Raw genomic sequence first — 57,501 nt, forward strand, 5'->3', positions numbered from 1 at the left:
CACTGGGCATTAAGAACGCACTCTTTGCGAGGCACGAAGCGGGAGCGGAGAACTGGACGACCATCGCTTCGGGACTTCTCGGCCTGAAAAACTTAATGTGACAACACCGGCTCGGCCATGTCCCCATTCGATGCTTATGCCGGGATAATTTTCAGCTCACCATAGGTGACGGAGCGCTCTGCCATCACATGATCGGCAAAGTGGCGCACCTCCTCGGTTTTGCCGCGCAAAACGCTGATCTCAAGACAGCGGTGCTGATCCAGATGCACATGCATGCTGGCCACAGAGAGATCATGGTGATCATGAAATGTGGTTGTCAGCCGGCTGGCCAGATCTCTTGCTTCATGGTCATACACATAGCTCAAAACACCAGCACATTGGGCAATATGCCCCTCCTCAATTGAGGCCTGCTTCAGCCCGGCCCGCGCCAGATCGCGCAAGGCTTCGGAGCGGTTCTGATAGCCTTTTGCCTCAATCATTCGGTCCAACTCAGTCATGAGGTCATCGTCAATGGTGATGGTAATGCGCTGCATGATTGTTCCCGACGTTGATGCTGATGTATGATGTATCATCTTTTTTATCCGCTTCCAGCCTATGCCCTGATAGACGGTTGACCTGATAACGGCAGTATGATGTATCAGAAAAAACATCTTACTTTGTGATCGCTCCGCAGGACATTCCATGATCAAAACTTGCTTTCGCCATGCGGCACTGGCGCTGACGCTTGCCTTTTGCAGCCCTCTTACCAATGCGCAGGCTGGCGAGACACTGAATTTTTCATGGCCCATGAATGTCGGGCCGCTCAATCCCCATCTCTATTCACCCAATCAGATGTTTGCGCAAAACATGGTGTATGAGCCGCTGGTACGTTATCAGGCCGATGGCACCGTCGAGCCATGGCTGGCGCAATCGTGGGAGATTTCGAACGAGGGACGGACCTATACGTTTCAATTGCGCCAAGGTGTGCGCTTTTCAAACGGCGAACCCTTTGATGCAGTAGCGGTAAAAGCCAATATTGATGCAGTGCTGGCCAATCGTTCCCGCCATGCATGGCTGGAATTGGCCAATGAAATCGAAAGCGCTGATGTCGTTGACTCTTCGCATGTGCGCATCACACTGAAACATGCCTATTACCCTTTGCTTCAGGAATTGTCCCTGCCCCGGCCCTTTCGGTTTATCGCCCCTTCGCAGTTCAAGCAGGGTGGCACAAAGGATGGCATTGCCCAGCCGATTGGCACTGGCCCGTGGGTTTTGCAAGAAACCCGCTTGGGCGAGAAAGACGTGTTTGTTCGCAACGACCGCTATTGGGGTGGCAAGCCTGCCTTCGACAGCGTGACCGTCAAGATAATTCCTGATCCCAACAGCCGCGCCATTGCGTTTGAGACCGGCGATATTGATCTGATCTATGGGGCCGATGGGCCGATCTCTCCCGATACGTTTGAGCGTTTCCGCAAAATGGGAACCTATACAACAGAGCTTTCGCAGCCTTTGGAAACCTTGGTGCTTGCCATCAATACGAACCTTGGTGCCACAAAGGAACTTGCTGTTCGCAAGGCCATCAACCATGCAGTGGACAAGGACAAAATGATTGCCACCGTGCTCTATGGCACCCAGCAACGCGCTGACACTCTTTTTGCCCCCAATGTTCCCTATGCCAATATTGGCCTCAAACCCTATCAGTTTGATCGATCCGTTGCGGAAAAACTGCTGGAGGGTGCTGGCTGGAAGCGCCTTGAGCCGAAAGGCATTCGGCAGAAGGATGGCAAGCCGCTGTCCATCGAATTATGTTTTATCGGCACAGACGCCATCAGCAAATCCATGGCCGAGATTGTGCAGGCCGATCTTGGCAAGATCGGAATTCAGGTTATCCTGACCGGAGAGGAAGAAAGCAGCGTTTTGTCGCGCCAGCGCGATGGCCGCTTTGGCATGATTTTCAACCGCACCTGGGGGCCTCCTTATGATCCTCACGCCTTTGTCAGCTCCATGCGCATTCCCTCCCATGCCGATTATCAGGCGCAGCTTGGCCTGCCGGACAAGGCGAAGATTGATCAGGAAATCGGCGACGTGCTGATCTCTACGGATGAACACATCCGGCAGGATCTGTATCGGGATATTCTGACCCGATTGCATGATGAAGCCGTCTATCTGCCGCTCACCTATGTCACCGCCATTGCCGTTGCCAAAAAGGAGCTTGGCCCCATTCCCTTTGGGGCGATGTCGAGCGAAATTCCGTTTGATCAGATCAAGCAAAAGACGAACTGATCCATGGGCGCGTTTATCCTGCGGCGCATTTTGCTGCTGATCCCAATGCTGCTTGGCGCATCACTGGTGATATTTCTCATGCTGCGGCTTGGGCCAAGCGATCCGGCCATGGATTATTTACGCCTGTCCAAAGTGCCGCCAACGCCTTTGGCGCTGGCAGATGCCCGGCAGATGCTTGGCCTCGACCGCCCGATTGCCACCCAATATATCGATTGGCTGGGCCATGCCTTCCGGTTGGATTTTGGCGTCTCCTATGCCACCCAAAGGCCGGTTTTGCCGGACTTGCTCTACTATCTTCCGGCAACGCTGCAACTGGCCGGGCTGGCGCTGATCCTGACCTTTGCCATTTCCATCCCGATGGGTGTCTGGGCATCGCGCCACCGCAACAAGCTGCCCGATCATATCGTGCGGCTTGTGTCATTCCTTGGCGTGTCCATGCCCAATTTCTGGCTGGGCTTTTTGCTGGTGCTGGTGTTTTCCGTGCAGCTCGGCTGGCTTCCCGCCATGGGTCGCGGCGGCTTTGCCCATATGATCATGCCGGCCATTGCCATTGCCTTCATGTCGCTGTCCATCAATGCGCGGCTGTTGCGCGCCAGCATGCTGGAGGCTGCGGGGCAGCGCCATGTGCTCTATGCCCGGCTGCGTGGCCTCTCCAGACAGCGGGTTGAGCGGGGCCATATCCTCAGAAACGCGCTTTTGCCGATCATCACCGCCACGGGCATGCATATCGGCGAACTGCTTGGCGGCACGCTGGTGATTGAGAGTATTTTCGGCTGGCCCGGTGTTGGCCGCTATGCCGTTTCTGCCATCCTGAACCGGGACTATCCCGTCATTCAGTGTTTTACCTTGTTGATGGTGGGCATTTTCGTAACCTGTAATCTTCTCGTCGATATTGCCTATGCATGGGCAGATCCACGGATCAGGCTGTCAGCGGGGCATGTCGAATGAACCAGACGTCAGCATTGCCCTCACCCACGCGCCCGGCTGGCTTTTGGCGCTCCTCATCGCTCGGCGTCAAAGCCTGTGGTGTCATCGTTCTGCTGCTGGTAGTGGCCACGATTGCGGGGCCATGGATTTCGCCGCATGATCCGAATTTTGTCGAATTATCGCAGCGGCTTCAGCCGCCAGACCTGAGCCACTGGCTTGGAACTGACCATCTGGGCCGCGATATTTTCTCGCGTCTGGTTGCCGGTGCCCGCGTCTCGCTGGGTTCTGTCGCCATTGCGCTTGGCCTGATCATGGTCACCGGCATTGTCCTTGGCGGAACCGCAGGCGTTATCGGCGGGCGCACCGATCAGCTGATCATGCGCATTGCCGATGTGTTTTTGACCTTTCCAACACTGGTGCTGGCGCTGTTTATGGTTGGAATGCTGGGCACGGGTCTTACCAATGTCATCCTCGCCATCGCTCTCTCCCACTGGGCCTGGTATGCCCGTATTGTGCGCGGAATTGTGCTGTCCCTGCGCCATCGGGAGTTTCTGCTGGCGGCGCGCATGAGCGGTGCGGGGCCAATCAGAACCTTTGTGGATCACCTGCTTCCTGCAACCCTGTCTCAGCTGGTGGTGCTGGCCACATTGGATATCGGCCATATTATGCTGCATGTCTCTGGCCTGTCTTTTCTGGGATTGGGCGTGACCGCGCCCACGGCGGAATGGGGCGTGATGATCAACGATGCCCGCCAATATGTCTGGACAGCGCCGTCGCTGATCCTGTGGCCGGGCTTAACCCTGTTTATCAGCGTCATGGCCTTCAACATTCTGGGCGATGCCCTGCGCGACAGGCTCGATCCCCATTTGCGTATGGAGCATGGTCACCAATGATCCAGACCCTCTCCATCCAGAACCTGACGGTTTACCCATCACATTCCAATAGCCATCCCGCTCTTGTCGATCATCTCTCGCTTGAGCTCAAACGTGGCCGCATTCTTGCGCTGGTTGGTGCCAGTGGTTCGGGAAAATCCCTGACCTGTTCAGCAAGCCTTGGCGTGGCACCTGCGGGTGTCACGGTTACCAATGGCACTCTGGCGCTGGATGGTCAGCCCGCCTTGCCTGCGGAATTGCGTGGCAAGACGGTGGCCACCATTTTGCAAAACCCGCGCAGCGCCTTTAATCCGGTGCGAACCATGCGCCATCATGTGATTGAAACACTGAAGGCCACGGGTCGGTTGCCACCAAATCATGACCTGCAACAGGCTTTGGCCTTTATGCACGACGTCGGGCTTGAAGAGCCGCAGCGCATTCTGGAGATGCATGCTTTTGAGATGAGCGGCGGCATGTTGCAACGGATGATGATTGCCCTTGCTCTCATGTCCGGCGCGCCCTTTCTGTTTGCCGATGAGCCAACCACGGACCTTGACCTGATTGTGCAGATGCAGGTGCTGGATTTGATTGAGCGCGTAGCCAGACAACAGGGCTTGGGCGTCTTGCTCGTCACCCATGATATGGGCGTGGTGGCGCGCTTGGCGGATGATGTGGCGGTGATTGATCATGGCAAGCTGGTTGAGACGGGCAGCGTCATGGACATTTTCCATGCGCCCAAACATCCGGTAACACGCATGTTGGTGCAGGCGCACCTCTCCCTCTACGGTCTGGAGCTGGCGCAATGATACTGCTGCAAGCAAAACATCTGAGCAAACATTATCAGCACTACTCGCTGCTTGGCGCAAGTCCGGCCCGAACGGTTGTGGAGGATGTCTCGCTTTCCATTGCCAACAGCGAAACCGTGGCCCTTCTTGGCCGCAGCGGCTGTGGCAAGAGCACGCTGGCCAGATTATTGGCGGGTCTGGAACAGCCAGACAAGGGGGAGATCTGTTTCAACGGCACAGCCCTTGGCAAGCTTGGAAAAGCGGAGAAAGCCGCCTTTCGACGCAGTGTTCAAATGGTGTTTCAAGATTCCCCCAGTGCCGTTAACCCCCGCTTTGACATTCGCGCCATTATCGATGAGCCTCTGCGCCACCTCAGCAACCTCAATGAGGCCGACCGCGAGCACCGCCTGCGCGAGGTGCTGCACATGGTGGAGCTTCCCCTTGCCATTGCCTCGAAATTGCCGGGACAGGTCAGCGGCGGCCAACTTCAACGTGTCTGCATTGCCCGCGCGCTCGCTTGCTCTCCCAAATTGATCATTCTGGACGAGGCCGTGTCCAACCTCGATCTTCATCTCCAGACCTCGGCCCTGTCTCTGTTAAAAGACTTGCAGGACAAAACCGGGATTGCCTATCTGTTTGTCACCCATGATCTGCGCTTGGTCGAGCGGTTTGCATCACGGGTGCTGATCATGGATGCAGGCCGCATTGTCGAGGAAACCGCAACCGGGGCGCTGGCCCATGTCAGCCACCCGGCCTCCCTGTTGCTGAAATCGGCCATTCTGCCCGCCTATCCGCGCCGGGCAGCATGATTGACACGGACATCCGCGTGTCAAAACGTTTCGAACTACGCAGACAAACCGGGTACGCTTTTTCCATCAAAAAATAACATCAAAACAACCTATAGAAATCCTGACGCGGCACAAAATGCCGCATTGCGAACGTTTGGAAGAACGCCTAATCGTATTCTGAAGGGGATCAATCTGTATGGCGGCAACCGTGTCAGACATGGCGAAAATGGTGCGCATCATATGCGCCATTGCCCTGTTGTGCGTCGGATTTGCCCATAAGATACCCGTCATCGAATCGGCAATTCCGCTTTCAGAAGTTGCATCATATACCCTGCCCGACGGGACCCTCCCGGTTCTTTGCCTACCAAGCCAGCATGACGACGGAAAGCATCCTAGCCATGATCTCGGCACAGGTTGCGAAGCCTGCCGGATAACGGCGTCCATTGTCTTGCCGACCCCTGCCGATTCAATTGGCCAAGCAATCGTCGTTGCAACAGAAATTCATATTCCGATCCGTCGTGAAGCCTTTTACCGTCAGCTGTTTCCTCCCAACGCAAGCCCACGTGGCCCCCCGACCGGCACCATTGCCTGAAACCACTGCTGCATTTCACAGCAGCCCTTCAGTCAGCGCCGGTTGAGCGTTCCAAACTCTGGGACGTGACGACCGGTGCAGCGCCGGACACACGTCATGTTCAACAGGACAGCATTGGGTGAAGTATCGCCCGTATTCCCAATCGATTTTCTGATATCCGCCGAAATCGGCAGTAAATCTCAGATGGGCAAGCTCGTTGCGCCGCGCACCAGAGTTTTCCTGCATGATTTCCCAAGATCGAGCGAATTTCTACTCCAGGACGGGTGCATCGCACTCTATCAATCTCTGCACGACGGTCGCAGACAAATACTTGACATCCTTGGGCCGGGCTCCTTTCTCGGACTATCGATTGGCAGCTCTGTCAATTGCTGTGCCGAAACCTTGGCGTTTACGCAGATTCAACCGGTTGCGCAGCTCACCGATCACGCTCTCGGCAGTGCGCTCAAACATATGCTGCGCCGGTCGCAAGAATTAGTGACCTTGGTCGGCCGAAAAACGGCCCAGGAAAAAGTTGCGTTTGCCCTCCTCGATCTCGCTGAGAGGTTTGCCCGGACGTCGAAGGCTTCGCAGCTGCGGAAAACGACATTCAGGCTTTTCCTGACCAGAGCCGATCTTGCCGATTGGTTAGGACTGACCCTTGAGACCGTCAGTCGTTGCCTCAACAGCTTCAAGCGCAGCGGTATACTCACCTTCAACCATCCCGAAATCATCACCATAGCCGACGAGAACGCCTTGCGATGCCTCGCCTCAGGCCAGCCTTCGCTTGCCGGGCAGAAATCCGCAAAGGGCGATGTCTCTCTTCAACCGTCATAGCACTGGGGGACGGTTATCATGCTCGTCGTCTTGCTTCTTTTTTCGCTGACCGGCGCCGTGCTGCTGCTGCTGATGGTGATGGTGATGGTGATGGTGATCGCATTCGACCATCTCATCATCAGGCGCGTCAAGCCGCTTAAGCTCGCGCTGAACCGCCAGCCTTTCACCATTGTGGCTGGCGCAGGATCGCCCACCCGTCAAGATTTAACGCAAGGAAACATAATGAAAAAACTAGTCTTCTCAGCCTTTGTCGGCCTGATGGCCATGACAGCCAGTGCCTTCGCCGACATCACCGTTACCGATGTCAAGGGACGCACCGTCACGGTACCCAAGGTGCCGGAGCGTGTTGTCCTCAGCTTCTATTATGAGGATTATCTTGCCATCGCCGGACCCGGCGCGCTCGACAAAGTCGTGGCCCTCTCCCTCTCTCCCTGGAAGGATTGGCGGCCAAACCAGTTCGCGGCCTATGAAAAGGCGTTGCCAAAGCTTGCCTCCATCCCCGACATCGGTAGTACCGAGGACAATACATTTTCGATTGAGAAGGTGATTGCGGCCAAGCCCGACCTGCTCATTCTGGCGGCCTGGTCCTATGACGCGCTTGGCGAAGGCACCAAGCAGTTAGAGGCCGCCGGCATTCCGATCGTGACGCTCGACTACAATGCCCAGACGGTCGAGAAACATGTCGCATCCACCTTGGCACTCGGCAAGCTGATGGGGACGCAAGACCGCGCCGAAAAGCTCGCCAAAAACTACAAGGATGCGATGGCAGACGTTCAGGCCCGCATCCAGAAAGCCGGCCCGACGGAGAAAAAGGTCTATGTCGAACTGGCTCAGAAAGGGCCGGATGAAGTCGGGAACTCCTACGGCGATACGATGTGGGGCGCGCTGGTCGACAGGCTTGGCGGCCATAACATTGCCAAGGGACAGATCGGCAATTGGGGACCGCTAAGCCCGGAATATGTCCTGGCACAAAAGCCCGACCTGATTTTTCTGGGCGGGTCGGAGTGGCTGAACAAGCCGCAATCGGTGCAGGTCGGCTTTGGGGCTGATCCGGCCGTTACCCGCCAACGCATGAAGGCCTATCTCGGACGTCCGGGGTGGTCGGATCTGCCAGCCGTAAAAGAGGGTGGCGCGCATGCGATCTACCATGGCGGCGCACGCACGCTGTCCGACTATGTGTATGCGCAATATATCGCCAAACAGCTCTATCCGGATGCCTTCAAGAACGTCGATCCGGCAAAGAACATTGCTGATTATTATAATAATTGGCTGCCGATCAAGGCCGACGGTGTGTTTGTTCTCCCTTATGAAGCGAACGGACAATGACGACCTTTTCCGCAGAGATTGATGGGATGCGCGACGGCTATCGCCGCGCATCCGCTCGTCGGACTTTAGTCATGATCGGCGCCCTCATTTGCCTTGTTTTGCTGATGGTGCTCGATCTCACCACCGGTCCATCCGGCATGCCGCTTGCCGAAGTATGGCATGGGCTTCTCGCCGGGCCTGCCGGTGACGACCGCATGGTTGCAACGATCCTGTGGCAATTGCGCATGCCGCAAACTGTCATGGGCGTCCTGGTCGGCGCCTGCCTCGGCCTTGCCGGCCTGCAAATGCAGACGATCCTTGGCAATCCGCTGGCCAGCCCCTTCACACTCGGCTTTTCGGCAGCGGCAGGCTTTGGCGCGGCATTAGCGATCATGTTCGGCTCGCTCATCCCGCTGCCCGGTTTCATCGTCATCCCCGCCTGCGCCTTTGTGATGACCCTGGTGGCCTGTGCTCTGGTCTATCTGATCGCGCGGCTTCGTGGCGCGACACCGGAAATCCTCGTGCTTGGAGGCATTGCGGTGTTGTTCTTCTTCCAATCGCTCCAGTCCCTGCTTCAGTTTCTGGCGTCACCGGAAGTCTTGCAGCAGATTGTCTTCTGGCTATTCGGCAGCCTCTTGAAGTCAAGCTGGACGAGCGTCACAGTGAGTGCTGCGATTGCATGCGCCTGCCTTCCCTTCATTACCCGTAGCACCTGGGCCTTGACCACGTTGCGTCTCGGAGATGCCAATGCCCGAAGCCTCGGGCTATCGGTTGAGAAAATCCGTCGGAATACCTTCCTGATCGTGGCATTGTTGACAGCCGGAGCCGTCTCCTTCGTCGGAACCATCGGCTTTGTTGGGCTCATCGCACCGCATGTTGCCCGCGCACTCGTCGGAGAGGACCATCGGTTCTCCCTGCCGCTGGCAGCCCTAACGGGAGCCATCATTTTGATCGGCGCGTGCGTGTTCGGAAAATTCATCTCTCCGGCTGCCGTCATTCCGGTCGGCATCATCACGGCCATCGCAGGCGTACCGATGCTGTTTGTCGTCATCGCCAAACGCGGTCAGCGAGGCCTGACATGACGGCGCGGCTGGTCTTGAGAGACGTAAGCGTCCAACATGGGCGCACCACGATTGTTTCAGGTGTATCGACCTCTATTGCTGCTGGGCAGATCGTTGGCCTGATCGGCCCGAATGGTGCCGGCAAGTCCACCCTGCTGAACGCGATCGCCGGACAGTTGCCTGCGAAAGGCAAGGTTCTGTGGAACGGCAAGCCGGTCGGCGCCCGCGATATCGGTTTCATGCCGCAGCAATGCCAGGTGAGGGCTGACTTGTCCGTGCTCGAAGTCATCCTGCTCGGCCGTCATGAGCAGCTTGGCTGGCAGATTGCCAGTGACATGCTTGCGGCGGCGTCTCGGATATTGGCCTTCTTCGGGATCAGCGATCTCGCAACCCGCAGCATGCTGACCCTTTCCGGCGGTCAGCAACAATTGGTGCTGCTTGCACAACGCCTGCTGCGCGAACCGCAACTGTTGCTGCTCGATGAGGCGACCAGCGCTCTGGACGTCCGGCACCAGATGCATGTTCTCAAACGACTGAGGGATTACGTCGAGCGGACTGGCGCGCTGGTCGTGATCGCCGTTCATGATCTCAACCTGGCGGCCCGCCATAGCGACACGGTCATGCTTATGAACGGCGGTAGGCTCATAGGACACGGGGCTTTCGACACGGTGATTACGCCGGACATCCTGCGATCCGTCTATGGGATCGAAGCTGAGTTTATCCCGAGCCAGTCAGGAATCCCGGTCATTCTACCGCTTTCACCCACTTCAATTGAAACAAGTCCGATGGAGGAAACACCATGAAATCCCGAACCAGCAGATTTGCGACCATTGTGATTGCGACGCTCGTATTTGTCTCACCCGCCCTGGCCCACGAGTTCAAGGTCGGCGACATCGACATTGGTCATCCCTACGCCCGTGCCATGCTGCCGGGTGCCAAGGTCGGCGGCGGATATCTGAAGCTGACCAATGAAGGCGGCACAGACGACAGGCTGGTGAGCGCAACCTCGGACCGGGCCGGATCGATCCAGCTCCACGAGATGAAAATCGATGCTGGCGTCATGATCATGCGCGAGCTTCAGGGCGGCATTGTCATTCCCAAAGGCCAAACCATAGAGCTGAAGCCCGGCGGCTACCACGTGATGTTCATGAACGTGCAACAGCCGTTCAAGGAGGGTGAAACCGTCAAGGCAACCCTCACTTTCGAAAAGGCGGGATCGGTCGAGGTCGAATTCTCCGTTGGTTCACCGGCTGGTGGTGCGCCTGAAATGAAGCACGACGACCATGCAAAGCACGGCGACCACGCCGCAATGCAGATGCCGCCGCAATCTGCCGATCCTCAAGAAGCCATTCCGGCCAAGTTGAAAGCCGCGTTCGCGACGGCCGACAAGCCTCTCTCCGTCGACCCTGTCGTTGTGCAGGGGGACTGGGCCATCGCCGGCTGGACCCAAGAGGGTCGTGGTGGCCGTGCGCTGCTGAAGAACAAGGGCGATGTGTGGAGCATTCAACTGTGCAGCGGCGATGGCTTGAAGCAAGCCGATACCCTGAAGGCAATCGGCCTCTCAGAAAATGACGCAAGCGCCCTCTCCGCCAAGCTGGCGGACGCTGAAGCCCATGTCGACGCAAAGACACTGGTGCTGTTTGCAAGCTTTGAAGGCACGGTCATGGTCGAGGGCGCCGAGGATCACGGCGGGCACGACGCTCATAAGGATCATGGAAAATGACGCGCAGCCCACTGATAATTCTGGCACTCGCCGTAGCCGGGCTGTTCGTGACATCCTTGATCGGCGTCATGATCTGGGTTGCTTATGACAGCCCACGGCCGGGTCCGTTTCGCACACAGTTCGAGCTCACCGACGACCGGGGCAATCCGGTCGGCCCGTCAATTTTTCATGGTTCGCCAGCACTGATTTATTTTGGCTATACCCATTGCCCGGAAGTCTGCCCGACAACGCTCTATGAAGTGGCCGATTGGCTGAAGACGCTGGGACCTGAGGGCAAAGACCTGAAGGCCTATTTCTTCTCGATCGACCCGGAGCGCGACACGCCGGAGGTCATGCACGGCTATGTCACGGCCTTTACGGACCGCATTACCGGTATCACCGGGAAGCCGGAGGAAATGAAGAAGGTCGTCGATGGCTGGATGATCCATGCGAGCAAGCTGCCGAGCGAAGATGGCGACTATCACATGAGCCACACCGTCTCCTTGCTTCTCGTCGGCGCAGACGGTCGGCTGAAGGACATGATTCCCTACGGTCTCGACAAGCAACGGGCCATCACGAAAATCCGGGAGCTACTTTCGAACGGTCCTGGCGCAAAGACCGCCGAACAGCAGCTGAGCGACAGCCTCATTCTCCCTTCACCAGGACAACGATCATGAACCGTCGGGACTTCAATGTGCTTTTCACAGCAGCAGGCGCAGGCCTGCTGCTGAACAACGGCATCGCATCGGCTCAAACGCCACCCCCCTCACCGGATGGACCGGTTTTTGCCATGCTGGTCCACCCTAAGATGATCCTGCTGGATCTGCTCGGTCCGATGACCGTTTTCAACATCACCAGGGGAAAGATTCACCTGGTCTGGAAAGACCAGACGCCGGCATCGACGGATGTCGGTATTCCCGTCACAGCAACGACCACGTTCAAGAAATGCCCTCGAAACGTCGATGTCTTCTTCATTCCTGGTGGGCTTGTCGGCTCGACTGAACTGATGGAAGACGCGGAGACGCTTGCCTTTGTCAGGGAGATGGCAGCTGGCGCAAAATATGTGACCGCCGTCTGCACGGGATCACTGGTCCTCGGCGCGGCAGGTTTACTCAAGGGCAAGAGAGCAACAACGCTCTGGAACGTCCGCGACCTCCTGCCAACATTCGGTGCAATTCCCGTCAATGAGCGCGTGGTAGAGGACGGCAATCTCATCACAGGCGGCGGGACCACGGCAGGGATCGATTTTGGCCTCTCCGTGGTTGCCAGACTGCGCGGGGAAGACCTTGCAAAGCGCATCCAGCTCATCATTGAATATGATCCCAAGCCGCCTTTTGACGCTGGCAGTCCCGACAAGGCCGGTCCTGACATCGCCAATGCCTTCCTGAAAATCCGCAAGCCCGCCATGGATGACGCAAAGGCCGCAGCGCAGCGGGCTGCTCGAAAGCTGTCGCTGTGATCGAACGCCTCCTCCCGTTGGCTCCTGCATACACACTAAATCAGCACCGGAGATTTACCCCAATGACCCGTCCCGTAGATCTCTGATCTATTGAGATGAAATGAAGGTCGGATGGGGCACGATCGGCGCCAATGATGACCCCGCTCTCGCTTCCGGGTGAAGGACGCGCCTTGAATCGATCAAAGGTTTCAAATCACGACTAAACGTAGACCGGATCGGGACCGAATGGAAATACGGCTCATTTCAGAGTGAAAATCAACAGCACCAGCTTTCTTAAGGGCAAAGCGTATCCTCTTCCCCTTCAGGAGAGGCATTCGATACAGCAGACATGCATCAGCCACCGGTGGCGGACATATGCCGGCTGATCGTTATCGGGGCGTTGGTTCGGTCGATCGCAAAGTCGTGCCCACGCGATTTGTCCAGGATTGCCTGGTTGATCGCGGCAAACAGATCCTGATCATGTGGCGACCGGCGCATCACCGCTTTGAGATCAACCGCGTCTTCCTGCCCCAGGCAAGTGTGAAGCACACCGGCAGCAGTTACGCGAACACGGTTGCAGCCTTCGCAGAAATTATGTGTCAGCGGCGTGATGAAGCCGATTGTTCCGCCGGTTTCGGCAATGCGGGCATAGCGCGCCGGGCCGCCCGTCCGCAGGGAAATATCTGTCAGTGACCAGCGGGTTTCAATCGTCTTGCGCAATTCGTTGAGTGGAAGATACTGATCGACGCGATCGACACCGATATCTCCAAGCGGCATGGTCTCGATCAGAGAAAGCATCATGCCGCGGCCATGGGCAAACGCGATAAGATCGTGGATTTCCTCTTCGGTGCTGTCCCGGAGTGCTACCGAATTGATCTTGACCGCAAGCCCCGCTGCACGGGCCGCGTCGATGCCCTCAAGCACCGTGGTAAGCGAGCCACCCCGCGTCAAAGTGAAAAACCGCTCTGGCGCGAGTGTATCAAGCGAAACATTGAGGCGTCGAATACCCGCCTGCGCCAAGTCTTCAGCATAACGGGCAAGCTGAGTGCCGTTCGTCGTCAATGTCAGTTCTTTTAGCGGACCACCTTGCAAATTGCGTCCCAGCGAGCGGATTAAGTCGATGATACCCTTGCGAACGAGAGGTTCACCACCCGTGAGGCGGATCCGCGTGACGCCGGATCGGATGAAGGCAACCGCAAGACGTTCCAGCTCATCAATCGACAGCACATCACGCTTCGGCATGAATGTCATGTTTTCCGGCATGCAATACATGCAGCGTAGATCGCAACGATCGGTCACTGAAAGACGTAGATAAGTCACGCGGCGACCGAATCGGTCGATCAGACCACACGAAGGTAAGGCAGTCCCCGGGGTTAGCATGCTGTGCGCCTCTTTGTGACGACGGCAATCATCTGGTCGACAGACAAAAATTTTTCTCGGGGCTTTCCAGCAAGGCGGCCTTGCTCCAATTCCGCAGCATCGATAGCCTGCCACGACGCGAAATCGATGTGGACACCATGCTTACCGGCCAGCCTTGCGATCAAGGCATCGGCATCCGCGAGCACGCGATGACCATTGCTGGAAAGATCGGCAAGAACATGCTGCACGGTTTCGACTGCGCATGCCCTGTTGGTACCAATCGTGCCTTGTGGGCCGCGCTTGCTCCACCCACAAACATAGGTCGCTTGATGAGGGCCTCGTCCTGCTACATTGGCATGAACGCCCCTCGCCTCGTCATAGGCAACGCCCGGAACGGGCGCAGACCGTCTGCCGATGCTGGAAAATACGAGACCGCAGTCGATGGAAACCGGCATAGACCTATCGCCGGATAGGCTGGAGCCTCGGCTGAATACCATCCGCTCAACCCGATCTCTTCCCTCGATAGCGTGCGGCTGCAGATGGAACCGGAACACGCAACGCCGCTTCCGATCCGAGATCTGCGTCGAGAACGATGCCAGCATGCTGACAGCTGCCCTTTTCTCGGCGTCAATGCCATCAGGCAAAGCGGCGACATCCGGCACCGGATCGTCCGGATCAAGGACGGGGTCGCAGTCCGAGAGCATGCTGAACTCCTGCAATTCCTTGGCCGAAAAGCGCGTTTCGAGCAGGCCACGACGCCCGACGACCTGCACCTCGCGGATCTTGCTTTCGGCTAAGGCCTCCAGCGCATGGGCCGCGATGTCGCTATGACGCAACTCGTCGGTCGTCTTCAGCAGGATGCGGGCAATATCGAGAGCGACATTTCCATGTCCGACAATCACCGCACGCTCACCGGAGAGGTCGAAGCAGCAATCGCGATAGTCAGGGTGACCGTTATACCAGCCGACGAAATCGCTAGCCTGGTGGCTTCCCGGCAGGCTCTCGCCAGGAATACCCATCTTTCGACCTAACGCAGCACCCGTCGCAAGAATGACGGCATGATAGCAGTCAAACAGCGTGTCTATCGTCACGTCGATCCCCACGTCGATCCCGCCGACAAAGCGGAAGCCGGGCATGCTGGCAATACGATCGAATACGGCGGTCACCTGTTTCAATTTCGGATGATCCGGCGCCACGCCGAACCGCACCAGGCCATAGGGCACCGGCAGCCGCTCGAACATGTCGACTTGAATGTTGATCGGCGCTCTCAACAGAGCTTCGGCGGCGTAGAAGCCGCTTGGGCCTGCACCGACAATGGCGATGCGGAAAGGCGAAGCAGCCTTCGCTGCGGCGGCAATTGTAATGGTCATGATGTCAGAGCCTGCCGTCGCTCCTCAGCCCCTGGCAAGGGCGGCAGCCGACTGGCGACCACCGGCGTTTCTGCAGCGCGGCGACGATTGATTTCAATCCACTCTTGCTTGTCGGCTGGCAGGAGATAGGACGCATGAATGGCGCCGACGGGACAAACAGGCGCACAACCACCGCAATCGATACAGTTATCGGGATCGATATAGGTCATTTCCTCATCGATATGAAAACACTCGACGGGACATACAGTCACGCATTCCGTATAGCGGCATCCGGAGCATTGGTCGGTTACAACATAGGTCATGGTCAGCTTTCATCATATGTGGCAGACGATTTGGTGAACACGCCATCATCCGCCCGGAAAATCTTGAAGGAGTCAGGCCATTGCAACCTGGACCAGCGCATCGGAAAATGTCGGCGCCCGGCCGAGATCGGCATAGGCGGGCGGCGTCACGGCATGCACGGTCGCGCCCTTGCGGTTGGAGCGCTGCCAGTAGCCGGACGGAGCAACCACAACGCCACGCATGACATCGGGCGATAATGTCGCGAATGCCTCGAACATTCCGCGATCATTGAACACGCGGATCGGCGCTCCGGCGATGATACCGCGTTCGCTGGCGTCGTCAGGGTGCAGCAGCACCGCCTGCTCCTCGCCGGCCTGCGCAATCTGCGCCGGCAGATTCCCGTAATTCGAGTTGAGAAAGGCGTGGCTTTTCGGAGAAATCAGGCTGAGCGGATACTGCTGCGCCAGAACCGGATGGGTTGCGGGGCTCTCGTTGGGACGGATGTAATGCGGGAGCGGATCGACCGCTTCGCCCGATTGATCGCCACCGTAACCCTGCCTGAACAGCGGGGCGACGAAATTGCCGCCTTCGGCGAGGGTTGATTTGAATTCGCATTTGCCCGTAGGTGTCGGAAAATTTCCGTCACGATGCGGCGCCCATCGGTCGGCAGCCGGCATGTTCAATCGCATATATCCCGACTGTTTCAATTGATCGAGCGTGATCCCTTCAAGAACCGGGCTTGCCCAATCCATCGATGCTTCGATCATCTCGTCGTCCGAGCGGAAGAAGAAGGGATCGTCGATGCCCAGCGCGCCGGCAAGGCGCCGGAACAATTCCGTGTTTGAAACCGCCTCGCCGAGCGGTTCGATCGCTGGATTGTTGTAGGACAGATAGAGATGGCCCCAGGAGAACATGATGTCCTTCTGTTCCAGCTGCGTGGTCGCTGGCAAAAGGATATCAGCATATCTGGCGGTGTCGGTGATGAAATGCTCGCTGACAACGGTGAATAGATCTTCCCGCCCCAGCCCCTGTTCCAGCTTTTCCTGCTCGGTGACCATGGCCATGGGATTGGCATTGTATACGAACAAGGCACGGATCGGAGGGTCCAGTTCAAGAGCGCCCGTCAGCGCCTGGCCAAGGCGCCAGGAATTGATCACCCGCATCTTCTCAGGCTGGAGATCGGGACGCATCAGCCCGCCCCAGTTTACCGGGAAGGCCCAGATCGGCAATTGTAGAAGCCCTCCGCCGACATGTTTCCATGCACCAATCAACGCTGGCAGGCAGGCAATGGCACGAACCGTCTGGCCACCGCCAGCATGACGTTCCACCGCCACCCCGATCCGCACGACCGCCGCAGGCGTGGTCGCGTATTCGCGAGCCAGTTTCAGGATGTCATCAACGGGAATGCCGGTTTCCAAATAGGCGAATTCCGGTGTGTATTCCGCCACCCGCTCAACCAGTTCGTCATATCCCAGCGTGTGCTTGTCGACATAGTCCCGATCCACCAGATTTTCCGTGATGATGACGTGCATCATGGCCATGGCCAGTGCCCCATCCGTGCCGGGCCGGATCGGAATGTGCCAGTCGGCAAGCCGCGCAGTGCGGGTACGCACCGGATCGATCACCACAAGTTTAGCACCGTTCTTTCGGGCTTCCTCGATGAAGGGCCAATGATGCGAATTGGTACTGAGCGTGTTGCAGGCCCAGAGAATGATATATTTGGAATGAACGAAGCTCTCGGGATCGACACCCGGTGTATGCCCAATCGTCATCATATAGGCCGTGCATGAGCCTGAATCACAGAAGGTGCGCTCGCTCACCGAGGCGCCCAGCTTGTTGAACAGAGGATCGCCGACATTGAGGCCATTGAGAATACCCTGCGTGCCAAGATAGCTATAGGGCAATATCGCCTGGGCGCCATCGGACGCGATGATATCCTTCCAGCGGGTGGCGATCTCTTCGAGCGCGTCATTCCAAGAGATTCGAACGAACTGGCCGCTGCCTTTAGGGCCGACGCGCCGCATCGGGTAAAGCAGGCGCTTATCGCTATAGACCCGATCCTGGTAATTGTTGACCTTCACGCAGAGCCGGCCGCGGGTGAAGGGATGGTCTGGATTGCCCCGCACAGCAAGCGCCTTGCCGTCCTCGACGGTCGTCAGGATCGAGCAGGTATCAGGACAGTCATGCGGACATGCACCTACAACAACAGAACGGGCCATCGCTTTTACCTCGCTTACACGCTTCGAATGGCGGCATTCTGCTGTAAAATTCAGCCCTCGGCGTTATCCAAAACTGCTTTTTACTGTTCCATTCCTGCGAAAACCCCCTCCTTGGAGGCTGGCGCAAATCTTGCTTGTCTTTTGAGCCATATGTCGCGGCGCCAATCTGAAGGAGAGGCCAAGCCATGCTCGGACATTCCGTCGATAAATATGTGACCGGATCCATGCTGGAGACATCCAACGCCCACGGATGGACCAATCTGCTCGCCGAGCGCTGGAGCCATGCGCCGGGTGAACTGCCTTCGCTCGTGCCACGCGAAACCGAAATTGCCATCCTGCTACGCGGTCGATCCGTGGTGGATCGTATCGGCGGCGGCATGCGCCAATACACCCAGGCGAGACCCGGCACGATCTGGCTCTGTCCTGCAGGGATCGAGGAAGAGTTCATAAACGTCACCGAATCGATCGATGACTGTCTGCACATCTTTCTGTCCGGGCAGCCTTTCGACGAGACAATCCTGCGCGAACACGATATTGACCCGGCCCGCGTGGAACTGCGCTACGAGAGCATCGCCAGCGACCCGTTCATTGAATTCATAGCGACCGAGATCCTCAAGGAAATGGCGGAAGAGAGCCCTGCCGGGCGGTTGCTGATGGAAACCCTGGCCATTTCCCTGTCTGCCCATCTCATCAAGCGGTATTCCGCAACCGACCTTCGTCCAAAACAGCCTTCGGCACAGGATCGGCCGCTAGACCAGAAGCGCCTTTCGCGGGTCAAGGACTATGTAGACGCGCATCTGGAAAATGATTTCACGGTTGTCGACCTTGCCACGATTGCCTGCATGAGCGTGGCACACTTTGCCCGTAGTTTTAGGGCTGCAACCGGCAAGACTCCCCATAATTATGTGAGGGATTTGCGCCTCGAACTCGCAAAACAGCGCCTGACACGCGATGACAGTCATATCGCAGAGATCGCTTTTGCTGCGGGCTTCTCGTCACAGGCCAATTTCACAAAGGCCTTTCGGAGCGCTACCGGCCTCACTCCGGCGAAGTTCCGCGTTATGACAGCCCTTCGAACATCGCAACGGAACAAAAATTAGCCGCTCGTTCGTGAACGGGACAGATTCGCTTACAGGCTTTGGAATTGCTGACACCGCCAGCGAAACCAGACTTCATCGTTGAGCGACAATTCAGATTGTGGGGTAGATGTCCCGCACGTCTCTTCTCGTCGCCCCAAAGAGATGCACGAATAGAGGTATCGTTGGTCAGGGTTGATTGGACCGGAACCACCAACTGTAATCATGGTGTCAGGCAGTCCGGCGCTCGCCCGGACAGCATGAGCGACCCGATCCAATCGTTGAGAGTTCCAATTAATATACAGTCAGGGAATACACTCTCCGCAGCCTCACACAAAAGCCGGTGCCGCCCGTCTCGACAGCGCTATTGTTAAGGACGCGTAAGGGCACGGCAAGCAGCCAATGTCGCCCCTCGCGATTGACGGCACATGGCTTTTCCGTCTCAGTTGTCGTGACCTGTTTTTGCCGCCACAAAATATGTTTTGCTATCCCAAAAATCCGCTTCCAGATAAGCGAATTTGGCGCATTTCTTGCTTTTCTGTTGTCAGTTTGTGACGTCCCAACAAAGGCAGCACGATATGCATATGAGGTCTTTCGATCTGGGTGAGATCAGGACGGCAGAGCGCTTTAGCTACTGGAGGGACGTTCTGTGCAACGTCTATGTCGCGCTCGACCCAGAAACACCGTCCAAAAAGGACTTCCGAGGTGCTGTAACCGATCACCCGTTCGACGAAATCGGCATTTCGAATATCGCGTCGCTGAAACAGACCATTGCACGCACGACAAGCGGCATACGCCGCGACACGAATGCCTATTGTTTCCTCAATCTGCAAGTGGCCGGCACATGCCGCATCCGTCAGGGAAACCGCGATGCTATCACGATGCCCGGGGAGTTCACCATCGTCGATTCGTCCGAACCGTTTCTTCTCGACTATACGAGCGACACTTGGGAACAATATGCGTTCAAGATCCCGAAGCATATGTTTGATTCCCATGTCGGCCACGAATTCGTGGCGCGCACAGTCACGGACCGCACACCCATCGGCAAGGTCGTTGTCGATTTTCTGGCATCCATCGCCCGAAACCCCGAGAATCTGCGCCACAGCTCGATCAATATGACGAAGACAATCATCGACCTTGTTGCCATGTCGCTTCGAGCCTCGACGCCCGAGCGTGACGACGATCGCCGCCGGACCTTCAGGTCACCCCTTCGTCAGTCTGTTCTACGCTATGTCGAGCTTAACTTCGCAGACCCGGAGATCTCACCCGCCAAGGTCGCGGCTCATTTCGGAATATCGACCCGCTACCTGCACAAGCTGCTGGAAGAACACGGCGAGACCTTGGGGCAGATCATCCTGGCAAAGCGCCTCGATCGTTGCGCCTCCGAACTGCGTAAAGGGACATGCCTGACCATTTCGGAAGCAGCCTTCCGCTGGGGTTTCAACGACATGTCCTATTTCAGCAGAGCCTTCCGGCGACGTTTCGGCGTTGCCCCCCGCGATTACAGGCAATGACCGCAACAGAACCGCAGCTCTGCCGCTGTACGGCAAAGCTGCGCTAGGCTTGATTATCGTTCAGGCAAATGTCGCGTAAGGCGCCGTCAGAGAACTGTAGGAAGAACTCTTGATGATGCTGTGCAGATTGCGTCGGCGAGCTCCCATGTTGCCGCCGTCATAAAGCGGGAAGCACATCGCATCGTTCATCAGTTCTGCGAGCGGATGCATATCAGTATAACTGTCTACGCCAACAACCCGCATGGCATCGTAGACGACGTCGACGCATGTTTCCGAGCAGAAGACCTTTGTCATCACTGCCAGTTCATGCTCCGCCCCTTTGGACTGGTCGTATTGATGGCACGCCTTCCACGTCATGTAACGGCAGGCCTCTATCTTCATCTTCATGTCGGCAAGCATATAGCCGACCGTCGGATATTCAATGATTGGATGTGGCCCGGAGCGGGAGTCAGCACGCGCATATTGCAGGGCATAGTCGTAGGCGGCACGCATGACACCAACACAGGCCGCACCGATCAGCGCGGCGGTCCAGGCGAAATTCGTGGAAACGATTTTGATTCCGTCGCCCGGCTCACCCAGGATGTTGTTTACCGGCACACGTACGTTCTCAAAGGTCATCCGCGGAGAAATCGTTGCCCGGTGGCCGACCGTATCGAGGAGCCCCGCAACCCGAACGCCGGGCGTGTTGCCCGGAACCATGATGACCGCAAGTGATTCCTCGGCGTTCCGGGTCAGATCGGTTCTGCAAACGACGGCATAAAGGTGGCAATTATTGCCGTCCCAGCCGGTACCATTGGTGGTGTAATGCTTTTCGCCGTTGATCACCCACTCATCACCTTCCAGGGTAGCGGAGGTCTTAACACCGAAACGGGGATCGGGAGAATCGAAATTGGCGCCACCCGTAACCTCCGTGAACGCCAACGCTCCCAGCCGCGTTCCATCCTCGGCAAAATCCGTCAGCAATCGCTTTTTCTGCTCTTTGGTTCCGAACATCGCAACCGGCTTGATGCAAAGGCCGCTGCCCAAAAGTGCAGATGGAATGTTAACATCGACTGACGTTAGCTCTTCCGCCGCAAGTGCAAAATCAAGGGTGGGAATATCTGAGCCGCCCGCTTCCTTGGGAAGGAGAGCGTTGACAAAGCCAGCATGAACGCCCTGTTCAAAGAATGGCTTGATTGCATAGAAGCGTTCATCTGGTCGAGAATATTGGGCGATTGTCTTGCGAACGCCCTTCAGGACTGTGTTGGCAAAGGCACGCGCGCCATCGCGAAGGGCAATCTGGTCCGCATTCAGGTTGAAATCTATACTCATCGAATTTCCCCTTTTGGTTTGTTTTTTGATGGACGCTGGCAGCGAGAACCTTCGCCTCCGCACACGTCCATCGAAACCATATTTCCTCCTCAGCCCGGAATCTTGTCTGTCAGCGCCCTAAGGCTTGCACCTGAAGGAACAGTACCCAGGGTGCGAGTTCCGTCATTTCGAAACCGGCTGGAGCAATTGCAGGGATGATTGGCGCAAAGCAGTCGTGGATATCCATAATGAAATCATTACCCCGCCTTCCAAGACAGCAGTTCAAAGCAAGGAACTTCGACAGTCAGACCTGACGCAAATGGCGGCGTCCACACGCTCAACCGGATGACTGCGCGTGGCCATCAAGAGTTCACCTGCGGTGCATGGAAAATCCAAAGGGTTGGGCTATCTCGACTGGAATCTGATCGCTGTAACACAGCCGACTCCGCGCTTGTTGATCTCACATGGACAGATTACAGATTTCATGGCTGACCAATTTATCAGCGCCGCAGAAGATTCTTTTTTTGATTGAACTTCGTTATGATTATATAAGTAATATGTAATTATAACGGCTGGCTGAACCATAATCCTGGATTAAACGATGCCGGTTTTCAAATTCTCTAAACTCGTTCGTGAATTGCTGACTGTCCGATCTGATAATCCCGATTTGCTAAAAGCCCAATATCGCGCTTTCTCCAGCCAAATGCCGATGATGTATTTCATCTTGCTGTCCAGCAGCTGGGCGTTGGCCATCACGCATTTTCAGTCCTCGCCCTTGTATCTTACCGTCGGCATGCCGCTTCTGTTTACGTGTCTAGGCGGCCTACGAATGGTATTCTGGTTGCGAAACCGCAGTGTTGAGCCGACAGCTGAAATGGCCCACGCCGCAATGACCTGCGCAAATCGTCTTGCCATTGTCATTGCAATCACATTTGCGGTTTGGTGTTACATGTTGTTACCTTATGGAGATGAATACGAGCGATCTTACGTCTCTTTCTACATGGCAATTACCGTAATGTCTTGCATATTCTGCTTGATGTATCTGCGATCTGCGGCAGTAATTGTTACTATAATCGTCAGCGTGTCATTTATAATATTTTTCATTTCACTTGAAAAAATTATTTGTATAGCCGTTGCGGTCAATATCATATTGGTTTGCGCAGGAATTATATCGGTTTTGCTCACGAATTACCGCAATTTCGAGCAGATGGTCCTATCACAACATAGGGCAGAAGCGTTGAGCAACGAAAATTTACGACTGGCCCACGTCGATAGCCTAACCGAGCTACCAAACCGACGAGCGTTTTTTTCGTATCTTGAATTCGAACTGACGAAAGCGAGTACCGTTGGTTCCAGGGTCGCCCTTGGCCTTATCGACCTCGACGGGTTCAAACCGATTAACGACCTTTACGGCCATTCGACAGGTGATCGGCTTTTGGTTGAAGTGGGAAAACGTCTGTTGGATCTTCCTGAGGGCCACAAAATCTTCCGGCTGGGCGGTGATGAATTTGCGGTGATTGCGACGAATTCTCTAGACGATGAACAGTTCTTAAGCGCCGCGAATGCACTGATTGAGCGGCTTCATCACCCTTTCCATATGGCGGAGGCCACCGTTCAGATTTCTGCATCAATGGGCATTGCAATCTATCCGGATCTCACATTGACGCCAGATAGATTGCTTGATCAGGCTGACTACGCCCTCTATCACGCAAAGAATACTCGACGTGGGAGTGCGGTATTGTTTAACGCGTGCCATGAAAGACAAATCAATATTAACGCCAGCATCGAACAAACACTCAAGCAAGCTGACATATCGCATGAAATGTCCGTCGTCTATCAGCCCATCATTGATATCAGACAGGGAAAGCCCGTTGGCTTCGAGGCGCTGGCCCGTTGGGAAAGCCCAACATTAGGCTGTGTATCGCCCACCGAGTTTTTTCCTATTGCGGAGCGAGCCGGGATCGTCGGTCTTTTAACGAGACCACTTCTTAGAAAGGCACTTGATGCCGCAAGCCAATGGGATAGGGACCTCCGGCTATCGTTCAATCTTTCTGCTTACGATCTTAACTTGAGCGAAAGTGCAACGCTCTTGATTGATATCATCGAGAATGGGAAATTTGACGCAGGTCGTATTGATTTTGAAATTACCGAAACAGCATTCACACATGACTTCACACAGGTTAAGCGGTCCATTGAAATGCTGCGGTCACGTGGCTGCGGAATTTCTCTTGACGATTTTGGCATTGGTTACTCGAGCCTCACACGACTGCACTCTCTTCCACTCACCAAGATCAAGATTGATCGCAGCTTTGTCGTAGGTCTGGACAAGACACCTGCAAGTTATAAAATTGTTAAGTCCGTACTCGCTCTCAGCCAAGATATGGGATTGGAGTGTGTTGTTGAAGGTATAGAAACACACGACGAATTGGCGGCTCTACAGAAACTCGGCGGAATCCTCGTTCAAGGTTATATCTGTTCTCCGCCACTCCGAGAGTCAGACGTGGCGGAGTTCATTGCGCGAACGGCAGATACCAGTGCTTTTCAGGCGTCCGGCGTGTTCAATTTTTGATCCACGAGCGTTGATACTTGGACCATTCTGACGCCGCTGACTGAGCGTTAATACAGGTCATAAATAGTCTGTCGGTCAGGCCGCCGAGCGATTGCTTTCCCGCCTGTCGTTGTCACGCATTGCAGCGGAACTTCCCGGCTCGCGGATGGCACTGCGCCTGTTGAGCTGGAAGCGGTTTGCCAGTTCGCTCAGTTTAGCCGCGCCACTGGAAAGTGCTTCGCTGATGGCATTCATGCCGCTGACCATTCCCGCGTTCTGTTGTGTCATCTGGTCTAAGGCGTTGACCGCAGTGCTGATTTCCGTGAGGCTAGTGGATTGCTCCGACGCTGCCGTGGAAATGGCTTCAATATTAACATCGATAGATTGCACGAAGGACTCGATCCGGTTCAGCGCACTGCCGGTTTCCCCGACCAGACGTACACCGTCCTTCACTTCATTGGTCGATTTAGCGATCAATTCCGAAATTTCCTTGGCGGCCTTGGCGGAGCGCTGAGCCAACTCACGGACCTCCTGGGCCACGACCGCAAAGCCCTTGCCACTTTCACCAGCGCGGGCTGCTTCGACGCCTGCATTCAGGGCTAAAAGGTTGGTCTGGAAGGCAATTTCATCGATAACAGTAATGATATTACTGATTTCCTTCGAAGCGCCCTCGATGCGGCTCATGGCGGCGACGGTGAAGTTAACGACCTTTACAGACTCGGTTGCAGCCTGACGAGCGTCGCGCACCAAGTTTCGAGTATCTTTGGAACGCGCACTGGATTCTCTCACCGTCGCGGTTATTTCTTCCAATGCCGCAGAAGTCTGCTCCAGTGCGGCAGCCTGTTGCTCCGAGCGTTTTGCCAGGCTGGTCGATCCCTTGAGCATATCATGACTATTGGCGGAAACCGCCGCCGTTTCCGCCAGCACCTGCGCCAGGGTTTCCTGGAATTTGCCAATGGACATGTTGAAGTCTTTACGCAAGTGCTCGAAGGTTGGAATGAACGGCTCATCAATCGTCATTCGGATATTGCAGTCGGACAAGCGCTCAAGACCGGCACCAATCGCAGCAATGGCGTTGACGCGGCCGGTGACATCGATCGCGAATTTCACAACCTTGACGACCTTTCCCTTTTCATCTGTGATGGGGTTATAAGTGGCCTGAATATAGACTTTCTTGCCACCTTTCCCGATCCGCAAGAACTCGTCGCTCTGGAACTCATCTGCTCCAAGCTTACGCCAGAACTCTTTGTAATCGGGGGACGCGATGTAAGCTTGTTCACAAAACATCGAATGATTTTTGCCAATGATCTCGCTGAGGTCGTAGTTCATCGCCTTGCAGAAATTCTCGTTGGCAGTCAAAATCTGGCCAGTCGGTGTGAACTCGATAACGGCCTGAGAACGCAACAACGCTTCCATCTTGCCGTCGCCATCCATAGCTTTGTTTGTGGACGCCGTAATGTCCGTGGCAATTTTTACAATTTTGTAAGGCTTACCCCCGCGAAAAACCGGATTGTAAGAGGCTTCGATCCAGATGGGATCGCCCGACTTGGTGAACCGCTTATATTGGCGCTGGTCGAACTGGCCGGAAACAAGTTTTGCCCAGAAATCGGCATAGGCTTTAGTCTTCACCTCTTCAGGATCGAGAAAGATCCGATGGTGTTTGCCAATGATATCTGATTTTGCATATCCGAGCGTCTTGCAGAAATTGTCATTCGCATCAAGAATATTGCCTTGGATGTCGAATTCAATGACGCCTTGAGACCGATTTATGGCATCGAAAATAGCTTTGATGTCGCTTCCGAATACAATTGACAACAATCCCATAGCGCCGTCTCCTATTGATAGCGGAACATTATAATATTTATTATTTAGGAATAATAAATATTATAAAATAAATACCAAAAGATCGTTTTTTTATTTTTGCGCTTTGTAAATTATATTGAAAATGCAAATCTGCACTCAATCCAGCATCATTCCGGCGATATCTGCTCGTGCCAAGGCGGTCCTAAATTGAAAGGGCGCGGCTGGATTGCCGCCTGATCCTGCCAGACGATGCCTGGTTCAAGCGCCAGGATTAACTGGGCATCACCGTCCATAGACCTCAAAGTCCTCATTGGGGACGACAAAGAAATTTTCGTGGTGCTACTCTATAAGTTCGGCGAAAGGCAGGTAACAATCTTCGATCGAACCCCCATCCGTTAATACACCTGGACAAGTTACAAAATACACGTAAAACACGTGTCAGGTTGCATATTTACAATCCAAGACTCTTGGCTTTACATCGGTCTGACATCACCGAGCTGGGGAGCCACAATGAAAACTGTTCTTTTCTGTTTAGCCCTTTTTCTTTTGCCTATTTCATCTGCGTTTGCCGACTGTCCCGCCCCAATTGACAACAGCTTTGCAGCGGCGGCCAATGCCAAGTTCGACTGCTCCAGTAGCCTGCCCCTGAAAGGTCACGAAACAGACCGCAAGTTCCAGGTTCATTATGATTTTCCAAAGACCTTGCCCGATACCAGCAAGCTGCCATGGCTGACGATCGATCCCTTCAAGAATCCCGCTGACTATATGCAGGCCGTCTTGAATTACGTCACCAAGGTGAACGCTCGCCCTGAGATTGATTGGCGCATCCAGGATAATAAGGTCGAGGAATGGTGCGATGCGCCATGGTTCTTCATGCTGAGGGAGCCACTGCACGGTATGACCACCGAACGGTGGTCTCGTCCGAAGGAGCTTCACGCGCTCCAAACAGATTGGGAGCGTACTTTCGCTGTCGGGATCTACAACGATGTGGCCTGCTACGGTTTTGGGCAGATCTGGGCCGATCCGGCCTTTCCCAAAACCCTTGACTTTGCATTCGCGGACGGTGCCGTGGCGGCCAAAATGCTGTTCACGTCAGCAAAGCCTTCCAGCGTTCCTTATCTTGCAGGGTCAAAGGAGTGGGACGTTGCCGGAGAAAAAGACGGCAGCACCATGACGATGCGGCTTCTGCAATTTGATCTGTCGATTAAGGACAAACGTTCGCCCAACGGCTGGTTCTTCGGGACATTCGTCTATAATGCCATGCAGCCCGGTGATACGCCGTATCAGCGCCTGGTTCCGGTCGGCCTGATCTGGGGAAGCGACCCTGCGTTGAATGCAAAAGCATATCTGGAACAAGCCATGTCGCCGACCGAAAGCTGGGTCAATCCTGCCGTCGCCACGATGTTTTATCCCCTCCCGAGACAGCATCTCGGCCTTTTCGGGCGCGCCAATGGCCCCGTCGACAACCCAATGTCCGCCTGCATTACATGTCATCAACGCGCGCTTGACTGGGGGACAGCGGTCTTGCCTGACAGCCCTGAAGCGGCGCAAGCGGCGGAACTGTTACCAGATGTTCCCACTGATCCATACAACGATTCAGCCGTCGCCGCCTATTTCAGAAACATTGGGTCCAATTCACCCGTGCCGGACACGCAGTCGCTTGATTATGTTTTGCAGGTTTCAAAAGGAATTTCTGCCTTCCGCAATTGGGTGAAGACCGATTTTCCTGATCATGCCGCCTCCACCTCGGATGTCCCGCCCTACCCCTTCAAACCCGGCAACACAATCACCGTGACGCCTGTTGACATTACTGCTCCTGGCGCTGAAAAACTTGAACTCGATCCAACCGGCAAGCTTTTCCTTCGCTGATATGATATGATACTTTAAATATATTCCGTCTCCAGGGGGCTGCACATGTTGTCATTAAACATCTTTGGCCGCTTTCTGATTGTCGACTCTCATGGGTGCGACCGCAGCCCGAGAGGATCGAAGGCGCGCGGGATAGTGGCGTTACTTGCCATGTCACAAGGCTACTCCCGCAACCGGACTTGGTTGCAGGATAAGCTGTGGAGCGATCGAGATTCCAAGAGGGGGTCGGACAGCCTTCGCCAAACGCTCGTCGACATACGACGGGCGTTTGGCCCCTATCAAACGATATTGAAAGCGGATCGGGAAAAGGTAGCACTTGATCCAACCCGCTTTTCGATAAAATACCGGCTCATGCCCGCCTCGAATGACTGGAATAATGAGCAGGACGCATTTGCCGACCTCGACATTCGTGACCCTGAGTTTGAAGACTGGATCCGGAACTTACGAGCCTCTCTTGCGGACAAGGCGCGGATCAGTCCGCCCCATGCCCTACGCAGTCATACCGCCCCCAAACCCGCAATTTTTTTCCAATTCCTATCCGACAACCAGCCTTCGAGTGAATTGACGTCAAGTCGACTGATGACACTGACAACGACGTCGCTCCGCGATTTAGACGATTTTGAAATCTTTCCCCGTCACGCTGCCATCGGCGGCACTCTCCCTCCCTTGCCTGTCAAGGGCCTCACTGTCGCAGTGCGGACCGTAACTTTAGGTCGAGACAGCCATGTGGCTATTGCCCTCAGCCATGCAGGGACTGGACAGCTCTATTGGTCGCGAACCACTCAAATATCGGCATCACACACAGAGTTGCTGCATCACGAATCCGGGATTCTTGTCCAAGCCATTCTTTCAACTTTGCGCGAGCGGAAGGATCAGCTTGGAATCTCACATTCGGGAGCCATGCTCGCCAATCATGCGCGGGCCTTGATCTTCCGATTTGATCGGCAAAGTTTAAGAGATGCAGACGTCAATCTGCGCTATGCCTATGATCGCGATCCGCGCCCGCAATATCTGGCATGGCGGGCATTCCTGCGCAACATGGCACAGTTCCAGCATTGCAGCAGCGCATTCCTGGACGACAAGATCACATCGACGGAACTGGTACAGGAAGCGCTGCGCGAGGACGCTGGTAGCGCCAGCATCCTGGGCATCGGGGCCCATCTCGAATATCTTGGAGGCGGTTCAAGCCGTGGTTCACTGCGGCTTGCTGAACGCGCTGTCAGCCTTGACCCGCTGAACGCAGTCAACCTGGCGATTTTATCCAATACGGAACTGGTTCTCGACAAGCTTAGAGATAGTCAAGGATCGGCTTTAAGCGCACTTGCATTAACAGGTGGAGGCGAACACAGGGCCTTTGTCGAATTCTTTTGCTGTATGTCCGCCGCCGCGTTGGGCGAATATGCAACGGCCATAGGTCACGCAGAAGCAGCGCTTATTCTGCGTCCCGCATTTCGAGCGCCCCTCAGGTATTTGATTGCACTTTACAAGCAGGCAGGCATGATCGAGCAAATGGATCGAGCCGTCTCCCGGTTGCAACAATTCGAGCCTGACTTCCTGCCTGCACGCTTTCTCGACAGCGATTATCCGGTCACAACCATGCGACGGATTCGGTTGATTGACGCCATCGCCAGTTAGTTATCCAAGCGCTTCAAACTCACGGACGATTCACGCTGGACTCACGATAGCAGACTATCGTCGCGTTATAGAAACACGTAGGAACAACTATGAGCAATAACCGTATGGTTGTCGACCATCTGAAGGCTGCATTGCTTGCGACAAACGCAGACAAGACGTTTCTTGCCTACCTCATTCAAATGGCGCTGATTGAGTGCGCGACCGCTCCGCAGGTTTTTGGTTCAACGCCGACTATGAATGAGTGTCGCGGGTCGACCCCTATGATCAGTCCCGTAAGGCCTTAATTTACTGAATAAAAATGCAGCCTGGATGGGGCAAGATCGGCGCCGGTCATGCCCCATCCTGTAAAAAATTTTTCATTTAAAATCAGGTGTTTACTGTCTTTTCTAGCAGCTTCAATCTTCGGCGCGGTTGCACAGGCCTTCAAAAACGGCTCCACATGGAGCCACCTAGGCCCAGCTTAAAGACAGTTGCCAGCCTGCCATTGTTAGCCATTTGTTTGCCGAGGAAGCAACCTGCCCGACAATCGCTACGCGTGACCGACAAGATGTCTCGAAGCATTAGGCGCTTCTGGCAATTGGGGCTATGATCTCCTTAAAGATCACGGGAGGCGGCTTTTCGAGAGCCGGTGATTTCATGGGTTTTGCCGATCACGTCAAGGAAATCGAGCGCGTCGGGCAGGGAAGCAATACGGGCCGCGACGCTATTGTCGTGGAATCCTGGCGGCGATGCCTGGAGACTTACCAGCTCGATCCGGCGCAAGCGCGTGAGGCGGTCATCGTCTCGCAAACACGCCTGCGCGAACATCGCCAGCAGGCGGAGGACCTCGTACACATCGCACGCTCTGGGCTGGAGCGGCTCTACCGGCAGGTTGCCGAGCAGAATTATGTTCTTCTCCTCTCCGACCGGCAGGGCGTAACCGTCGAATTTCTCGGTGATCCCTCCTTCAACAACAACTTGCGAAAGGCCGGGCTCTATCTCGGCTCGGAATGGTCCGAGCCCCGCGCTGGCACGTGCGCTGTTGGCGCCTGCCTGGCCACCGGCGAGGCTCTGACGATCCATCAGACCGACCATTTTGACATCACCCATACACCACTCTCCTGCACCGCTGCACCGATCTATGACACGCAAGGCGCGTTGGCAGCGGTCCTCGATATTTCGCTGCTGAGTTCACCCATCTTAAAGACGAGCCAGAATATGGCACGTCATCTTGTCTCCTCGACCGTGCGGCGCATCGAGCTCGCCAATCTCATGGCGAACAGTCGACACGACCTAGTGCTGCGCTTTGCTGGCGCGCCGGAATTTCTCGATGTTGATCCGGAAGCGGCGATTTCGGTCGATGGCGGGGGCCGCATCACCGGCATGACGCATGGCGGCGCGCGGCTTCTCGCTGCCTCGCGTGGAATCGACTGGCGACAGCCCGAGCTTGTGCTTGGCCAGCCGGTCGCGGATTTTTTCGAGGCAGGCTTGGACGAGCTCGCTTCGCTGACCCGCGCCAGCCTGCCGCAAGACCGGCGGATTGCCGTGCGCGATGGGTCGGTCCTCTTTGCCCATGCGATCGAGCCGCAACAGCGCGTGGCCGGGGCGCCGCTCGTCCGAGCTCTTCGGTCGCCGCCAGCCATGAACCTGCTCGGCGGCAGTGTCGACATCATGGACAGCCTTCGCCGCAAGATCGCCAAGCTCGCACCGAGCGCACTGCCGATCCTGCTTCAGGGCGAGACCGGAACCGGCAAGGAATATCTGGCACGCATCATCCACGAGGTGAGCGGGTTGTCAGGCCGTTTCGTTGCGGTCAATTGCGCAGCGATCCCTGAACAGCTGATCGAAAGCGAATTGTTCGGCTATGTGTCAGGCGCCTTCACCGGCGCCCTTGTCAAGGGACGAAAGGGCTTGGTCGAGGAAGCGGCGGGCGGAACCCTGTTCCTCGACGAAATCGGCGACATGCCATACGCCGCGCAAAGCAGGTTGCTCAGGGTTCTGGCCGAGGGTGAGGTGTTGCCGGTCGGCGGTTCGGTGGCGCACAAGGTGGAGTTTCGCGTCGTGTCTGCGTCGCATCGGTCTTTGGCCGACATGGTCGCAACCGGCGCATTCCGGCAAGACCTCTATTACAGGCTGAATGCCGCCGTACTATCCCTTCCACGGCTTTGTGAGCGCGGCGACTTGCCATGGCTGCTCGACAAATTGCTCGAAAAACATGCTCCGGTGAACCGATCGCTCAGGCTTTCAAACACTGCCCGCCTTTTGATCCTCAATCATCGCTGGCCAGGCAATATCCGCGAGCTGGACAATGCGATCGCCTTCGCCGCAGCCCTGTGCGACGATGGACTGATTGAGGTAACGGACCTTCCAGAACACCTGGCCGGTAACGTGCATGTCCCTGGCGATGGCGGCCCTGAAGCCGAACTTCGCGCTATTCTCGCTGCTTGCCATGGCAATATTTCCGAGGCGGCGCGCCGCCTCGGTATTGATCGCACCACAATGCATCGCCGTATGCGCAGGTTCGGCATAGACAGGCCGCATTGAGCATCCGGACTGTGGCATACGCCACACCTGTCGCGCCACAGCTGTGGCGTAGCGAAACCTGCCCCGCCTCGAAAACTGAGTAATTCCAGTCCTTCGCCCTGCCAGGAGCCACTGGCACGGGCATTGCTCTTCTCTTGGCATCGACCGCAGCCAAGGGAGGAAACATGCGCGCGCTTAGATTTCATGCAGCCAAGGATTTGCGACTGGACGACATTGCCGAGCCGAAGCAACCGGGACCAGGTCAGGTTCTGGTCCGCAATCGCTTCGTCGGGATTTGCGGCACGGATCTTCACGAATACAGCTACGGCCCGATCTTCATCCCGACCGAGCCACACCCCTTCACCGGCGCCCATGGCCCGCAAGTGCTCGGCCATGAATTCGGCGGCGTCGTTGAGGCGATTGGCGAGGGCGTTACGTCCGTCGTCGTTGGCGACCGCGTATCCATCCAGCCCCTCGTCATGCCAAGGTCCGGCGACTATTTCGCCGATCGCGGCCTTTTCCACTTAAGCACGCAGTTAGCGCTGGTGGGCTTGAGCTGGGATGGCGGCGGCATGGCCGAAGCAGCGCTCGTCAATGACTACAATGTCCAGAAAATCCCGAACGAGATGACCGATGAAGAGGCAGCCCTGGTCGAGCCAACGGCGGTTGCTGTCTATGCCTGCGATCGCGGCGGCGTAACCGCTGGCACAAGCGTCCTCGTGACGGGCGCTGGTCCCATCGGCATGCTGACACTGCTCGCCGCGCGCGCGGCGGGCGCCACCCAGCTTTTTGTATCTGATCTCAATGACTCCAGGCTCGCGCTTGCGAAAGAGGTGTTGCCCGATGTCATCACGATCAACCCGCAGCGCGACAATGTCGGTGATGTCGTTCGCTTGCAAACGGAAGGCAACGTCGGCTGCGATGTCGCCATCGAATGCGTAGGCAACGAACATGCGCTGAAGGCCTGCGTCGACGCCGTGCGCAAGCAGGGCGTCGTGGTCCAGACCGGCCTGCATCCGCATGAAAATCCGATCGACTGGTTCCAGGTGACATTCAAAGATCTGGAAATCAAAGGATCCTGGGCCTACCCGACACACTATTGGCCACGCGTCATCAGGCTGATTGCTTCCGGCCAGCTGCCGGCAATGAAGATCGTCACCAAGCGCGTCACCCTCGACACAGCTGTCAAAGAAGGCTTCGACGTCCTGCTCGACCCGGCGGGAGCCCAACTCAAGATCCTGATCGATCTTTCGAAATAGCGTCGTGGCCAACGCCTGTTGCGGGAGAGGAGCCCGGGCAGGCGATGGCCGCTTCGAAAGGCGCCTGGAGGGGCGCTTCATCACCGATGACACAAGCACTACGGAGGAGAAGACCATGCTTGATATCAGCCCGGCCACAAAAATAGACACGGCTCTGTCGAAGCTCGGCAAAGCGCTTGAAAGCGGCGACATTGATGCCGCCGTCAACCTGTTTCAGACCGATTGCTATTGGCGCGATCTGGTGACATTCACCTGGAACCTTAAGACACTCGAGGGTCACGAGCAGATCCGAGAGATGCTGAAGAGCCAGCTTGCCGCCATCGCACCCTCGAATTTCGTGCAGGATCCGAAAGAGCCCGCCACTGATGCTGGTGGGATCACTGACGGCTGGTTCGAGTTCGAAACGGGCGTCGCACGCGGTTACGGACATATCCGCCTGAAGGATGGGCGGATCTGGACCCTCTTGACCACCATGACCGAATTGAAGGGCCATGAAGAGCCGAAAGGCATCCGCCGCCCGATGGGGGCCGAGCACGGCCATGACCGTAACCGCATGACCTGGAAAGAAAAGCGCGAGAGCGAGAGCGCCGAGCTGGGCTATTCGGCGCAACCCTATGTCCTTATCATCGGTGGCGGCCAGGGAGGAATTGCACTTGGCGCACGGCTCCGCCAGCTGGGTGTGCCGACAATCATCATCGAGAAGAACGAGCGCCCGGGCGACAGCTGGCGTAAGCGCTACAAGTCGCTCTGCCTGCACGACCCCGTCTGGTACGATCACCTGCCTTACATTCCGTTTCCGGAAAACTGGCCTGTCTTCACTCCCAAGGACAAAGTCGGCGATTGGCTGGAAATGTACACCAAGGTCATGGAGTTGAACTATTGGGGGTCTACGACCTGCAAGTCGGCGCAATTCGATGAAGCGACCGGCGAATGGACAGTCATTGTTGAACGCGCCGGCAAGGAAATCGTGCTCAAGCCAAAGCAGCTGGTGCTGGCGACGGGCATGTCGGGCAAGGCCAATGTGCCGAAATTTCCCGGTCAGGATGTGTTCAAGGGCGAACAGCAGCATTCCTCGCAGCATCCGGGGCCGGACGCCTATGCCGGCAAACGAGTGGTGGTGATCGGCTCCAACAACTCCGCCCACGATATCTGCGCAGCGCTCTGGGAAGCCGGCGCCGATGTCACCATGCTGCAACGGTCATCCACCCATATCGTCAAATCGGGTTCACTGATGGAGATCGGTCTGGGCGATCTCTACTCGGAAAGGGCGGTGCAGAGCGGCATGACCACGCGTAAGGCCGACCTGATTTTTGCGTCCCTGCCCTACCGGATCATGCATGAGTTTCAGATCCCGATTTACAACAGGATTCGTGAACAGGACGCAGATTTTTATAAGGCACTGGAAGAGGCTGGCTTCATGCTGGACTTCGGCGACGACGAGTCTGGCCTGTTCATGAAATATCTGCGGCGTGGATCAGGCTATTACATCGATGTCGGCGCCTGTGATCTGGTGATTGACGGCTCCATCAAGCTCAAATCCGGCGTGGACGTCTCGCATTTGACCGAAAACGCCGTCGTGCTGAAGGATGGTACCCAGTTGCCAGCGGATCTCGTGGTCTATGCCACCGGCTACGGCTCGATGAATGGTTGGGCGGCCGATCTCATTTCGCGCGACGTCGCTGACAAAATCGGCAAATGTTGGGGGCTCGGCTCCGATACGACCAAGGATCCCGGTCCCTGGGAGGGCGAACAACGCAACATGTGGAAGCCGACGCAACAGGACGCACTGTGGTTCCACGGCGGCAACCTGCACCAGTCACGGCACTATTCGCAATATCTGTCACTGCAGCTGAAAGCTCGTCAGGTCGGTATCGATACACCCGTCTACGGCATGACCAGACCGCATCATCTGTCGTAAAGCCCATAGGGGGCGCCAGCCTGGCTGGTGCCCCCTATGATTGGTCCTGTAAGGTCGTGATTTGCGGAAATGAAATAGAGATCGGGTAGGGTGGCGATCGGAGCCGATGACGCAGCGCTTTCGTTGCAATTTTGCGAGTAAAATCAGTTGCCTATCACCTTTTCAAACGAGGCCTACCTTCTTTGCTGTTTCACATCTTTATGCCATGACAATCGTCAGACGGATTGCACGCCAATGATGATTTCTCGGGCAGACTCTTAGATTTTAAGGGGAATTTCAAATCCATGTCCGGAGCACCCGCTCACGCTTCGACCGAAAATCCTTTAGCCCTCAGCACGGGCTCAAGATTACTGACTTCAATGACCGACTTCCCCGCCTTATAAGCGGCAATATAGCCAGCTTCAGCATCTTCCCGGGCTTGGGCAAGTGCGGCAACATCCACCGCCTCCTGTCGGCGGACCACCACCAGACCGTCGGCATCACCGACGATGATGTCGCCCGGATACACCAGTTCATCACCGATAACGATGGGATCGTTCACTTCGGTCAAGGTTTCCTTCACGGTTCCCTTGATGCAAACACTGAGTGAAAATACCGGAAAGCCAAGATCTCGAAGCTGCAAGGTATCGCGCACGCCTGTGTCCGTTACCAGGCCACCAATGCCTTTGGCGAGGCAGGCATTGGCCAGAACATCACCAAATGACCCCGCCTCCTCGTATTCGCCGCCGGATACCACGATGATGTCGCCCGGTTGCGCATAATTGATCGCCAGTTGCAGCATGATGTTGTCGCGCGGCGCAGACTTGACCGTGAAAGCAGGCCCGCAAAGCTTCATGCGGTAATCCACTGGCTTGATGCGAGAGGACAGCGCACCGCGACGGCCTTGCGCCTCATGCAGGGTCGCAGGCGAGAATTTCGCAATCGCATCAATCTCTTGCTGGCTTGGACGCTCGGGAATTTTCTTAATGTGGATCATGGCAACCTCAAAACAGCTTCGTTCGATAGGGCGAAACGGCGCAGGTTAACCCCAGCCCTTTCGCGGTCTCCTCCGTTTTAAGAGGCTTGCGCTATGCCAACAAATATATATTGACGATACTTGATATATGAATTCTGTATATCAGGAGGCAGCCTTGGCATTGGATGTAACAAAAATGCGCTATTTTGCGCGCATTGCAGAGCTAGGCTCCTTTACCCGTGCCGCCAGTGAAATGGGTGTAGCCCAACCAGCTTTGAGCCTGCATGTGCGCGCGCTGGAAGAGCAACTGGGGCTGCAATTGCTCAACCGCACCTCTCGTGGCGTCGTGGTAACGGAGGCAGGCCAAACGCTGCTGGTCCATGCTCAGGCAATCCTTAGGGCGGTAGAGCAGGCCGAAGCCGCAACGCGGGAGCAGGCGAAATATCCAAGTGGTGATGTCTCGCTTGGTATTCTCAGCTCGCTGTCTCCCATTCTCTCCATTCCGGTTCTGGAAGCATGTGACCGCCGGTTTCCAAAAATCCGCCTGACGATCAGCGAGGGCGATAGCCAGACCCTGCGCACAGCGACCGATACCCATGCGCATGATCTGGCCGTGAACCTTCTGGATGTGGCCAAACCAACGGCGGTGCCTTTGTTTGATGAGCGGCTCTATGCCGTCGGGCCTCTGAATGCCTTTACCCAAAGGCAGAATGATTTGCCGCTCCGCGAAGCTTTGAGCCTTCCGCTGATCATGCCCTCGCAGCGTCATGGGATTCGCATCCTTTTGGAAAAGCAGGCCCTTATTCTTGGTCAGAAAATCAATATTGTTCGGGTGATCGAGGGCGTGGCCAGCACCAAAGCGGCGATCCGTGCCGGATTGGGATTGACCATTCTGGGTCGGGGCGCCGTCTACGCCGATCATCAGGCAGGACAACTCTCGGTCATTCCACTGAGGGCACCGGAGCTGTTTCGACGCCTTGTGCTGGATATGCCGGTCAATCACCCACCGACCAAGGCGGTTCTTGAGGTGAGACATATCCTGATGGAGGTCATCAAGCGTCTCGGTGGAGAGGGCCATTGGAGCTGTCTCGCCTGAGAACTGCGCCCCGCTTTTCCATGGCGGGCGCGCACCATTCAAACTTTGTTTGCCCCCATCACAGGAAGGGTCGTGCTAGCTGTTTTTGAACGTCTTTACGGATCAATCCTGCCGCAACGCAATTGCTCTGGCCTCTGAAGACGGCATGATGACACTATCACAGCCGGTGGTTTGAATGGATCTCGATAAGATCAAAACGCTCATAGACTTCGTTGGACAATCGCGCATTTCGCAGCTGAGCGTGACGGACAACGGCACGACCGTTCGGATCTCTCATTACGCTCACCCGCAGAATGCCGCTCTTATCGCAAGCGATGTGGTGCCGGACCGTATCGTCAACACCATTCCCACGCCGCCGATCAAGATTGAACAGACCGCAGATACCATCTGTGCGCCCACATTTGGTGTTTTTCATCGCTCGCCCCATCCGGGGGAAAAGCCCTTTGTGGACATTGGTGATGAGGTCGAGAGCGGCCAGAGCCTTTTCATTGTTGAGGCCATGAAAATCTTCAACACGGTGAGCACGGATCGGGCTGGCAAAATTATTCGGGTGCTGGTGGAAGATGGGCAAGAGGTTGATGCCGGACAGCCTGTGTTGGAGATTGCCCTATGAGTTTTGAGATATCTGCAACAGGGCTGCACCTGCGGAGCGCATCATGACAGCACGCAGTCGCTCCCTCTCCCGCCGCTCTGTTGATTTCACCCGGGCAGATGTCATCGCACAACTGACCTCCTGGCTGGAGATGGCGGGGGTTCACGCCATCGACATTGAACACAACGACCAGCAGATCAGCATTGTGATGACGGGAGGAACTGCGCATGTCTCCAGACATGTGAGCAGCAAAGCCCCGGTTGGCGCATCTGTGATGATCACCTCGCCTTCCGTTGGTCATTTTCTGGCCCATCACCCGGCCCGGCCCGATGCTGGCCCGCAAGAGGGGGAGAGTGTCAACGCTGGCGATGTGGTTGGCTTTGTTAAAATTGGCCCCTTGCTGTTGGGTGTTGCAGCCCCGCAAGACGGCATTCTTGACGAGGCTCTGGTCAATGCGGGCGATGCTGTTGGCTATGGCACACCCCTGTTTTCGCTTGAGCAACCGTGATGACAGCAATGGAGAGCAACAGTTTGAAACATCCGGCAATTTTGGCAGGGTCCAAGGCAGACATGCCGAAAATCTCCACCATCGGCACCAAGGCCTTTGTGGTGGATGCCCCCGGCCCCTTTGATCTGGCCTCGCAGCGGCGCATCTGGGCCTTATCCGCCATGGTGCAAGATTGGCCGGATGTGCAGGAAATTGTGCCGGGCATGACCAATCTGCTGTTGGTGCTGCATGATACACCAGAAGATCACGAGACCATCGTGAGCCGTTTGCTGTTGGCATGGAATACGGCACAAGGCATGGATTTAACCGGAAAAACCGTTGAAATTCCCGTGACCTATGGTGGAGACCATGCCACCGATCTTCCCGCTCTGTGTGATCTTTCTGGCTTGTCAGATCGCGATATTGTCAAAATTCATGCGGCTGGCACTTACACCGTGTTTGCGCTGGGTTCTGCACCGGGCTTTGGTTATCTGCATGGACTTGACCCGCGCATTCACATGCCGCGCAAAACCGTACCATCGCTGAAAATGGCGCGTGGCTGCCTGACCATCGGTGGCATGCAGACCGGGGTAGCTGTGCTGACCGGGCCAAATGGCTGGAACTCCATCGGCTTTGCCGAAATGCCGATGTTTGATCCCATGGCGGCATCTCCCGCCTTGCTGGCTCCCGGTGATACGGTGCGCTTTATTGCCGAGAGGATCGAGCTATGATCGAGGTTCTCACCACTGGCCCCCTCAATACCGTGCAGGATCTTGGCCGCTTTGGTTTTCGCAACATTGGCGTCACCACCTGCGGGGCGATGGACCCCATTGCACTGAAAATCGGCAATCTGATGCTCGGGAATGATGAGGGTGCAGCAGGCTTGGAAATTCAAACCTTTCCCTTTCGGCTACGGTTTGAAAAGGACGGTTTTGTCGCCATCACCGGAGCCGATTGCGCGGCAACGCTGGACGGCAAAACCATGCCGCCATGGTGGGCGCTTCCGGTTTTGGCCGGACAAGAGCTTGAACTGAAAACACCCACCAAAGCAGCGCGCGCCTATCTATGCTTTTCCGGCGGCATTGATGTGCCCCTGGTTATGGGGTCTCGCAGCACGTCATTGCGGGGAGCCTTTGGTGGTTATCAGGGGCGGTTTTTGGCGGTTGGTGATCGTCTCGCTTTAGGTGAGGCGCAGGCTCCGCCGATCCCATCCTCCGGTTTTGGAGTGATGCCGCCGGAGGTGGCTTTGCAGGATCATTTTCCAGCAGTTGAAAATGGCATTTTGCCCATTCGTGCCCTCCCCGCAGGCGAGCATGACTGGTTTGGCGAAGAATCGATGCGGTTCTGGGCGCAGGATTGGAAAATCTCCTCCCAGAGCGACCGCACCGGCTATCGTCTGTCTGGCGCTCCGGTGAAGCTTAAGGAGCATGTTGAAATGCGCTCCCATGGCGTAGTCACAGGCGTGGTGCAGGTGCCGCCCGCAGGCGAGCCGATCATTCAGATGAGTGATGCCAACACCGCAGGCGGTTATCCCAAAATGGCGGGTGTGATTGACATTGACCTCTGGCGCTTGGGCCAAGCCCGCATTGGCAGCCGCATCCGCTTTGTTCAGTCCACTCTGGCGGAGGCGAAAGCCGCAGAACAGGCGATGGCTGGCTATCTGGCCGATATTCGCAACACCGTGCCGCTTCTAACGGACGCCCTCGCCACCATGACCAAGCGCTAAACCTGAGGATAGATGATGAAGATTGATCTCAATTCCGATATGGGCGAAGGCTTTGGTCCCTACCGCCTCTGTGACGATGAAGCGTTGATGGATGTTGTGTCCTCGGCCAATATTGCCTGTGGTTTTCATGCGGGCGACCCGGAAATGATGCTGCGCATGGTGCGGCTGGCCAAGGCCCGTGGCGTTGGCATTGGCGCGCACCCCGGCTTTCCAGACCGGGTTGGTTTTGGCCGCCGCGATATTCCAGTGTCAGCAGAAGAACTGCGGGCGCAGGTGCTTTATCAATTGGGTGCCTTGAGCGCGATTGCTGCCAGCGAAGGCCTTTCCGTTGATCACATCAGCTTTCACGCCGCCATGGGAAATCGCGTCAATCACGACCCGGCGCTGTGTGATCTGGTGCTGACAGCGGTGAAAACCGTAGCCCCTGAGATGATTGTGTTTTGCATGTCTGGCTCTGAGATTGAGCGCTCAGCGCTGCGCTGCGGATTGAAAACACTGACGCTGTTTCTGGCCGACCGCGCCTATGATGCCAACGGCGCGCTTGTGCCGCGCGGCGTGCCCAATTCCGTCATCAAGGAAGAAATGGCGGTGCGCGCCCGTGTCAAACAATTCCTTGAAACCGCAACCGTCACCACCATCGATGGCCAAACCATTGCCATGCCCGCCCGCTCCATTCTCGTCCACAGCGATACGCCGGGTTCTCTGGAACTGGCCAAGATTGTGCGCAGCGAAATTGAAGCCACGGGTGCCACCCTTGCCCCTGCCCGCGACGTCATCGCCTGACATCAACCGATTTTGAAACCTTCATCACAACCCTTGAAAGTCTAGACCATGCCGATGATTGCCGACCGTCTCAAGAATGTCGCGGTTTCCGCTTCCGCAGCCATGACGCAGCGCGCCCGCGAACTTGCCGCACAGGGCATTGACGTTGTATCCCTCTCATCCGGCGAGCCGGATTTTGCCACCCCCGCCCACGCCATTGAAGCTGCGCACGCCGCAGCGCTGGCTGGTGACACCAAATATCCGCCGCTGGATGGCACCGCTGCCTTGCGCGCTGCCATTTCGCGCAAATTCAAGCGCGAAAACGGCTTGGACTATGACCCAAGCCAGATCGTCGTGGCAGGCGGCGGCAAGCAGGTGATTTTCAATGCGGTAATGGCCACCTGCAATCCGGGCGATGAAGTTGTCATTCCAACCCCATCGTGGATCAGCTATGCCGATATCGTGCGCTTTGCAGGCGGTGTGCCTGTGCCCGTGGAATGCCCCCAGCAAAATGGTTTCAAGCTGCGCGCCGAAGACCTTGAGGCGGCGATTACGCCGAAAACCAAATGGCTGTTTTTGAACTTCCCCAACAATCCCACAGGTGCCGCCTGCTCGCGCAAGGATATGGCCGCAATTGCCGAAGTGATGCTGCGTCACCCAGACGTCTGGATCATGACCGACGACATCTATGAACACCTGATCTATGACGGCTTTGAATTCTGCACCATCGCCGAAGTCGAACCCCGGCTGTATGACCGCGTGCTGACCGTGAATGGTGCCTCAAAGGCCTATGCCATGACTGGCTGGCGGCTTGGCTATTGCGGTGGACCGGAGGATTTGATCAAGGCCATCAGCAATGTCAACGGCCAGAACGCGGGCGGTACATCCACCATCACTCAGGCTGCCGCTATGGCTGTTCTGGATGGTCCGCAGGATTTGTTGAAAGAGCGCGCCAATATCTACAAGGGCCGTCGTGACTATGTGCTGTCCCGCCTTGCCGAGATTGATGGCTTGCGCGCCCATAAGCCTGAAGGTGCGTTTTATATCTTCCCCAGCATCGCGGGCCTGATTGGCAAAACCACCAAGGGTGGCCGCAAGATTGAAAACGACACCGATTTCGTCTCGGCCCTGATTGATGAGCAGCATGTTGCCACCGTTCAAGGTGCGGCCTATGGCATGAGCCCCTTCTTCCGCATTTCCTATGCCACCAGCATGGAACGGCTCACAGCGGGCTGTGACCGGATTGCGCAATTCTGCAAGGATATGAAGTAATCTTCATCACGCAGAAAATATCGCGCCCTGCATCCCAAAGGATGCATGGCGCGCATAAACGGCTCTAATTCTTCAACTGCCGTGTCAAACGCAGCAAAATATCCCGCACGGCCACAGCAGAATCCGACAATTGCGCGTGTTCCGACACGCAAAGCGACAGCGTTTCTTCAATCTGCGGCGAGAGGGTGCGGCAGATGATCTGGCTGCTGGCCTCAGCGGTTATGCGATCGGCCACCGCCTTGGGCATGATGGTTGCCCCAACACCGCCACTGACTGCCCGCGTCAGGGTGCGAATAACCTCTACCTCGCCAATCACATTCAGCTTGGTACGGCTGCGGGCAAAGGCCATATCCACGGCCCGGCGCACGAAATTATAGGGCGGCGGCAGCAGAAAAGGCAGCTCCTCCAGATTGGCAACCGAGAGCGGTTTGTCATCGGCCTCAATGCCGAAATCCTCATGGGCCACCAGAAAGAAGTCCTCGCGCAGCAGCGGGTCGAAGTGAACACCCTTCATTGGCCCGGTGCCGTGAATGAGGGCGATTTCCAGCTTGTTGTTCATTAACATCTGGCTATAGGCCTGCCCCACGCTTTCGGTCAGATGCAGCACAATGCCCGGATAGAGCCTGCGTGTTTCCGCAAGCAACTCAAACGAGAGCGTGGCCGCGCTGCTAAATGGTGCCAACCCCACCGAAACCCGCCCGGCCAAATGCTTGCCTGCGGCCAGCACATCGGCATGGGCCTGATCCATCTGCCGCAGAATCATCTGCGCATGACGATAGACTTGCGCGCCCGCATCGGTCATCACCACGCCTTGCTGGCTGCGCAGCAAAAGCTTCGTGCCGAAATGTTCTTCCAGCGAGGCAAGTTGCTGGCTCAAGGCGGGCTGAGCGATGTGCAGAATATCGGCCGCACGGGTAATGCTGCCTGTATCGACAATCACGATGAATGACTTGAAGCGCCTGATATCCATGGGGGAAGTAAACTCGAATTCTATGGGGTCAAGCCTTCACACTATGCAGCAGCCGTCACGCCGTAAATGGATAAAACAAGGTTTTGAGCTGGCTTTGGCGGGTTGTGCGATCATGACGACCAGTTTTTGGGCAATTGCCACCAAGCTCATAAGATAGGCTTATCACTCCACATATAATCGGCATTATCGCTCAGACTAAAGCTTCGCTAGTCTTTCCCAAGAACAAAAGAGGACGTCAGATGCCATTTTCGGATTACAAAACTGCGCTTGTCACTGGCGCATCCTCCGGGATCGGAGCCGCTATTGTGGAGCGGCTGTGCGCTGAGAATGTTGAAGTGCATGCGGTTGCCAGAAGTGGTGATCTCCTCAAACAGCTTTCCGAGAAAACCGGCTGCATTGCCCATGTGATTGACGTGACGGACCGCGCCGCTCTGGCGGACCTCACATCCAAAATTCCATTTGATATTCTCGTCAATAATGCCGGAGTTGACCGTCCAAAGAAGTTTCTGGAAGCAGAAGACGGCGATATTGACCTGCTGGTGGATGTGAACCTGCGGGCTGTCTTGCATCTGTGCCGCATGGTTGTGCCGGGCATGGTGGCGCGGGATCGTGGTCACGTCATCAATATCTCATCCATCGCCGCACAGTATAATTTTGGCGGCAATTCCTCCTATCACGCCACAAAAGCTGGCGTTAGCATGCTGTCCAACCAGCTGCGCATTGATGCCTTTGGCAAGCGGGTGCGGGTGACGGAAATCTGCCCCGGTCGCGTTGCAACCGATATTTTCACCCATGTGCATGGCGATGATCCATCGGTGCGTGAGCGCTTTATTGATGGCTTTGAATTGCCGCAGGCGTCCGACATTGCCGATGCCATTGCCTTTGCCATTGCGGCCCCCATTGCCGTCAACATCGGCCATATGGAAATCACCCCCACCCTTCAGGTGATGGGCGGATTGCAGACGGCCAAGCCGGAGGAGCGGAAGCCTTGAAGGGGTTTGATCTCTCAGCAATTCTCGGCAATCCAGACTATGTCTCCATGCTGCTGCACGGCATAGAGATGACCTTCATTATCGCCATCGGCTCATGGGTTTTGGCGATGACACTCGCGGTTTTGCTGCTGGCGCTGCGGTTTTCGCCGGGCGGCATAGGCAATGCAATTGTGACGGCCTATGTTTCCTATCACCGCAATGTGCCGACATTGGTGCAACTGGTGCTGTGGTATTTTGGCATTTTCACCCTGATGCCCAGCGGCCTCAGCGCATGGCTGGTCAATCACAATGCCGAAACCATCTTTGCGGTCATCGGTCTTGGTCTGTGTCAGGCCGCTTACTTCAGCGAAGACCTGCGCTCCGGCCTGCGCTCAATCAGCCCCGGCCAGATGGAAGCGGCCCGCGCTCTCGGCCATGGCTATCTCTCGGCCATGCGCTACGTGATGATTCCGCAAGGGGTGCGCAATGCACTGCCACCGCTGATCAATCATACGGTATCGCTGTTTAAAAACAGCAGTCTTGCGATTGTTGTTGGTGCGTCAGAACTTACCCATGCCGTGAAGGAAATTGAAAACGTCACCTTTAGAACCTTTGAGAGTTATCTGATTGGCACGGTGCTGTATCTGTTCTTTTCTCTGCTGATCATGGCAGGCGGCGCGTATCTGCAGTGGCGCGTTGATCATGCTAGGGGTGTGCGGGCATGATCCACGACATCATTAAGATTGTGCAGGACTATTGGTTGCTGCTGTTGATCGGCCAATATCCCAATGGCCCGCTCGGTGGCCTTGCCAACACGTTGATCCTGTCGGTGTTCAGTATCGCGCTGGCCTTTCCCCTCAGCATTCTTCTGGCCCTTGCGCGCATGTCCAAATGGCGCACGCTGCGCTGGCCGGTCACCTTTCTGGTCTATGTCACCCGCGGCGTGCCGTTGCTGATGCTGATTTTGTGGTGCTATTTTCTAGTGCCGCTGCTCACGGGGGCCGATGTACCAAGCTTTGTCACCATGCTGACAACGCTGGTGGTTTATCAAAGCTGCTTTCTCAGCGAAGTTGTGCGAAGCGGCATTGTTGCGCTGGGCCATGGACAGATGGAAGCCGCCAAGGCCCTTGGCCACAGCTATCCCAGCGCCATGCGCTACGTGGTTTTGCCGCAGGCGCTGTACAATGTCATCCCCAGCATCCTGTCCACCTTCGTCTCGACCATCAAAGACACGACACTGGGCTCTGTCATCAATGTGCCGGATCTGACCTTTGCCGCCAATCAGGTCAACAATGATCTGCTGACCCAGCCGTTTCAGGTCTACCTGATCCTTGCGCTGATCTATTACGTGATTTGCTGGAGCCTGACCCATGCTGCCAAACGATTGGAGGGCAGCATCTCCCGCCGCCGTGCCGGTCTGTCCGGTAAGGACGCAGACGCCCCCAGCATCACGCCTCAACTTGTCTCGGAGTAGAAGCTATGCCCTTATCCAAGCTAGCCATTGAAAAGCAGCAAACCATTACGCTGTCCAAGGTTCGCAAGAGCTATGGCAATTACGAAGTGCTGAAAGGCGTTGATGCCCATGTCAACCGGGGTGAGGTTGTGGTGATCTGCGGCCCCTCGGGGTCTGGCAAATCAACCCTGATCCGCACCATCAATCGCCTTGAGGAAATCAGCAGCGGCTCGATTTCCTTTGAGGGGCAGGAAGTGCATGTGCCGATGCGCACAAAGCAACTCAATGCCCTGCGGAGCCAAATTGGCTTTGTGTTCCAGAGCTTTAACCTGTTTCCGCATCTGTCCGTTGTCGATAACGTCGCCATGTCGCCCGTGCGGGTCAAAGGCGTTGCTCCAGACGTTGCCCATGACAAAGCAATTCGCTTGCTGGACCGGGTTGGCCTTGCAGACAAAGCCAATGCCTATCCGGCGCAATTGTCGGGCGGCCAGCAACAGCGCGTGGCCATTGCCCGCGCACTTGCCATGGAGCCGCCAGTGATGCTGTTTGATGAACCCACCAGCGCGCTGGACCCGGAAATGGTTGGCGAAGTGCTGGCTGTTATGAAAAGCCTTGCCGCCGATGGCATGACCATGATGTGCGTGACCCATGAAATGGGCTTTGCCCGCGATGTGGCCGACCACATCTGGTTTATCGATGCCGGACAAATTTTGGAAATGGCCCCGCCGGAAACCTTCTTCACCAATCCCACCCATCCCCGCGCCCAGCGTTTTCTGTCAGAACTGCGCCACTAAGGCTCAATCTCAGAAACGGGCAAGAGGGCCAAACAACCACTCACATCACAATAAAAACCAAGGAGAACAGCAATGAACATGAAATGCATCACTTTAGGCTTGGCGCTTGCCGCAACCACCGCCATTGCAGCCCCTGCAAGCGCCGATCAGCTGGCCGATATCATGGCCGCCAAGACCCTGCGTTGCGCAACCTTCGCCGATGTTCCCCCCTTTGCCTCTCCAGACCCCAAAACCCGCGAAATGGCTGGCTTTGACGTTGATCTGTGCAACGCCATTGCTGCAAAACTGGGCGTGAAGGCCGAAATCAAGCCGGTATCGGTGGAAGCCCGCGTGCCTGAAGTCAAGCTTGGCCGCGTTGACATTACCGTTGCCAATCTCGCCTACACTTTGAGCCGTGCGGAACAGATTCAGTTCAGCGACCCTTACTACCTTGCCAAAGAAATGCTGATTGTTCCGGCCGACAATTCCGGCAAGACCAAGGCTGATTTCTCCGGCAAGCGTTTGGCGTCTACCAAGGGCTCTACATCCGAGATGTCGATCAAGCTCAACAAGTCGGACCCATTGACGTTTCAGGATACGGCATCGGCCTATCTCGCCGTTCAGCAGGGCAAGGCTGAAGGCATGGTTGCCAACACCATGACCACCACCAAGTTCGTCAACGAATCCCAGACCAAAGGCAAGAAGATGCGGATGATCGATGATCCGATGCTGTATCAGCCCATCGGTGTTGGCATGAAAAAGGACGAGCCAGCCCTGACCGCCAAGATCAACGATACGCTGCGCGCGCTGGATGCTGATGGCGAAATCAACAAAATCTGGAACAAATGGCTTGGCCCGGACACCGAATATAAAATGACCCGCACCGACAAGGTTGTGAAACTGAGCGAATTGAAGTTCGACCCGATTCCATAACCAATAACCCTAAACTTGATTGGGTATGTAATTCACCTTCACCGGCATGACATCCGTTACGCCGGTGAAGGAGCTTTCGCAAAGATTGCAAGCCACCAACCCAATCCCAATTGCCAAGCTTTCAGTTATTGCAGCTAGAGGCCTCGCGCGCGATATCTTCAATCAAGAAGAGATGGCTACGACCAGCCAGATTGTTCACTGCGCAGTCTATAATGCCCGCGTCCTCTATGCCCTCCATATGCGCAGCATGCTGATCCATTGCGACTTCAGTGGACAAGTCGTCAGGACTCGCACTGACTTCTCGGCTGCCGTTGTCGATCGCACCGGCCGCATCAGAGACAGCACACATAGTCTCGGAAAACTGGCTTAGAGCTGCGTTGAAATTGGCACGCAGCGTTTCGAACTCAGCAGCAAAGGGTTGAACAAGCTGAAAGGTGAGGTCGCCGCGATCGAACTGCGTCAGCCACAACTGGATGAGATTGGCTGAAACGCAATAAGTTCGTTGCGCATCGCGCCGCCCAGTCACGCCGTTTCGAATATCTTGGCAAAGCTGCACCTTGAACGGCCTTGAATGTCGTCGATATGGACCTCAAAACGCCATGCAAGGAACGTCGACAATCAGATGACAGACGCTAATATTGTCGTTGATATTTACCCTCTTCGATCCGGCAGCTTTTCCTTTTTACTGACCACGCCCAGCAACAGGCAGACCAGATGCAGCACCGGAGCACCGGCTTTTGAGAAGGCGATTTTTTGCAGGGTCGGCCATCTCTTGGCAATAGGAAGCTGTTTGGCGCTGACATGCACTGTGGCGTCTGCCAAGCCCGCCGGATCGACGCGCTGCTTGATAAGCCGCATCCATGCGGTAACGTTGCTGTAGCGCGGGCCGAACAATTCTATCAATGGACCCGCCATAAAGCCCATCAATCCGAGCCTTGGGTTGCGGTCCACCATATCAAGGTGTTTGAGGAAGCCTTTCCAACCCGCTCCGATGCCTTTCACGGTCCCTGCCTGCGATGCAAGGATGTTTTCCGTCCACAATTGTCGGCTCTCGGTTGGCCAGACCCAGCAGCCTTCCTTGCCGTCGGCTGCGAAATTGCGGCCGGGCATGCGATCTTTTGCCATAATGTCCTCGCTGGCCTTGATCACGTCCGGCAGCAGGTTAAAGGTCTCCATGACGCCGAAGCTGGTGCCGCCGGAACCGGCACCCCGGAAGACGCGACTAACATAGAGCGACGTCACCAGCGTGCGCAGCAACACTTCCGTGTCCTTTTGTTCAATCGGAATCATCCGCCCGCCGGTACTCGCAACAATGTGCTGCACCGTCTTCTCCTGATAGGCCGTCTGCCCCGCAGAATGACCGATGGTCAGGATCTGCCAGCCAAATCTGTTTTCCGGACGCGCACATTCCGGCAGCTCGCCCGCTTCGCGGCGGCGTGCATATTCGGCATTGGTGGCCGTCAGCGTCCAACCGATATGGTTTGGTGGCATGCGCAGCAGTGCAAAGGCAACGCCTGCGCGATTCAGGTGAAAGCTGGCGTCGCGCATCTGTTCAATCGTATCCCAGACAGGCAGAAACAGACGCATGTTTGGCTCCAATGCCATGCCCCGCATCGGGCTTTGCCCTGTCAGGTTCAAACGCTTAGGCCCCGCCCACGGATAGAGCTTGTAACCAATACGGGTGAACACGCCGAGGCCGCCATTTGCGCCAATGAGACCACGGATCATACCGCGCAGGCCCGGCCCCGGCCCTTCCTCGCTGAACCAGTCATCATCACCACCAAAAGAGCCCATGCGCACGATGTCTCCCTGTGGCGTCACCCATTCTATGCCCAGGATATTGCGGAAATTGGCACCCGTGCTGGCACCGGTAATGCCAACACCGAGAAAGGACGTGGCCGAGGCAAGCGGCGAATGCGACGGCCCCGCCCCAACGATATGACAGTTGAGCCCCACTTTCATGGCCTCCGCCTGCAATCGGCCCGCTGTGACAAAAGGCTCGATCACCGCCATCTGGTTAGCGGCATCCATCTTGATCAGACGGTTCATACGGCAAAGGTCCATCACCACCACATTTTCGCTGGCGCTGAGATAGGTTCCGCCATTGCCGGAACTTAACGGACGAAAGGAAAGCCCGCGTGCAAGACAGCATTTGATAATAGCCGCCACATCCTCTGCCGAGTTGGGCATAACCACGGCAATCGGCCAGTTTTTAAGAAATTTTGGCCCCGGCATCGAGCCGACACCGCCATTCCAGGCGTAACTTGCAATTGAGCTCGGATCATTGGTGGCATTGTCTTCCCCAACAATGGATTGAAGCGCTTGCAAAACTTCGTTGCGATCGTGAGCCATGGTCATTCTCCAGCCTTATGGGATGCGTCTGGGGCGGAGGCGGTCTGTCGGGCGTGGAGATATTCAACCAACCCATACACCCGGATCGAAGACCCCGCCTCCTGCGCCACCTCTTTCATGTGGCTGCTGCACGCGGTGCAACTGGTCACGAGGAACTCTGCCCCGGTGCTCTCGGCTTCCTGAAGCCGGTTGCGGGCCGCTGCGCGGGCAAAATCGGGGCTGGCCTGTTTGCCACCACCGCCTGCACCGCAGCAGAAGGCGAATTCCCGAATGCGCTCCATTTCCACAATCTCGGCATCCACAGCCCGTAGCAATTGCCGGGGCTCTTCATAGACACCATTGACCCCAAGGTAGAGCTCGCCTTCCGGCACGCGCATCGGAATGGAATTATAGGCCATCACCGTTTCGCCCTCCCACGGATGGCGCTCTTCGCCTAGCCGCCCAAGGCGGCAGGAATCGTGGTAGGTGACAGTGTCGCACTTTTGGCCAGCCGCCACGGTGAGCGGGTTTTCGGCCAGCCACTGCGTGATATGAATGACTTTGAGGTCGCCAAGGGAAACACCAAGGCGCGGATAAATATTGCGAAAAGCCGAAAAAGCATCATCGCTATAAACAATAAGCGTGCCAGCCCCGCTCTTGCGGAGCCATTCTTCGGTTTTCTGTGCCAGATCCGCTGCGAGATTCTGATCGCCGATATCATAGGCAAGACCACCGCTATCCGGCTCGTCCACGCCGCCAATGACGAAATCGACATCACGCCGCTGAAGCTCAGAGACCATATGGCGGATGAAAGGCCATTCGTCGCGGTCGAAAGCCACATCGCCAACATGGAAGAGAACGGGTGCCTGATGGGTTTTGGTCTGTTTCAGGGACAGGCCAGCGAACCATTCACCGCGCATTTCGGCGGGCAGCCCCCTTGCATTTCCCAGTGCGCGCAGATGAGCGAGCATCTCGCGCAGCGGCTCTGGCGCATGCCCGTCTGCCGTTACCTTCTGGCGCAGGGCATAGAGCGAGTCGAGCGGCTCAACGAAATCGGCAAGCAATGTCTTGCAGCTGGTATCGCAGCCGCCGCACATGGAACAGGAATAGACATTCTGAATGAAGTCCGGCGTGTATTCGACACGGTTATGCAACAGTGCATAGGCCGCAATGAGCTTGCCGCCAGCCGTATGCGAAAAGAATTTGCCGTGCTGAACGCTGGGACAGATTTCCGCAAAATCCTGACTGCGGACTTCCGGCACCCATTTGCAAAAGGTGCAGCGCGTGCAAGAGCCAAGCTTGTCGTGAAGCTTTTCGAGGGTTGGGCTGATATGGGTCATTAGAAGCAAAGCCTCCCTGGATTGAGAATACGGTCCGGATCGAAGATGGATTTCGTCTCGCGCAGCAATGGCTTGACGGTGGGATTGCGGGCAAAGGCCATGTCAGCCCATGCGCCATAAGGTCGGCTGAAAAAGCCGCCCGTAGCGCTACAGGCCTTGGCCAGCTCATCGGCAAGTGCATCGGCTGCCGATGTCTGCTCTATGGATGCCGGATCAAAGGGCAGCACCAATTCAACATGACAGTTGCGGCCATGCAGGCGTGGCTGGACGTAAATTGCAACATTTGCGCCCAAACGTTCCCGTGCCAACGCAATAAATTGCTCGGCACGATCCATTTGGCTGAGAAAAAACACACTGCGATGGGCACCCGCGATGCGGTCTTTGTAGTTGCTGTCCGGTGGATTGGCTTGCAGCTCCGCAATCCGGCTGGCGGAATGCCCGGCCAGATCGGGGCTTGCCACCAGTCCTGCATCCGCGCAGAGTTGGGTGACATCGGCCAACTGATAGGCAATCTTGTCATCGGGAAAATCACAAGACGCGGTCAGTTGGATGTAGAGCGTGTAAGCGGGCAGGCGGGCAGCAAGATCGGCAATGCGGTCTGGCTCACTCTCCAGCACGGCTGCAAGGTGCAGATTGCTGGCGATAAAACTGGCCATGCCGATACGCCGCCGATGCAATTCTGCTGAGAGCCGTGCCAGTGGAGCGATACTGTCGGTGCCCACAAAGCGGGCCTCTTCTCGTGTTGGCAGGCGCTCACACAGAATGGCCGCCCAATTGAGAATGGCAAGCGTGCCTTGCGAGCCTTGCACAACGCGCAGAAAATCCGTGCCTGCTGGCCCCATGGCGGTAAGATAACGCAACCCCGCCTTCCAATGTTCATCAAGGGTACCGCTGATGGCCGCACTGCCGGTGCGAAAGACATCGCCGGTGCCAAACACCAACTGCGCACCGCCGAAGGGGTCCAGCACATCCCATTGCTCAGACGATTGCAGGTTGGGTTCGCGATCCAAATAGCTTGTCAGCACGGATTTTGACGCGCGTGGCAACAGCGGCTTGAAGGCGCGCAGACCCTGGGGTGCCAGCAGCGCATCGATAGCGCCGAAGGTGACGCCCGGCTCAATCACCGCCACCGCATCCTGTTGATCGATCTGTAACAGATGGTTCATGCCACTGAGATCGACAAACACGGTGGGCCGTTCTGCCGTTGCACCGCGCAGCCGCGCGCCGCTGCTGGAGCTGAACGTGGTCAGGGCCGTGCCGGTTTTCCGCGCCCAGCCGATAACGGCAACGATCTCCTCCGTGCTGCGCGGTCGCACGACCGCAAGCGGCGGAGCCTCGCGGCCAGATGGGTTTGCGGGCATGTAGGGTGCGAGGCTGGCCTCCTCGGCGTCAAGCCCAATCGCACGCAGGCTTGCCACATCGGCACGCCGGATAAGCTTCTGCCGCACAGCGGCAAGGCTAGCAGTTGCTGCCATGGTGTGATGTCCTTATAGTTGGGATAGGGTGCAGGTGCCTGTTCCGCAAAGGGAAATGATGGCAGCTGTTGCAAAAATTTTGGGTGTCGCGCCGGGCGGGGCTTGCGCATTTTTCAGCACACAGATAGCCGCCCGCGTCCCTGGTAAAGGGCCACAGCACATTTGACTCTCCTCCCATTTCAAGCCAAGGGTACTCTTTATAATTGTTGCCTCATGATAGGCACGCCACTTGAATATAGTCAAGTGACTTGACCATAAAATCATCAACACATGCGTTGAGGTTTCCAACAGGAGCCGTTAAACCCGAAAGGGAAAGTGCGGCGAGGGTGCGGCCAGCAGCCTTAAATGGCCGAACATTCCCACCACAAATCCGCCTCACTCACCTTAACACCTTGCAAATCAACAGAAATCACAGAGAACTGACGAAGCAGCCGCCAAGCAGGCCACACACCTTCATCGGCAAAAGCCTCTCAAAGAAGATTCCGACCGCAACAGCAATGACAAGCAAACACAGGGTAAATGCACGAATGGACTCGAAGACCCCTCCCTTACTTCCGCGTTTTCTGCGTGCCATCTACTGGTTTGACGAGGCGCTGAGAGCCTCCCAGGAGTTGCAAGGGCAAACACCGGTCACACGGGCGCAGGGCATGCTTTTGATCAACATTGCCCTTGGGGAGCGGCGTCCGACGCGCTTGGCGCGTACCATGGGCGTCACCAAACAAGCGGTCAGCCTTATGCTGGGAGACCTGACCGCAGCGGGCTACATTTTTATCAAGCCAGACCCAGAAGATGCACGCGCATCACTCATTGAGTTCAGCCCGCAAGGTCAGACTGAATTGGAGAATATCTTTGCCACGCTGGAGCACCTCGAAGACCATCTGGCAACGGTTTTAGGTCAGGACCGAATGTCCGTCCTGCGGGCCGCATTGGGGATGGACTGGGGCACGCCACCCGCATTGGGATCCAAAGAGGCCCACACGCCTGATGCGACGGAAAGCGCGATCCAGAAAAAATGATGCCGACCGGCTTCATGGAATTGGGAGCGAATAGGGCTATTGCCGTGAAGTAAATATTATAGTCAATCTAATTGACTATTTTCAAAATGCCGATATCTTCTCTGTGAGATGTTTTTGAAACACACAAAAACATACCTCTGGGAGGAGAAAAAATGTCTGTGTTTCTACGGTATGATGCCGCGCCCTTTGGCGCGGGCGCTAAAGTTTTGATCTGTCCCCGTTTGATATTGCAATGGGCCGGTCTATTCCGAACGCTTGATTTGCGGCAGCTTGGCAAGCGGTTGGCAGCGATGCTCTGTCCCCAGCAGCCTATATTGGCTCAGCGCCCGATTGGTGAACTCTCCGCAGGCGGGAGGATCGCATGACCAATCTTGATACAAAGGGTACCCGCACAGCCCTTATTGTCGGTCATGCGGCCGGTATGATCGATATGGTCTCTCTTCCCATTTGGGTCGGTGGACTGGTCGGTGGCTATGGCTATTCATCCGCTCAAGCCGGAGGACTTGTCACCACATTTCTGATTGGGGTGGTGATTGCCAGTTGCGGCCTTGCGCCGCTTTTCCATCGCTTTTCCATGCGTTGGGTGCCCGGTGCAGGCTTTAGCGGGGCTGCGCTGGCGTTCGCAGCACTCTGGATGGCATCAGGTTTCGGCAATTTTCTCGCACTTCACCTCTGTGCCGGTCTTTGCATCGGCACGGCTTTGTCAGCGGTTCATGGAACCATTGGCCGCACAAGCAATGCTCATCGCACATTTGCTTATGCCACCATTGGCTTTGGCATCTTCAGCGTTATCTTCATGGGCTTTGCCACGCAGGTGATTGCCGCAACGCAGCCACGCAACCTGTTCTTGATTTTTGCCGGGGTTATGGCGATCGCTGCCGCAGTCAATTGGTTGCTTTTCCCCCACAGCGCCACCATGCCGAAGGCGGAGAAAAAACCATCGCCCAATTCCGGTCGCGTGCCGCGTTTTGAACCCGTCGTCTGGTTTCTCATCGCCGCTCTGCTGGGCATGAACTTCAATCAGGCCATGAATTTCAGCTTTGTTGAGCGCATTGCCAGTGACCATGATTGGCCAACATCCACCATCAACGGCATTCTTGTGGGCGTTGCCTTTCTCAGCCTCATTCCGGCCCCGCTCGCAGTGTTTTTTGAAAAAAAGCTTCATCCGGTTTATGTGGGCATAGTAGGCGTGCTGCTTCAGGCCGCTCTTTCGCTGGGCATAACCCATGCGCTCGACGTTCCCGGTTTTGCCGCCTCGGCAATCTTCATTCCCTTTGTCATGATCTTCTCGCACACATTTCTCTTCGGACTCATGTCGCGCGTGGAACCAACTGGCCGAGCAGTGGCGGCCAATCCGGCCATTACCATGGGCGGCGGAGCGCTTGGGCCTCTGGTTGGCGGCATTCTGGTCCAGACAATGGGCTATCATGGCCTCAGCCTTGCAACCGGTCTGGTGGCCACCTGTGTTGTGGCCGGACTAATGCTGGTGCTGATGCGCCTGTTGGCGTCGCACACCAACGCCACACCGGCCATTGTGACCCGTCACGACCAATAGGCTTAAGCCTGCAAGGCAAATGCCGCGTGTCCAAAAGCCACGCAACAACAAAGACATCTGGAGTGAGCCGGGCCGAAGAAAAACCTGACGGATTCCAGACCTGAACTTCACACAAACAGCAGCGTCGAAACGTCCCGGTATAACCCGGCGGCGCATCCTATCCATTTGTCTCTGGGGGAGAAAAATGAAAACCCATCTCAAGCAACTTGTTATCCTCAGTGCTGCATACGGAGTGCTGGCAAGCGGACTTACCGCTGTGGCAGCCGATGCCAATACACCTTCCGATCCGTCCGTCGCGAAGGCCACGGATCCGCAGGCCCCTCCTCCCGGCCCCTTGAGCGGCCTTGGACACACGCTCCATGACGCCGGTTTTGATGTCCGCATCAATTTCGTCAATCTCTATGCAAATGCGTCAGATTTCGGGTTTGATCCGGGCCATTCTGGCAACTTCGGCTTTCTGATGTTCGACACGACATACCATCTATCCGACATGTTCAAGATCAACTGGCAGGAAACGGTTAACATTCCCAGACACAATGCCAATCAGTATCTGTTTCAAGTCTCGAATGCCTTTTACGCTACGGACCCTTCTCTCGATAGTTCAACCGATCTTACACGCCTTACCCTTCAGGGGGATTTTTTTGACGGAAAGCTGGAGGTCGAGGGCGGTCGGCTCAACATGTGGCCGGAGTTTTTCAGGTCAGAGTTCTGCGGTGGCAAGGGGTGCATCTCGCAAACCCGTGCGTTGGTGTTAAGCGCTCCCGGCAACACCGTTGCGCAATGGGGTGGCCGCGTTGGCTACAATTTAACGCCGGATCTCTCCCTCGGTGGCGTCATCACCGAGAACAACACAGAAAACTGGCAGACAGGATCGGGCTGGAACTGGGGGAGAGGCGATTCTGACGGTTATACCGCCGTGGTCCACCTCGCCCAGCGGCAAAATTTTCTGGAGACAGCGAAGCCGCTTAACTATGAAATTGGTGGTTATCGAAGCTCTGCATCCTACACGGACGCGCTATACGGCACAGGCTGGGGCAATCCAACCTTTGGCGCGAACCAGACAGTGATCGAACATGACGGGGGATCAAACGGGGTTTTTGCTCAGGTTCGAAAAGTTCTCTGGAGTGATCCCGATGGAAGCCCCTTCCCCGAAAACATCGCGGTCTCAGGCGGCATCTTCCACACGTTCGGAGACGGTCAATCCTATCCGTGGGAAGCTTATGGCAGCATTGAATATGGCGGCTTCTGGAAAGCTAACCCCCTGACATCGATTGGCGCGACGGTTCACTATATTGGCCTCAGTGAAAAACGTGCCCAATACGAAACCAACGCGCGCCGGTTTTTGACAGGCATCTACGACCGGCAGCCGCGAGACACGTTCCAGTTCGATCTGCACGGACGGACAGGAATAGGCCCCGCTGGATTTCTTGAGTTTGGGGCATCTTACGTCAAGGATCCCAACACAACCTACCTTGCTGACTATTCCACCTCAAGAATGAAGAACGGCTGGACCATCTATGCAGCCATTGTCTTCGACCTCGGAACCACTCTGGGGCTATCACCACCGCGCCAGCCATAAACCTGTATTGTTGTATTCGGGACGTATTGCATGCAAAATTCCAAGGGTGAGGTATCATTTCCAGAATTTGATGCATGCAATGCGTCCGACGAAGAATCGTCATAAAGCTTGCAAGCCATAGATAGGCCTTGCCGCTTTCTTGCCAAGCCTGAAACAGGAGGTCAGTTTGTCGTGTGTCTTCACGGGCACGTTTGCTCAACCTGGACTTGCCCGGAAAAAGTGGCGAGGCATTTCAGATCAAGCGGCCAATCTCCCGAATTGTGCGGGGCTTATACGAAGATTCATTGAAAATGCCCCTTCGTATTACCCTACAGAAACCGTGTTATTTCCAGCATCGTAAGGCGCCAAAAGATATACGGCCAGTGATTCCTGCCGATCTTCCCCTCAAGTGGGGTGAGGATTGGTCTGCAAAGCCGATGAAACGATCCAGTGAATCGTTTCAAATGACGAGCGCTGGCAAGCCAGAGTGGGGGAGCCACCGATAATAACGATAGCGTTGTCTACTGTGCGCGCCATATATGGCGCACGGCGCTGTCGCGTCGATAGGCCAACGCCCAGGTCCTACGCAATCTCGCGCTGCCTCGGTCGGCTCGTCTGCATAACGCGCGACGCTTCCTTCTCAAATTCCTTGGTAGAATTCTTCTGCTTTCGCATTCCGGTTTCCTTTCAACTCAAGAAAACCGCTCCCTTTTTAAGGGTAAATCCACCGCACTTCATGCAATCAGATCCGACAAAGGCTGTGAACGCGACTTCGCTCAATCAATCGTCATCGCACAAAGCAGCGCGGCCCTCTTCGAGCCGCGCCTATACCGATGGTGAAACGTTCAGGCGGCTGCGTTGATGACCAGCGTTTGCGAATTGGTATATTCGCTCAGACCTTCAAGGGCATTTTCAATGCCGATGCCCGATTGCTTGTGACCACCAAAGGCAACATGGGGCGAGAAGCTGTGAATCTCGTTGACCCAGACAGTCCCGGCTTCAATCCGTTCGGCGATGCCGCGTGCAGCAGCAATGTCCTTGCCCCAT

The 57,501-nt window shown here is 56.1% G+C and carries 52 protein-coding genes (1 of these 52 running past the window's edge); 37 read left to right on the forward strand and 15 right to left on the reverse strand.

Features of this window, described 5'->3' with window-relative positions; all coding sequences use genetic code 11:
• Window positions 1-134 precede the first annotated feature (134 nt).
• Window positions 135-533, reverse strand: a complete 399-nt coding sequence (gene nikR / locus AVCG78_RS23115) for a nickel-responsive transcriptional regulator NikR (protein WP_071203514.1) — start codon at window positions 531-533, stop codon at window positions 135-137.
• 148 nt (window positions 534-681) lie between these two features.
• Between nikR and nikA the strand changes: the two genes are divergently transcribed.
• The 13 genes from nikA (at window position 682) to AVCG78_RS23180 (ending at window position 12,566) form a co-directional block, all read left to right on the forward strand.
• A complete protein-coding gene (nikA, locus tag AVCG78_RS23120) occupies window positions 682-2,262 on the forward strand; it encodes a nickel ABC transporter substrate-binding protein (protein ID WP_071203513.1) in 1,581 nt (526 codons plus the stop codon).
• 3 nt (window positions 2,263-2,265) lie between these two features.
• Window positions 2,266-3,210 carry a nickel ABC transporter permease subunit NikB gene (nikB, locus tag AVCG78_RS23125; RefSeq protein WP_071203512.1) on the forward strand — a complete coding sequence of 315 codons (945 nt, stop codon included), beginning with the start codon at window positions 2,266-2,268 and terminating at the stop codon, window positions 3,208-3,210.
• On the forward strand, window positions 3,207-4,082 hold the full coding sequence (nikC, locus tag AVCG78_RS23130; protein WP_139191351.1) for a nickel ABC transporter permease subunit NikC: 876 nt from the start codon (window positions 3,207-3,209) through the stop codon (window positions 4,080-4,082). Before nikB ends, nikC begins: the two co-directional genes overlap by 4 nt.
• Window positions 4,079-4,867, forward strand: coding sequence for a nickel import ATP-binding protein NikD (locus AVCG78_RS23135; protein ID WP_071203511.1), 789 nt, complete (start codon window positions 4,079-4,081; stop codon window positions 4,865-4,867). Before nikC ends, AVCG78_RS23135 begins: the two co-directional genes overlap by 4 nt.
• Window positions 4,864-5,655 carry a nickel import ATP-binding protein NikE gene (gene nikE / locus AVCG78_RS23140; RefSeq protein WP_071203510.1) on the forward strand — a complete coding sequence of 264 codons (792 nt, stop codon included), beginning with the start codon at window positions 4,864-4,866 and terminating at the stop codon, window positions 5,653-5,655. Before AVCG78_RS23135 ends, nikE begins: the two co-directional genes overlap by 4 nt.
• Window positions 5,656-5,851: 196 nt before the next feature.
• Complete coding sequence (locus tag AVCG78_RS23145; protein ID WP_234665160.1) at window positions 5,852-6,226, forward strand: hypothetical protein; 375 nt, start codon at window positions 5,852-5,854, stop codon at window positions 6,224-6,226.
• A gap of 96 nt (window positions 6,227-6,322) precedes the next feature.
• Window positions 6,323-7,039, forward strand: coding sequence for a Crp/Fnr family transcriptional regulator (locus tag AVCG78_RS23150; RefSeq protein ID WP_071203508.1), 717 nt, complete (start codon window positions 6,323-6,325; stop codon window positions 7,037-7,039).
• Window positions 7,040-7,057: 18 nt separating this feature from the next.
• Window positions 7,058-8,365 (forward strand): ABC transporter substrate-binding protein, encoded by a 1,308-nt coding sequence (locus AVCG78_RS23155; RefSeq protein ID WP_081355363.1) that lies wholly within the window; start codon window positions 7,058-7,060, stop codon window positions 8,363-8,365.
• Window positions 8,362-9,426: a FecCD family ABC transporter permease gene (locus tag AVCG78_RS23160; protein WP_015918659.1), complete on the forward strand. Its 1,065-nt coding sequence runs from the start codon at window positions 8,362-8,364 to the stop codon at window positions 9,424-9,426. Before AVCG78_RS23155 ends, AVCG78_RS23160 begins: the two co-directional genes overlap by 4 nt.
• On the forward strand, window positions 9,423-10,208 hold the full coding sequence (locus AVCG78_RS23165) for an ABC transporter ATP-binding protein (protein ID WP_071584826.1): 786 nt from the start codon (window positions 9,423-9,425) through the stop codon (window positions 10,206-10,208). Before AVCG78_RS23160 ends, AVCG78_RS23165 begins: the two co-directional genes overlap by 4 nt.
• Window positions 10,205-11,128 (forward strand): copper uptake system-associated protein, encoded by a 924-nt coding sequence (locus AVCG78_RS23170; RefSeq protein ID WP_071203506.1) that lies wholly within the window; start codon window positions 10,205-10,207, stop codon window positions 11,126-11,128. The genes AVCG78_RS23165 and AVCG78_RS23170 overlap by 4 nt, the downstream gene beginning before the upstream one ends.
• On the forward strand, window positions 11,125-11,784 hold the full coding sequence (locus AVCG78_RS23175) for an SCO family protein (RefSeq protein WP_071203505.1): 660 nt from the start codon (window positions 11,125-11,127) through the stop codon (window positions 11,782-11,784). The genes AVCG78_RS23170 and AVCG78_RS23175 overlap by 4 nt, the downstream gene beginning before the upstream one ends.
• Complete coding sequence (locus AVCG78_RS23180; RefSeq protein ID WP_071203504.1) at window positions 11,781-12,566, forward strand: DJ-1/PfpI family protein; 786 nt, start codon at window positions 11,781-11,783, stop codon at window positions 12,564-12,566. The genes AVCG78_RS23175 and AVCG78_RS23180 overlap by 4 nt, the downstream gene beginning before the upstream one ends.
• A 333-nt stretch (window positions 12,567-12,899) precedes the next feature.
• Here the strand turns inward: AVCG78_RS23180 and moaA are convergent, their stop codons facing one another.
• From moaA to AVCG78_RS23200, 4 genes are all read right to left on the reverse strand, one after another.
• Window positions 12,900-13,925, reverse strand: a complete 1,026-nt coding sequence (gene moaA / locus AVCG78_RS23185) for a GTP 3',8-cyclase MoaA (protein WP_071203503.1) — start codon at window positions 13,923-13,925, stop codon at window positions 12,900-12,902.
• On the reverse strand, window positions 13,919-15,274 hold the full coding sequence (locus AVCG78_RS23190; RefSeq protein WP_071203502.1) for an FAD-dependent oxidoreductase: 1,356 nt from the start codon (window positions 15,272-15,274) through the stop codon (window positions 13,919-13,921). The genes moaA and AVCG78_RS23190 overlap by 7 nt, the downstream gene beginning before the upstream one ends.
• Entirely contained in the window at window positions 15,271-15,576 is a 306-nt protein-coding gene (locus AVCG78_RS23195) for a ferredoxin family protein (protein WP_015918666.1), read from the reverse strand. The genes AVCG78_RS23190 and AVCG78_RS23195 overlap by 4 nt, the downstream gene beginning before the upstream one ends.
• A 72-nt stretch (window positions 15,577-15,648) precedes the next feature.
• The gene (locus AVCG78_RS23200) at window positions 15,649-17,775 is read right to left on the reverse strand and encodes a molybdopterin-containing oxidoreductase family protein (protein WP_071584825.1); all 2,127 of its coding nucleotides are present in this window, start codon (window positions 17,773-17,775) and stop codon (window positions 15,649-15,651) included.
• A 185-nt stretch (window positions 17,776-17,960) separates the two neighbouring features.
• Between AVCG78_RS23200 and AVCG78_RS23205 the strand changes: the two genes are divergently transcribed.
• Together AVCG78_RS23205 and AVCG78_RS23210 are read left to right on the forward strand one after the other, a co-directional pair.
• Window positions 17,961-18,875 (forward strand): AraC family transcriptional regulator, encoded by a 915-nt coding sequence (locus AVCG78_RS23205; RefSeq protein ID WP_071203500.1) that lies wholly within the window; start codon window positions 17,961-17,963, stop codon window positions 18,873-18,875.
• Window positions 18,876-19,435: 560 nt separating this feature from the next.
• Entirely contained in the window at window positions 19,436-20,365 is a 930-nt protein-coding gene (locus tag AVCG78_RS23210) for a helix-turn-helix domain-containing protein (protein ID WP_234627234.1), read from the forward strand.
• A 60-nt stretch (window positions 20,366-20,425) separates the two neighbouring features.
• On the opposite strand, the gene AVCG78_RS23215 is transcribed toward AVCG78_RS23210, so the two are convergent.
• On the reverse strand, window positions 20,426-21,676 hold the full coding sequence (locus AVCG78_RS23215; protein WP_071203498.1) for an acyl-CoA dehydrogenase family protein: 1,251 nt from the start codon (window positions 21,674-21,676) through the stop codon (window positions 20,426-20,428).
• Window positions 21,677-22,010: 334 nt separating this feature from the next.
• Here AVCG78_RS23215 and AVCG78_RS23220 point away from each other — a divergent pair, with 334 nt between their 5' ends.
• Complete coding sequence (locus AVCG78_RS23220; RefSeq protein WP_156582768.1) at window positions 22,011-22,187, forward strand: hypothetical protein; 177 nt, start codon at window positions 22,011-22,013, stop codon at window positions 22,185-22,187.
• 69 nt (window positions 22,188-22,256) lie between these two features.
• Window positions 22,257-24,224 carry a putative bifunctional diguanylate cyclase/phosphodiesterase gene (locus tag AVCG78_RS23225; protein WP_071203497.1) on the forward strand — a complete coding sequence of 656 codons (1,968 nt, stop codon included), beginning with the start codon at window positions 22,257-22,259 and terminating at the stop codon, window positions 24,222-24,224.
• Window positions 24,225-24,299: 75 nt separating this feature from the next.
• Here AVCG78_RS23225 and AVCG78_RS23230 read toward each other — a convergent pair whose 3' ends face one another.
• A complete protein-coding gene (locus tag AVCG78_RS23230; protein WP_015918672.1) occupies window positions 24,300-26,027 on the reverse strand; it encodes a methyl-accepting chemotaxis protein in 1,728 nt (575 codons plus the stop codon).
• A 489-nt stretch (window positions 26,028-26,516) separates the two neighbouring features.
• On the opposite strand from AVCG78_RS23230, the gene AVCG78_RS23235 reads away from it, so the two are divergent.
• Together AVCG78_RS23235 and AVCG78_RS23240 are read left to right on the forward strand one after the other, a co-directional pair.
• Window positions 26,517-27,875, forward strand: coding sequence for a hypothetical protein (locus AVCG78_RS23235; protein WP_015918673.1), 1,359 nt, complete (start codon window positions 26,517-26,519; stop codon window positions 27,873-27,875).
• Between the two features lie 45 nt (window positions 27,876-27,920).
• Complete coding sequence (locus AVCG78_RS23240; RefSeq protein WP_015918674.1) at window positions 27,921-29,510, forward strand: hypothetical protein; 1,590 nt, start codon at window positions 27,921-27,923, stop codon at window positions 29,508-29,510.
• A 280-nt stretch (window positions 29,511-29,790) separates the two neighbouring features.
• Here the strand turns inward: AVCG78_RS23240 and AVCG78_RS23245 are convergent, their stop codons facing one another.
• Window positions 29,791-29,949 carry a hypothetical protein gene (locus tag AVCG78_RS23245; RefSeq protein ID WP_156582769.1) on the reverse strand — a complete coding sequence of 53 codons (159 nt, stop codon included), beginning with the start codon at window positions 29,947-29,949 and terminating at the stop codon, window positions 29,791-29,793.
• Between the two features lie 197 nt (window positions 29,950-30,146).
• Between AVCG78_RS23245 and AVCG78_RS23250 the strand changes: the two genes are divergently transcribed.
• The 3 genes from AVCG78_RS23250 (at window position 30,147) to AVCG78_RS23260 (ending at window position 35,189) form a co-directional block, all read left to right on the forward strand.
• Window positions 30,147-32,033 carry a sigma-54-dependent Fis family transcriptional regulator gene (locus AVCG78_RS23250; RefSeq protein ID WP_071203588.1) on the forward strand — a complete coding sequence of 629 codons (1,887 nt, stop codon included), beginning with the start codon at window positions 30,147-30,149 and terminating at the stop codon, window positions 32,031-32,033.
• A gap of 164 nt (window positions 32,034-32,197) precedes the next feature.
• Window positions 32,198-33,271, forward strand: a complete 1,074-nt coding sequence (locus AVCG78_RS23255) for a 2,3-butanediol dehydrogenase (protein WP_071584823.1) — start codon at window positions 32,198-32,200, stop codon at window positions 33,269-33,271.
• A 115-nt stretch (window positions 33,272-33,386) separates the two neighbouring features.
• The gene (locus AVCG78_RS23260; protein WP_071203495.1) at window positions 33,387-35,189 is read left to right on the forward strand and encodes an NAD(P)/FAD-dependent oxidoreductase; all 1,803 of its coding nucleotides are present in this window, start codon (window positions 33,387-33,389) and stop codon (window positions 35,187-35,189) included.
• Window positions 35,190-35,490: 301 nt separating this feature from the next.
• Here the strand turns inward: AVCG78_RS23260 and AVCG78_RS23265 are convergent, their stop codons facing one another.
• Window positions 35,491-36,165: a 4-carboxy-4-hydroxy-2-oxoadipate aldolase/oxaloacetate decarboxylase gene (locus AVCG78_RS23265; RefSeq protein WP_071203494.1), complete on the reverse strand. Its 675-nt coding sequence runs from the start codon at window positions 36,163-36,165 to the stop codon at window positions 35,491-35,493.
• Between the two features lie 154 nt (window positions 36,166-36,319).
• On the opposite strand from AVCG78_RS23265, the gene AVCG78_RS23270 reads away from it, so the two are divergent.
• From AVCG78_RS23270 to AVCG78_RS23300, 7 genes are all read left to right on the forward strand, one after another.
• Complete coding sequence (locus AVCG78_RS23270; protein ID WP_071203586.1) at window positions 36,320-37,240, forward strand: LysR substrate-binding domain-containing protein; 921 nt, start codon at window positions 36,320-36,322, stop codon at window positions 37,238-37,240.
• Window positions 37,241-37,415: 175 nt separating this feature from the next.
• Window positions 37,416-37,853, forward strand: a complete 438-nt coding sequence (locus AVCG78_RS23275; RefSeq protein WP_071203493.1) for an acetyl-CoA carboxylase biotin carboxyl carrier protein — start codon at window positions 37,416-37,418, stop codon at window positions 37,851-37,853.
• A 43-nt stretch (window positions 37,854-37,896) separates the two neighbouring features.
• Window positions 37,897-38,340 (forward strand): acetyl-CoA carboxylase biotin carboxyl carrier protein, encoded by a 444-nt coding sequence (locus AVCG78_RS23280; RefSeq protein WP_071203492.1) that lies wholly within the window; start codon window positions 37,897-37,899, stop codon window positions 38,338-38,340.
• Window positions 38,341-38,348: 8 nt separating this feature from the next.
• On the forward strand, window positions 38,349-39,050 hold the full coding sequence (pxpB, locus tag AVCG78_RS23285) for a 5-oxoprolinase subunit PxpB (protein WP_234665163.1): 702 nt from the start codon (window positions 38,349-38,351) through the stop codon (window positions 39,048-39,050).
• Window positions 39,047-40,045, forward strand: coding sequence for a 5-oxoprolinase subunit C family protein (locus AVCG78_RS23290; protein ID WP_071203490.1), 999 nt, complete (start codon window positions 39,047-39,049; stop codon window positions 40,043-40,045). The genes pxpB and AVCG78_RS23290 overlap by 4 nt, the downstream gene beginning before the upstream one ends.
• Window positions 40,046-40,060: 15 nt before the next feature.
• Window positions 40,061-40,828 (forward strand): 5-oxoprolinase subunit PxpA, encoded by a 768-nt coding sequence (locus AVCG78_RS23295; RefSeq protein ID WP_071203584.1) that lies wholly within the window; start codon window positions 40,061-40,063, stop codon window positions 40,826-40,828.
• A 48-nt stretch (window positions 40,829-40,876) separates the two neighbouring features.
• A complete protein-coding gene (locus tag AVCG78_RS23300) occupies window positions 40,877-42,079 on the forward strand; it encodes a pyridoxal phosphate-dependent aminotransferase (protein ID WP_071203489.1) in 1,203 nt (400 codons plus the stop codon).
• Between the two features lie 64 nt (window positions 42,080-42,143).
• Here the strand turns inward: AVCG78_RS23300 and nac are convergent, their stop codons facing one another.
• Entirely contained in the window at window positions 42,144-43,049 is a 906-nt protein-coding gene (nac, locus tag AVCG78_RS23305) for a nitrogen assimilation transcriptional regulator NAC (protein ID WP_015918687.1), read from the reverse strand.
• Window positions 43,050-43,288: 239 nt separating this feature from the next.
• Between nac and AVCG78_RS23310 the strand changes: the two genes are divergently transcribed.
• The 5 genes from AVCG78_RS23310 to AVCG78_RS23330 all read left to right on the forward strand — a co-directional run bounded on the left by AVCG78_RS23310 (window position 43,289) and on the right by AVCG78_RS23330 (window position 47,179).
• Window positions 43,289-44,041: an SDR family oxidoreductase gene (locus tag AVCG78_RS23310; protein ID WP_015918688.1), complete on the forward strand. Its 753-nt coding sequence runs from the start codon at window positions 43,289-43,291 to the stop codon at window positions 44,039-44,041.
• On the forward strand, window positions 44,038-44,745 hold the full coding sequence (locus AVCG78_RS23315; protein ID WP_071203488.1) for an amino acid ABC transporter permease: 708 nt from the start codon (window positions 44,038-44,040) through the stop codon (window positions 44,743-44,745). Before AVCG78_RS23310 ends, AVCG78_RS23315 begins: the two co-directional genes overlap by 4 nt.
• Window positions 44,742-45,494 (forward strand): amino acid ABC transporter permease, encoded by a 753-nt coding sequence (locus AVCG78_RS23320; protein WP_071203487.1) that lies wholly within the window; start codon window positions 44,742-44,744, stop codon window positions 45,492-45,494. The genes AVCG78_RS23315 and AVCG78_RS23320 overlap by 4 nt, the downstream gene beginning before the upstream one ends.
• A 5-nt stretch (window positions 45,495-45,499) precedes the next feature.
• The gene (locus tag AVCG78_RS23325) at window positions 45,500-46,267 is read left to right on the forward strand and encodes an amino acid ABC transporter ATP-binding protein (protein ID WP_071203486.1); all 768 of its coding nucleotides are present in this window, start codon (window positions 45,500-45,502) and stop codon (window positions 46,265-46,267) included.
• A gap of 72 nt (window positions 46,268-46,339) precedes the next feature.
• Window positions 46,340-47,179 carry an ABC transporter substrate-binding protein gene (locus tag AVCG78_RS23330; protein ID WP_071203485.1) on the forward strand — a complete coding sequence of 280 codons (840 nt, stop codon included), beginning with the start codon at window positions 46,340-46,342 and terminating at the stop codon, window positions 47,177-47,179.
• A 121-nt stretch (window positions 47,180-47,300) separates the two neighbouring features.
• On the opposite strand, the gene AVCG78_RS23335 is transcribed toward AVCG78_RS23330, so the two are convergent.
• From AVCG78_RS23335 to AVCG78_RS23350, 4 genes are all read right to left on the reverse strand, one after another.
• Window positions 47,301-47,735, reverse strand: coding sequence for a methyl-accepting chemotaxis protein (locus tag AVCG78_RS23335; RefSeq protein ID WP_234665159.1), 435 nt, complete (start codon window positions 47,733-47,735; stop codon window positions 47,301-47,303).
• Window positions 47,736-47,830: 95 nt separating this feature from the next.
• Window positions 47,831-49,531 carry an FAD-binding oxidoreductase gene (locus AVCG78_RS23340; RefSeq protein WP_071584822.1) on the reverse strand — a complete coding sequence of 567 codons (1,701 nt, stop codon included), beginning with the start codon at window positions 49,529-49,531 and terminating at the stop codon, window positions 47,831-47,833.
• A 2-nt stretch (window positions 49,532-49,533) separates the two neighbouring features.
• Window positions 49,534-50,850 (reverse strand): (Fe-S)-binding protein, encoded by a 1,317-nt coding sequence (locus AVCG78_RS23345; RefSeq protein ID WP_071203483.1) that lies wholly within the window; start codon window positions 50,848-50,850, stop codon window positions 49,534-49,536.
• Window positions 50,850-52,325 (reverse strand): FAD-binding oxidoreductase, encoded by a 1,476-nt coding sequence (locus AVCG78_RS23350; protein WP_071203482.1) that lies wholly within the window; start codon window positions 52,323-52,325, stop codon window positions 50,850-50,852. Before AVCG78_RS23350 ends, AVCG78_RS23345 begins: the two co-directional genes overlap by 1 nt.
• 527 nt (window positions 52,326-52,852) lie before the next feature.
• On the opposite strand from AVCG78_RS23350, the gene AVCG78_RS23355 reads away from it, so the two are divergent.
• From AVCG78_RS23355 to AVCG78_RS23365, 3 genes are all read left to right on the forward strand, one after another.
• Entirely contained in the window at window positions 52,853-53,341 is a 489-nt protein-coding gene (locus AVCG78_RS23355) for a MarR family winged helix-turn-helix transcriptional regulator (RefSeq protein WP_015918698.1), read from the forward strand.
• A 361-nt stretch (window positions 53,342-53,702) separates the two neighbouring features.
• A complete protein-coding gene (locus AVCG78_RS23360) occupies window positions 53,703-54,896 on the forward strand; it encodes an MFS transporter (protein WP_071203481.1) in 1,194 nt (397 codons plus the stop codon).
• A gap of 184 nt (window positions 54,897-55,080) precedes the next feature.
• A complete protein-coding gene (locus tag AVCG78_RS23365) occupies window positions 55,081-56,475 on the forward strand; it encodes a carbohydrate porin (protein ID WP_071203480.1) in 1,395 nt (464 codons plus the stop codon).
• Window positions 56,476-57,299: 824 nt separating this feature from the next.
• On the opposite strand, the gene AVCG78_RS23370 is transcribed toward AVCG78_RS23365, so the two are convergent.
• Window positions 57,300-57,501, reverse strand: partial view of an aldehyde dehydrogenase family protein gene (locus tag AVCG78_RS23370; RefSeq protein ID WP_071584821.1) — the 3' end only. 1,226 nt of this gene lie beyond the right edge of the window; the window shows 202 of its 1,428 coding nt (coding positions 1,227-1,428); its start codon lies beyond the right edge, outside the window; it ends in the stop codon at window positions 57,300-57,302.

Origin of the sequence: Gillisella vitis (assembly GCF_021559775.1) — a bacterium.
GTDB classification, from domain to species: domain Bacteria; phylum Pseudomonadota; class Alphaproteobacteria; order Rhizobiales; family Rhizobiaceae; genus Allorhizobium; species Allorhizobium ampelinum.

What these genes read in the sequence shown, in the direction of transcription:
- moaA (WP_071203503.1), bottom strand. Translation starts at nt 13,925, where the DNA reads ATGCTAACCCCGGGGACTGCCTTACCTTCGTGTGGTCTGATCGACCGA.
- AVCG78_RS23340 (WP_071584822.1), bottom strand. Translation starts at nt 49,531, where the DNA reads ATGGCTCACGATCGCAACGAAGTTTTGCAAGCGCTTCAATCCATTGTT.
- AVCG78_RS23170 (WP_071203506.1), top strand. Translation starts at nt 10,205, where the DNA reads ATGAAATCCCGAACCAGCAGATTTGCGACCATTGTGATTGCGACGCTC.
- AVCG78_RS23225 (WP_071203497.1), top strand. Translation starts at nt 22,257, where the DNA reads ATGCCGGTTTTCAAATTCTCTAAACTCGTTCGTGAATTGCTGACTGTC.
- AVCG78_RS23360 (WP_071203481.1), top strand. Translation starts at nt 53,703, where the DNA reads ATGACCAATCTTGATACAAAGGGTACCCGCACAGCCCTTATTGTCGGT.
- AVCG78_RS23235 (WP_015918673.1), top strand. Translation starts at nt 26,517, where the DNA reads ATGAAAACTGTTCTTTTCTGTTTAGCCCTTTTTCTTTTGCCTATTTCA.
- AVCG78_RS23310 (WP_015918688.1), top strand. Translation starts at nt 43,289, where the DNA reads ATGCCATTTTCGGATTACAAAACTGCGCTTGTCACTGGCGCATCCTCC.
- AVCG78_RS23230 (WP_015918672.1), bottom strand. Translation starts at nt 26,027, where the DNA reads ATGGGATTGTTGTCAATTGTATTCGGAAGCGACATCAAAGCTATTTTC.
- AVCG78_RS23250 (WP_071203588.1), top strand. Translation starts at nt 30,147, where the DNA reads ATGGGTTTTGCCGATCACGTCAAGGAAATCGAGCGCGTCGGGCAGGGA.
- AVCG78_RS23240 (WP_015918674.1), top strand. Translation starts at nt 27,921, where the DNA reads ATGTTGTCATTAAACATCTTTGGCCGCTTTCTGATTGTCGACTCTCAT.
- AVCG78_RS23175 (WP_071203505.1), top strand. Translation starts at nt 11,125, where the DNA reads ATGACGCGCAGCCCACTGATAATTCTGGCACTCGCCGTAGCCGGGCTG.
- nikR (WP_071203514.1), bottom strand. Translation starts at nt 533, where the DNA reads ATGCAGCGCATTACCATCACCATTGACGATGACCTCATGACTGAGTTG.
- nikA (WP_071203513.1), top strand. Translation starts at nt 682, where the DNA reads ATGATCAAAACTTGCTTTCGCCATGCGGCACTGGCGCTGACGCTTGCC.
- AVCG78_RS23350 (WP_071203482.1), bottom strand. Translation starts at nt 52,325, where the DNA reads ATGGCAGCAACTGCTAGCCTTGCCGCTGTGCGGCAGAAGCTTATCCGG.
- AVCG78_RS23355 (WP_015918698.1), top strand. Translation starts at nt 52,853, where the DNA reads ATGGACTCGAAGACCCCTCCCTTACTTCCGCGTTTTCTGCGTGCCATC.
- AVCG78_RS23215 (WP_071203498.1), bottom strand. Translation starts at nt 21,676, where the DNA reads ATGAGTATAGATTTCAACCTGAATGCGGACCAGATTGCCCTTCGCGAT.
- AVCG78_RS23260 (WP_071203495.1), top strand. Translation starts at nt 33,387, where the DNA reads ATGCTTGATATCAGCCCGGCCACAAAAATAGACACGGCTCTGTCGAAG.
- nac (WP_015918687.1), bottom strand. Translation starts at nt 43,049, where the DNA reads ATGGATATCAGGCGCTTCAAGTCATTCATCGTGATTGTCGATACAGGC.
- AVCG78_RS23275 (WP_071203493.1), top strand. Translation starts at nt 37,416, where the DNA reads ATGGATCTCGATAAGATCAAAACGCTCATAGACTTCGTTGGACAATCG.
- AVCG78_RS23135 (WP_071203511.1), top strand. Translation starts at nt 4,079, where the DNA reads ATGATCCAGACCCTCTCCATCCAGAACCTGACGGTTTACCCATCACAT.
- AVCG78_RS23200 (WP_071584825.1), bottom strand. Translation starts at nt 17,775, where the DNA reads ATGGCCCGTTCTGTTGTTGTAGGTGCATGTCCGCATGACTGTCCTGAT.
- AVCG78_RS23345 (WP_071203483.1), bottom strand. Translation starts at nt 50,850, where the DNA reads ATGACCCATATCAGCCCAACCCTCGAAAAGCTTCACGACAAGCTTGGC.
- nikC (WP_139191351.1), top strand. Translation starts at nt 3,207, where the DNA reads ATGAACCAGACGTCAGCATTGCCCTCACCCACGCGCCCGGCTGGCTTT.
- AVCG78_RS23265 (WP_071203494.1), bottom strand. Translation starts at nt 36,165, where the DNA reads ATGATCCACATTAAGAAAATTCCCGAGCGTCCAAGCCAGCAAGAGATT.
- AVCG78_RS23290 (WP_071203490.1), top strand. Translation starts at nt 39,047, where the DNA reads ATGATCGAGGTTCTCACCACTGGCCCCCTCAATACCGTGCAGGATCTT.
- AVCG78_RS23255 (WP_071584823.1), top strand. Translation starts at nt 32,198, where the DNA reads ATGCGCGCGCTTAGATTTCATGCAGCCAAGGATTTGCGACTGGACGAC.
- AVCG78_RS23150 (WP_071203508.1), top strand. Translation starts at nt 6,323, where the DNA reads ATGTTCAACAGGACAGCATTGGGTGAAGTATCGCCCGTATTCCCAATC.
- AVCG78_RS23160 (WP_015918659.1), top strand. Translation starts at nt 8,362, where the DNA reads ATGACGACCTTTTCCGCAGAGATTGATGGGATGCGCGACGGCTATCGC.
- AVCG78_RS23210 (WP_234627234.1), top strand. Translation starts at nt 19,436, where the DNA reads ATGAGGTCTTTCGATCTGGGTGAGATCAGGACGGCAGAGCGCTTTAGC.
- AVCG78_RS23300 (WP_071203489.1), top strand. Translation starts at nt 40,877, where the DNA reads ATGCCGATGATTGCCGACCGTCTCAAGAATGTCGCGGTTTCCGCTTCC.
- AVCG78_RS23295 (WP_071203584.1), top strand. Translation starts at nt 40,061, where the DNA reads ATGAAGATTGATCTCAATTCCGATATGGGCGAAGGCTTTGGTCCCTAC.
- AVCG78_RS23165 (WP_071584826.1), top strand. Translation starts at nt 9,423, where the DNA reads ATGACGGCGCGGCTGGTCTTGAGAGACGTAAGCGTCCAACATGGGCGC.
- AVCG78_RS23195 (WP_015918666.1), bottom strand. Translation starts at nt 15,576, where the DNA reads ATGACCTATGTTGTAACCGACCAATGCTCCGGATGCCGCTATACGGAA.
- nikB (WP_071203512.1), top strand. Translation starts at nt 2,266, where the DNA reads ATGGGCGCGTTTATCCTGCGGCGCATTTTGCTGCTGATCCCAATGCTG.
- AVCG78_RS23205 (WP_071203500.1), top strand. Translation starts at nt 17,961, where the DNA reads ATGCTCGGACATTCCGTCGATAAATATGTGACCGGATCCATGCTGGAG.
- AVCG78_RS23365 (WP_071203480.1), top strand. Translation starts at nt 55,081, where the DNA reads ATGAAAACCCATCTCAAGCAACTTGTTATCCTCAGTGCTGCATACGGA.
- AVCG78_RS23180 (WP_071203504.1), top strand. Translation starts at nt 11,781, where the DNA reads ATGAACCGTCGGGACTTCAATGTGCTTTTCACAGCAGCAGGCGCAGGC.
- AVCG78_RS23320 (WP_071203487.1), top strand. Translation starts at nt 44,742, where the DNA reads ATGATCCACGACATCATTAAGATTGTGCAGGACTATTGGTTGCTGCTG.
- AVCG78_RS23155 (WP_081355363.1), top strand. Translation starts at nt 7,058, where the DNA reads ATGCTCGTCGTCTTGCTTCTTTTTTCGCTGACCGGCGCCGTGCTGCTG.
- AVCG78_RS23330 (WP_071203485.1), top strand. Translation starts at nt 46,340, where the DNA reads ATGAACATGAAATGCATCACTTTAGGCTTGGCGCTTGCCGCAACCACC.
- AVCG78_RS23325 (WP_071203486.1), top strand. Translation starts at nt 45,500, where the DNA reads ATGCCCTTATCCAAGCTAGCCATTGAAAAGCAGCAAACCATTACGCTG.
- AVCG78_RS23190 (WP_071203502.1), bottom strand. Translation starts at nt 15,274, where the DNA reads ATGACCATTACAATTGCCGCCGCAGCGAAGGCTGCTTCGCCTTTCCGC.
- AVCG78_RS23145 (WP_234665160.1), top strand. Translation starts at nt 5,852, where the DNA reads ATGGCGAAAATGGTGCGCATCATATGCGCCATTGCCCTGTTGTGCGTC.
- nikE (WP_071203510.1), top strand. Translation starts at nt 4,864, where the DNA reads ATGATACTGCTGCAAGCAAAACATCTGAGCAAACATTATCAGCACTAC.
- AVCG78_RS23280 (WP_071203492.1), top strand. Translation starts at nt 37,897, where the DNA reads ATGACAGCACGCAGTCGCTCCCTCTCCCGCCGCTCTGTTGATTTCACC.
- pxpB (WP_234665163.1), top strand. Translation starts at nt 38,349, where the DNA reads ATGGAGAGCAACAGTTTGAAACATCCGGCAATTTTGGCAGGGTCCAAG.